Below are 56,569 nucleotides of genomic sequence, written 5' to 3'. Positions count from 1 at the left end.
CTGGTTAGCTAAATAATCGTATTTGTAGGCCGGTTAAGGCCTGGAACGGTTAAATGATTGAGTGATAAAAAATCTTAAACTTATTGGCTAACCTTACTCCGTTTGCAGAAATGTTGACGCTCGCAGGGCTGGACGCCCTGCGATAAACATTTTCCCGTCGGGTCGACGTTTAACAGGCCTGATGAGGCCAATCTTAGTATTGAAAATAGAGTGTAAATTGAAGGAAGGGACGCTATCAGAATCCCTTCTTAGAGCCTATCCCATTAGGGCTATTTTACTTGCCATTTTGGTCCTGGGCAGTGCTCGCCAAAACGCGTTAGCGTTTTGAACGCCGCTTGCGGCGGCCCGAAGGGCGAGCGTAGCGAGTCAAACCTCACGTACTACGTGTACGCTGCGGTTTTTGCGCGCTGTCCGTGTCCAAACTGGCTGCGTCAATAACGCCTGGTGGGACAGGCTCTTAATTTTTATTTTAAGGAACCATATATCTGGTCAACAATCCAGCCATATGTCGCCGCATGTAATAATCCACTGACAAAAACATTTGGATTCACTTTAGGATTTGCTACCGGCGAGTGCGGCCTGTTACCTAAAATCACAATCGCCATATGATTAACCGGATCGATAGACGTCAGCGTTCCGGTCCATCCGGTATGTCCATACGTTTGCGGACTGGCTAATACCCCGAACGTGGGGGTCATTGAGGCGTTGCCGTTAACGCGCCACCCCAGACCAAAGGTAGCGTCTTCTGGCGAGCGGCGAGTAAACTGCGCAACCGTTTTGTCGTCGAATAGCTTCACGTTACCGTAGCCGCCCCCATTGAGCATGACTTGCATTAACACAGCCATATCATGGGTGTCAGAAAACAGTCCGGCGTGTCCTGAAACGCCGCCCATTGAGTACCAGGCTTTTTCGTCATGCACCTGGCCCCATAGTGTATTGGTGCGAATATTGGGGAAATGAATCACGCCGTCACGCGTGTTGCCGTGTAGTTCCGTTGCGGCGATTTGCGGCGGCGTGAAGCCTTTCATCAGCGGGTTAAAGACGGTATGTTTTAATCCGAGCGGTTTATAAATGGTGGTTTCGACGTAGCGATCTAATGGCATTGCCGTTATCGATTCAATGATAAAACCAAGAATCATATAATCCACGTCGCTGTAGATATGCTTCGACCCAGGTTGATATTCCAGCGGTGTCTTTTTAATCATCTCCAGAGTAGTGCTTTTACTCTGTGAGAATAATTTACCGGCGACGTTTTTATTAGGATATTGTGGGTCGGCAGGAAAGCCCGCGACGTGATGAAGAATATCAATAATGCGGAGTTTATCTTTGCCTTTTATTTTATCCCCAGGCATATCCTTAAAGCCGGGGATGTATTTTGATACCAAATCATTGACATCTATTTTTCCTTCATACACCAGTTTTTGCAATGCAAAGTTAGTGGCATACATTTTTGTGTTTGAAGCCAGGTCATACATCGTGTTAGTGGTCGCCCGAATGGGATGGGCTAACAGCGTGGAACCGTCATATTTTTTGGCATAGCCCCAAGCTTTTTGTAGAACAATATGATTATCTTTTATCACCAGAAGATTGATGCTGGGATATCCGGCATCAATTTGATTTTGAATCCAGCCATCAAGTCGGTGAAGTTTTTGGCTATCAAACCCCACCTGATCAGGGCTCGCGGTGGTCAATACCGGATACTCAACGGCAAAAGCTGAAAGGGAAAACGTCAGTAGAACCGTCGCAACGAGAGTAAATTTCATGATGATTCCCTCAGTCTCACTCCGGCCGTCAAATCATATCGCGAGCATGGACTCTGCGGCCCGGAGAAGCAGAATATGGTCATGGCAGTGACAGAAAAATATGGCTGTACGTCCGTTCAGTTGGCATTAAGGATTAACCCTTCAGCAGACAAAACCGGCCTCACGGCGTAATATTAATGCTCTTTTTACACCCTGGAGCCAGCATGTCGCAAACCATTACGCTTATTAAGGATAAAATTCTTTCTGATAATTATTTTACTCTGCGCAACATTACCTATGACCTGACCCGTCGTAATGGCGAGGTTATCCGTCACAAGCGTGAGGTTTATGATCGCGGGAATGGCGCAACCATTCTGCTTTACAACTCAACTAAAAAAACCGTGCTTCTGGTTCGTCAGTTTCGCGTGGCAACATGGGTCAACGGTAATCAAGACGGTATGTTAATTGAAACCTGCGCTGGCCTGCTTGATAACGACGAGCCGGAGGTCTGTATCCGTAAAGAGGCCATTGAAGAGACAGGGTATGACGTTGGTGAGGTACGCAAGATATTTGAGCTTTATATGTCGCCAGGCGGCGTCACGGAGCTGATTCATTTCTTCATTGCCGAATATCATGATAGCGAGCGTGCCAGCATCGGCGGCGGCGTGGAGGACGAAGAGATTGAGGTGCTTGAACTGCCGTTTTCCCGGGCGCTGGAAATGGTGCGCTCAGGCGAGATTCGGGACGGTAAGACCGTGTTATTGCTTAACTATTTACAGACGTCTCATCTAATGGACTGAAAAAAAAGAAATATATTTCTTTACACAAAAAAGACCAATCCGATAAATCTGATTGAGAACCCTGAGGCGCGCAAGGAAGATACCGCCTTAGCTGTGTTGTTCTGAATCTGGGGTTGTTCCGTTCATGCGCTACCGCGTTATTCTTTTTTGTCTGTTTGGCCTGTTGCCGGTCCAGCTACTGTGGGCTGCGCCAGCGCAACGGACTTTTTCCGACTGGCAGGTCACCTGCAATAACCAAAATTTTTGCGTAGCGCGCAATACTGGCGAACATCATGGGCTGGTGATGACATTAAGCCGCAGCGCCGGGGCGCGTACCGATGCGGTACTGCGTATCGATCGCGGCGGTTTGGCGCCGCCCGACGCTAAAGAAGCCGCAATTGCGCCTCGCTTATTGCTGGATGGCAAACCGCTTTCGTTCAACAGTCCACACTGGCGCGTGTCGCCCTGGCATCTCATGACCGGCGATCCTGCCACCATCACCGCATTTTTACAGACGATTCAGGATGCGCAGGCCATCACCTTAAAAAACGGCGTTCAGACGCTTTCGCTGGCGGGATTAAAATCGGCATTACTGTTTATCGACGCGCAACAAAAACGTGTGGGCAGCGAAACCGCCTGGATTGAAAAAGGAAACGAACCGCCGCTCAGCGTGCCCCCGGCACCGGCATTAAAGGGGATCGCCGTGATTAATCCAACGCCCGTACCGCTGAGTGAGGAAGAACGCGACGATCTGCTGGACTACGCAGCATGGCGGGTAAACGGCATTCGTTGTTCGCTTGACCCGCTGCGTCGCGAGACGCAGGTCAGCGCGTTGACGGATGATAAAGCGTTATTGATTGTTAACTGCGAAGCCGGCGCCTATAACACTATTGATCTCGCCTGGGTAGTTTCACGCAAAAAAACGCTCGTCTCGCGCGCCGTACGTTTGCGGCTGCCGTTTAATCGCGGCGTCGAAAGTAATGACATGGAGTTGATGAACGCCTTCTTTGACGAGAAAACGCGCGAGCTGGTGACGTTGGCGAAAGGGCGGGGGTTAACCGACTGTGGTATCCAGACGCGCTGGCGTTATGATGGCGATCGTTTTCGTCTGGTACGTTATGCCGAAGAACCGAGCTGCGATAACTGGCACGGGCCGGATGCCTGGCCTACGCTGTGGATCACGCGTTGAATCCTGGTTGTTATCCCCTTTTCAGAATAGGGATACACCTATTGAGGTTTCATTTATGGTATAGAGATTGCTACGTTACGGTAGGATTGTTACTTTACCCGATAGCCTCACCACAGCAGGAAATAGTATGAAAATAAATAATGGCCCCGTATTATGCCCCCATTGTGGCTGCCTGAGCGCTTATTATGAAATAGATCGGCTGGCGGCGATAAGAGAAAAAGTGAATAAAGAAGGCGGATCAGCGGCGTGGGATTCAACATTGCAGGCGCATAAAAAAAAGGCCTTTTGCCTGATGTGCCATAAATCCATTGATGAGGTCGTCATCGGGCAGTCAGATGCGCCTGAGTCTACGAAGTAATTTTGCACAGCCTACAGAACAGGTCTGCAGACTGTGCAAAGTCTGTGTTGCTAACGCTCGCCTTAGCCTTTGATGTTTAGCACCCGGCGGGCTTTTTCTACAATATTTTCCACGGTAAAGCCAAAATACGGGAACAGTTTGTCAGCCGGAGCGGATTCACCGTATCCCGTCATGCCGATAATTGCGCCTTTTAGGCCAACATATTTATACCAGTAGTCGGCTATACCGGCTTCCACCGCGACGCGGGCGGTCACGTGCGCCGGTAGCACTGATTCGCGATATGCCTCGTCCTGCGCATCGAAAATATCCGTTGAAGGCAACGACACCACGCGAACGTTATGCCCCTCGCCAGTCAATTTTTCCGCCGCCTGGAGGGTAATTTCCATTTCCGATCCGGTAGCGATCAGAATGATATCCGGCTTGCCGCCGCTATCTTTCAGAATATAACCGCCGCGGGCAATCGCTTTCACCTGTTCCGGCGTGCGTTCCACCTGCGCCAGATTCTGCCGCGAGAGAATCAACGCCGTCGGCCCGTGCTGACGTTCAATGGCCAGCTTCCAACCGACTGCCGCCTCAACCTGATCGCAGGGACGCCAGGTGCTGAAGTTAGGCGTTAAGCGCAGGCTCGCCAGTTGTTCCACGGCCTGGTGCGTCGGGCCATCTTCGCCCAAACCGATGGAGTCGTGGGTATAGACCATAATCTGCCGGGCTTTCATTAAGGCCGCCATACGCGCCGCGTTACGCGCATATTCGACAAACATCAGAAACGTGGCGGTATACGGTACAAAGCCGCCGTGGTGGGCGATGCCGTTAGCAATGGCGGTCATGCCGAATTCGCGCACGCCATAGTGGATGTAATTACCTGCCGGATCCTCTTTCAACGAGGTCGAACCTTTCCAGATAGTCAGGTTGCTCGGCGCCAGATCTGCCGATCCACCCAACAGTTCCGGCAACAGGGGACCGTAGGCATTGAGCGTATTTTGCGATGCTTTACGGGTGGCGATTTTGGCCGGATTAGCCTGCAAGTCGTTAATAAATTTTTGCGTGGCGGATTCCCATGTCTCCGGCAGTCCGCCGCTCATCCGGCGGGTAAACTCCGCGGCCAGCTCAGGATAAGCCTTCTCATAAGCAGCAAACTTTTCCTGCCACTGCTGCTGCGCTTTCTCGCCTTTTTCACGGCCATCCCACGCGCGGTAAATCTCTTTTGGGATCTCAAACGCCGGATGATGCCATCCCAGCTTCTGGCGAGTCAGCGCCACCTCTTCTTCGCCCAGCGCCGCGCCGTGCGACTCCTCCTTCCCGGCTTTATTCGGCGAGCCAAAACCTATCACCGTCCGACAGATAATTAGCGAAGGTTTATCTTTTACGCTCTGGGCTTCGAGAATGGCTTTTTTCACCGCCTCCGGATCGTGCCCGTCAATGTCATGCACGACATGCCAGTGGTAGGCTTCAAAACGTTTGGCGGTATCGTCGGTAAACCAGCCTTCGGTTTCGCCATCAATGGAGATGCCGTTGTGATCATAAAAGCCGATCAGTTTGCCCAGTCCCAGCGTACCAGCCAGCGAACACACCTCATGCGAGATCCCCTCCATCAGACAGCCGTCGCCCATAAAGACATAGGTGTAGTGGTCGACAATCTCATGGTCCGGCCGGTTGAACTGTGCGCCTAACGTACGCTCGGCAATCGCCAGCCCGACGGCATTCGCCAGCCCCTGGCCCAGCGGCCCGGTGGTGGTTTCAACGCCGGGCGTATAGCCAATCTCCGGGTGACCAGGCGTTTTAGAGTGCAGTTGACGGAAGTTTTTTAACTCCTCCAGCGGCAGGTCATAACCGGTTAAATGCAGCAGACTATAGAGCAGCATGGAGGCGTGACCGTTGGAAAGGATAAAACGGTCACGGTCATACCAGGTCGGATCGGTGGGGTTATGTTTAAGAAAATCGTTCCATAGCACTTCAGCGATATCCGCCATCCCCATCGGCGCGCCGGGGTGCCCGGAATTGGCTTTTTGAACGGCATCCATGCTCAGCGCACGAATCGCATTGGCAAGGTCTTTACGGGACATAAATCACTCCATGCAAGGTTTATAGTTTGGCGGCAAGCAGGTCTTCCAGTTTGCGCTGGTCAACGGCAAAAAGACGGATACCTTCCGACAGCTTCTCTACGGCCATCGCGTCCTGATTATGTTCCCAGCGGAACTCCGCTTCCGTCATTGGCGTAGGACGGTGGAACATCTGCGAGGAAGGCACCAGTTTACGGATCACCGGTTCTTCTTTTTCTTTCAGCTCTTTAAGCAGGTTAGGGGAGATAGTCAGTCGATCGCAGCCGGTTAGCGCGAGGATTTGCTCAGTACGGCGGAAACTTGCGCCCATCACGATGGTTTCATAGCGATGTTGTTTAAAGTAATCGTAGATATTGCGTACCGATTTCACGCCGGGATCTTCCTCCACGACATACGGCTCCAGTGGACTACGCGTCTGATACCAGTCGTAAATTCGGCCCACGAACGGAGAGATTAAATAGACGCCCGCTTCGGCGCAGGCGCGCGCCTGGGCAAAAGAGAACAACAACGTCAGGTTGCAATTAATGCCTTCTTTTTCGAGCTGTTCGGCGGCGCGAATACCTTCCCAGGTCGCGGCGAGCTTGATCAGAATGCGTGATTTATCAACATCCTGCTGCTGGTAGAGATCCACCAGATGGCGTGCTTTCTCGATACTTTTTTCTTTATCGAACGATAACCGCGCGTCGACTTCAGTGGAGACGCGACCGGGAATACTTTTCAGTATTTCCGCGCCAAAATTAACCGCCAGTTTATCGCTGGCTGCCGCAACCTGCTGTTCCTGCGTACCGCCGTGTTTTTTCCCCCAGGCAATCGCATCCTCAATCAAATGACCATACTGCTCAAGTCCGGCGGCTTTCAGCAGTAAAGAGGGATTTGTCGTGGCATCCTGCGGCTGGTAGTGGCGGATGGACTCGATGTCGCCGCTGTCGGCGACGACGGTAGTGAATTGTTTGATGCCGTCTAGCTGGTTCATAGGAAATACTCCTTGAAAAGTAAAGTGTTAGATGAGTGTGTTGATTCACACTTCTGAAAGATTGATACACTACATAACCAAAAAGCATAGCAGACAGGCATGGTATTGCTGGTATAAGCAGGTAACATGGCCGTTATAAGTTGATAACAAACTCTTGCGCCGCGTCGTGATAGTTTGCAGACCTTCAAAGTTTGTGTTGCGCAGTACGGTGATAATGTGCGGCGCACCAGGCCGCGTCACTTTTTGAACGATACGTGAAAGGAACAACAAGATGGATGAGCAGTTAAAACAAAGCGCCCTTGATTTCCACGAATTTCCGGTACCCGGTAAAATTCAGGTTTCTCCGACTAAGCCCCTTGCCACCCAACGCGATCTGGCGTTGGCTTACTCGCCTGGCGTGGCGGCGCCCTGCCTGGAAATCGAAAAAGATCCGCTGGCAGCCTACAAATACACCGCGCGCGGCAACCTTGTCGCGGTCATTTCCAACGGTACAGCGGTGCTGGGGTTAGGCAACATCGGCGCGCTGGCCGGCAAGCCGGTCATGGAAGGCAAAGGCGTTCTGTTTAAAAAATTCGCCGGCATCGATGTGTTTGACATTGAAGTCGATGAGCTTGATCCGGACAAATTTATCAATGTGGTCGCAGCGCTGGAGCCGACCTTTGGCGGCATTAACCTCGAAGACATTAAAGCGCCGGAATGTTTCTATATTGAACAGAAACTGCGCGAGCGCATGAACATCCCGGTTTTCCATGACGATCAGCACGGAACGGCGATCATCAGTACGGCCGCCATTCTTAATGGCCTGCGAGTCGTAGAGAAAAATATTTCCGACGTGCGGATGGTCGTCTCCGGCGCAGGGGCGGCGGCAATCGCTTGTATGAACCTGCTGGTCGCGTTGGGGATGCAAAAGCACAACATCGTGGTGTGCGACTCCAAAGGCGTTATTTACAAAGGCCGTGAGCCGAATATGGCGGAGACCAAAGCGGCCTATGCGGTGGACGACAGCGGCAAGCGCACGCTGGATGAGGTCATTGACGGCGCGGATATTTTCCTCGGCTGTTCAGGCCCGAAAGTGCTGACTCAGGAGATGGTGAAGAAAATGGCCCGCGCGCCAATGATTCTGGCGCTGGCTAACCCGGAACCGGAAATTCTGCCGCCGCTGGCGAAAGAAGTGCGTCCGGACGCCATCATCTGTACCGGTCGTTCCGACTACCCGAACCAGGTGAACAACGTATTGTGCTTCCCGTTTATCTTCCGCGGCGCACTGGACGTCGGCGCGACGGCGATCAACGAAGAGATGAAACTGGCGGCGGTCCGTGCGATTGCCGAGCTGGCGCACGCCGAACAGAGCGAAGTGGTGGCCTCGGCCTATGGCGATCAGGACCTGAGCTTTGGGCCGGAATACATTATTCCGAAACCGTTTGACCCGCGTCTGATTGTCAAAATCGCTCCGGCGGTCGCGAAAGCGGCAATGGATTCCGGCGTGGCGACGCGCCCGATTGCTGACTTTGATGCCTATATCGATAAACTGACCGAGTTTGTCTACAAAACTAACCTGTTCATGAAGCCGATCTTCTCGCAGGCACGCAAAGATCCGAAGCGCGTAGTGCTGCCGGAAGGGGAAGAGGCGCGCGTGCTGCACGCAACTCAGGAGTTGATAACCCTGGGGCTGGCGAAGCCCATCCTGATCGGACGTCCGAGCGTGATCGAAATGCGTATCCAGAAACTGGGGTTACAGATCAAAGCGGGCGTTGATTTCGAGATCGTGAATAATGAATCCGATCCGCGCTTCAAAGAGTACTGGAGCGAGTATTACCAGATCATGAAGCGTCGCGGGGTAACTCAGGAACAGGCGCAGCGTGCGATGATCGGCAACCATACGGCCATTGGCGCGATCATGGTGCAGCGTGGGGAAGCGGATGCGATGATCTGCGGCACCATCGGCGACTACCATGAGCATTTCAGCGTCGTGAAAGCCGTCTTTGGCTACCGTGACGGCGTGCATACGGCAGGGGCGATGAACGCCTTACTGCTGCCAAGCGGCAACACTTTTATCGCCGATACTTATGTTAACGAAGATCCCACGCCGGAACAGTTGGCGGAGATCGCCGTAATGGCGGCGGAAACCGTTCGCCGCTTTGGTATTGAGCCGAAAGTCGCGCTGTTGTCGCACTCTAACTTTGGTTCCTCAAATTCGCTGTCCGCCAGCAAAATGCGCGAAACCCTTGAGCGGGTACGCGAACGAGCGCCCGATCTGATGATTGACGGTGAGATGCACGGTGATGCGGCGTTGGTGGAAAGTATTCGTAATGACCGGATGCCGGATAGCCCGCTGAAGGGAGCCGCCAATATTCTGGTGATGCCGAATATGGAAGCCGCCCGCATTAGTTACAACTTACTCCGCGTCTCCAGTTCCGAAGGCGTCACGGTCGGCCCGGTCCTGATGGGCGTGTCTAAACCGGTACATGTATTAACGCCGATCGCCTCTGTACGTCGTATCGTGAATATGGTGGCGTTAGCGGTAGTTGAAGCGCAAACCACGCCGCTTTAATAACGCATTACTCTCTCTTCTGGCGCAGGTTCTCCTGCGCTTTTTTTATGCGCCGCTGGGCTTCGCCATGGTATGAAAGGCTCGGGTGGGGATATTCTGGAACCTATTGCGTTACCCCTACTTATTTCACTGAATCTGTACTATGCACAAATCGAGTGATACGCATTATTTTTATCAATAATAGTAATACAAAGAATAGCCGGTGGGTATTTATTGAGGAACAAGCTTAAATTCAGAATGACGCCTGAAAATGTGATGCACCACGATATTTATCGTTAACACCTTCGACAGAAGTCCCTTTTATTTTCTTTCTCTTAGTGATCTACCTCACCTTTTACATCACCTTGCCGAATTTTGTTATTTACTCCGACAAAAAATTGCCACGATGACGGCAGTTTCAGTGGAGACGGTGAGCAATGAATAAAGAACGCATTATTCAGGAATTTGTGCCGGGCAAACAGGTCACGCTGGCGCATCTCATTGCGCACCCTGGTGAAGAACTGGCGAAAAAGATCGGCGTTCCCGATGCTGGCGCGATTGGCATTATGACCTTAACGCCGGGGGAAACGGCGATGATCGCTGGCGATTTAGCGATGAAGGCTGCGGATGTACACATCGGTTTTCTCGACAGATTTAGCGGCGCGCTGGTGATTTATGGCACCGTCGGCGCAGTAGAAGAAGCGCTATTACAGACGGTCAGCGGGCTGGGGCGATTATTAAACTTTACCCTGTGTGAGTTAACAAAAAGTTAATTGGTGGCGGTAATGAAACGTATTGCTTTTGTCGGCGCGGTCGGTGCCGGAAAGACAACGCTTTTTAACGCGTTACGGGGAAATTATTCCCTCGCCAGAAAAACGCAGGCCGTGGAATTTAATGATCATGGCGATATCGATACGCCGGGTGAATATTTTAGCCATCCCCGTTGGTATCACGCCTTAATTACCACGTTGCAGGATGTGGACACGCTGATTTATGTCCACGCGGCAAACGATAAAGAAAGTCGCTTACCTGCCGGGTTATTGGATGTTGGAACCCGTAAACGACATATCGCCGTTATCAGCAAAACGGACATGCCGGATGCCGACGTCGCCGCTACGCGGCAGTTGCTTTGCGAGATTGGATTCCGGGAGCCGATTTTCGAGCTCAACGGCCACGACCCGCAAAGCGTGAGGCAGTTGGTGGATTATCTGGCGGCTCTCAGTGAACAGGAGGAAGAGGCAGGTGAAAAAACTTATCACAGCTAACGATATTCGTGCGGCCCACGCCCGCGGCGAACAGGCGATGTCGGTAGTGCTGCGCGCCAGCATTATTACCCCGGAGGCTCGCGAAGTGGCGGAACTACTGGGCTTCACGATTACCGAATGCGACGAGCCCGTCCCGGCATCCACATCGGCGCAGGCGTGTAAAAGCGAAAGCCAGCGCATTCGGGAAGCCATCATCGCGCAGCTCCCGGAAGGGCAGTTTACTGAAAGCCTGGTGGCGCAGTTGATGGAAAAAGTGCTCAAGGAAAAGCAGTCGCTGGAACTGGGGACGATGCAGCCGAGCTTTACCTCCGTCACGGGTAAAGGCGGCGTGAAAGTCATTGACGGCAGCAGTGTGAAATTTGGCCGCTTCGACGGCGCCGAACCGCACTGCGTCGGCTTAACCGATCTGGTTACAGAGCAGGACGGCAGCAGCATGGCCGCCGGGTTTATGCAGTGGGACAACGCCTTTTTCCCGTGGACGCTGAACTACGACGAAATCGACATGGTGCTGGAAGGCGAACTGCATGTACGCCATGAAGGCGAAACCATGATTGCCAAAGCCGGAGATGTCATGTTCATCCCTAAAGGCTCCAGCATTGAATTTGGCACGCCAACGTCCGTGCGCTTTCTGTACGTCGCCTGGCCTGCGAACTGGCAATCCGTATGAACGATTTCATCACCGAAACGTGGCTCAGAGCGAATCATACGCTCAGCGAAGGATCGGAGATCCATCTGCCCGCTGATGCACGACTGACGCCCTCGGCCCGGGAACTGCTGGAAAGTCGCCGCCTGCGCATTAAGTTTCTGGATCCGCAAGGCAAGCTGTTTGTCGATGATGACGAACAGCAGCCGCAGCCGGTACATGGCTTAACCAGTAGCGATACGCACCCACAGGCCTGCTGTGAACTGTGCCGCCAGCCGGTGGTGAAAAAGCCCGATACGCTGACCCATCTGACGGCGGACAAAATGGTCGCCAAAAGCGACCCGCGCCTCGGCTTTCGCGCCGCGCTCGACAGCGCCATCGCGCTGACCGTGTGGCTACAAATCGAACTGGCGGAACCCTGGCAGCCGTGGCTTTTCGATATCCGCTCGCGGCTGGGCAACATTATGCGCGCCGACGCTATAGATGAACCGCTGGCGGCGCAGTCTATCGTCGGGCTGAACGAGGATGAGCTGCATCGGCTTTCCCACCAGCCGCTGCGCTATCTCGACCACGATCACCTGGTGCCGGAGGCCAGCCACGGTCGCGATGCGGCGCTGCTTAATCTGCTGCGAACCAAAGTCCGCGAAACGGAAACCCTCGCCGCACAAGTGTTTATTACCCGTAGTTTTGAGGTCTTGCGCCCGGACATTTTACAGGCGCTAAACCGTCTCTCCAGCACGGTTTACGTGATGATGATTTTGAGCGTGGCGAAACATCCGCTGACGGTCGCCCAAATTCAACAACGGTTGGGAGAGAAGCCATGATCATTGAACGCGCCCGCGAACTGGCGGTACGCGCCCCCGCCAGAGTCGTCTTTCCCGATGCGCTGGACGAACGCGTGCTGAAAGCGGCGCATTACCTGCAACAGTGCGGTCTGGCTCGCCCCGTTCTGGTCGCCAGTCCGTTTGCGCTGCGTCAGTTTGCCCTGACTCATCGTATGGCGATGGATGGCATTCAGGTCATCGACCCACACAGCAACCTGAGTATGCGCCAGCGTTTTGCGCAACGCTGGCTCGCCCGTGCCGGAGAAAAAACGCCGCCGGACGCAGTGGAAAAGCTTAGCGACCCGCTAATGTTCGCTGCCGCCATGGTGAGCGCCGGTGAGGCTGATGTGTGTATCGCAGGCAACCTGTCGTCAACGGCGAACGTGCTGCGCGCAGGGCTGCGGGTGATTGGCCTGCAACCCGGGTGCAAAACATTATCGTCTATTTTCCTGATGCTGCCGCAGTATGCCGGCCCGGCATTAGGGTTCGCCGATTGCAGCGTAGTGCCGCAGCCGACGGCGGCGCAGCTGGCGGATATCGCTATCGCCAGCGCCGACACCTGGCGGGCCATTACCGGCGAAGAGCCGCGCGTGGCGATGCTGTCATTTTCAAGCAACGGCAGCGCCCGTCACCCCAATGTTGCCAACGTGCAGCAGGCGACAGAGCTCGTTCGCGAACGTGCGCCGCAACTGCTTGTGGACGGTGAATTGCAGTTTGACGCCGCTTTCGTCCCGGAGGTCGCCGCGCAAAAAGCGCCTGACAGCCCGCTGCAAGGCCGCGCCAACGTGATGATTTTCCCGTCGCTGGAGGCGGGCAATATTGGCTACAAAATCGCTCAGCGTCTGGGAGGCTATCGCGCTGTTGGGCCGCTAATTCAGGGGCTTGCCGCGCCGCTTCACGACCTCTCCCGAGGCTGTAGCGTGCAGGAAATTATCGAACTGGCGTTGGTGGCAGCCGTGCCGCGCCAGGCTGACGTGAGCCGCGAACACAGCTTACACACACTGGTTGAATGAACGGTCCCGTTCTGGACCCCTTTAATGAGAGGAAAACACGATGGAAGCATTAGGAATGATTGAAACCCGGGGCCTGGTTGCGCTGATTGAGGCCTCAGATGCGATGGTAAAAGCCGCGCGCGTGAAGCTGGTCGGCGTGAAGCAGATTGGCGGTGGCCTGTGTACGGCCATGGTGCGTGGCGACGTGGCGGCGTGCAAAGCCGCAACCGATGCTGGCGCCGCTGCGGCGCAGCGCATTGGCGAGCTGGTCTCCGTACACGTGATTCCACGCCCGCACGGCGATCTGGAAGAAGTGTTCCCGATCAGCTTCAAAGGCGACAGCAACATTTGATGGTAGGCCGGATAAGACGCGCAGCGTCGCCATCCGGCATGAATGCGCGCCATTGCCTGATGGTGCGCAGATTCAAGGCCTACGACCCAACGGGCAATCCATGGAGGCGGATATGAAACTGGCAGTCGTCACAGGACAAATCGTATGTACCGTCCGCCATCAGGGACTGGCGCATGACAAATTGCTGATGGTGGAAATGATCGATGCCCAGGGCAACCCCGACGGGCAGTGTGCCGTCGCTATCGACAGTATCGGGGCGGGAACCGGAGAGTGGGTACTGCTGGTCAGCGGCAGTTCCGCACGCCAGGCGCATCGCAGCGAATTATCACCGGTCGATCTGTGCGTCATTGGCATCGTCGATGAAGTGGTGGCTGGCGGGAAAGTGGTTTTCCATAAATAGGACTGAACATCATGAATCAACAGGATATTGAACAGGTGGTGAAAGCGGTACTGCTGAAAATGAAAGACAGCAGCCAGCCGGCCAGCACTGTTCATGAGATGGGCATTTTTGCCTCCCTGGATGACGCAGTGGCGGCAGCAAAACGGGCCCAGCAGGGGCTGAAGAGCGTGGCGATGCGCCAGCTTGCTATTCATGCCATTCGCGAGGCGGGCGAAAAACACGCCCGAGAATTAGCGGAGCTTGCCGTCAGCGAAACCGGCATGGGGCGCGTTGACGATAAATTTGCTAAAAACGTGGCGCAGGCGCGCGGCACGCCGGGCGTCGAGTGTTTATCTCCGCAGGTGCTGACCGGCGATAACGGCCTGACGCTGATTGAAAATGCGCCGTGGGGCGTGGTGGCCTCGGTCACGCCGTCCACCAATCCGGCGGCGACGGTGATTAATAACGCCATCAGCCTGATTGCCGCAGGCAACAGCGTCGTGTTTGCCCCGCATCCGGCGGCTAAAAAGGTCTCTCAGCGGGCAATCACCCTCCTCAATCAGGCGGTGGTCGCCGCCGGCGGCCCGGAAAATCTGCTGGTCACCGTGGCGAACCCGGATATCGAAACCGCCCAGCGGTTATTCAAATATCCCGGTATTGGCCTGCTGGTGGTGACTGGCGGCGAAGCGGTGGTGGACGCGGCGCGTAAACATACTAATAAACGCCTGATCGCCGCCGGTGCCGGTAATCCCCCGGTGGTGGTGGATGAGACCGCCGACCTGCCGCGCGCTGCACAATCCATCGTCAAAGGCGCGTCGTTTGATAACAACATCATCTGTGCCGACGAAAAAGTGCTGATTGTGGTGGATAGCGTCGCCGACGAGCTGATGCGTCTGATGGAAGGTCAGCACGCGGTGAAACTGACCGCCGCTCAGGCCGAACAGCTCCAGCCGGTGCTGCTGAAGAATATTGATGAGCGCGGCAAAGGCACCGTCAGCCGTGACTGGGTCGGTCGTGACGCGGGCAAGATCGCCGCAGCCATTGGCCTGAACGTCCCGGATCAAACGCGCCTGCTGTTTGTGGAAACGCCAGCTAACCATCCGTTTGCTGTCACTGAAATGATGATGCCGGTACTGCCGGTGGTACGGGTCGCCAACGTCGAAGAAGCCATCGCCCTGGCGGTTCAGCTTGAAGGCGGTTGCCACCATACGGCGGCGATGCACTCGCGCAATATCGACAACATGAACCAGATGGCGAACGCCATCGACACCAGCATTTTCGTCAAAAACGGGCCGTGCATTGCCGGGCTTGGATTGGGCGGAGAAGGCTGGACCACCATGACTATCACTACGCCAACCGGCGAAGGCGTGACCAGCGCACGTACCTTTGTGCGGCTGCGTCGATGCGTGCTGGTGGATGCGTTTCGCATTGTATAAGGGATGACTCATGGCGCACGACGAACAACTCTGGCTCACCCCAAGACTGCAAAAAGCGGCGGCCCTGTGTAACCAGACGCCCGCCGCCAGCGATACACCGCTGTGGCTGGGCGTCGATTTGGGCACCTGCGACGTGGTGTCGATGGTGGTCGACGGCAACGCGCAGCCGGTGGCGGTGTGCCTTGACTGGGCCGACGTCGTGCGTGACGGCATCGTCTGGGATTTCTTCGGCGCCGTCACTATCGTGCGCCGCCATCTCGACACCCTTGAACAGCAGCTCGGCTGCCGCTTTACCCACGCGGCGACCTCGTTCCCGCCGGGCACCGACCCGCGTATTTCGATCAACGTGCTGGAGTCTGCCGGGTTAGAAGTCAGCCACGTACTGGATGAACCGACGGCGGTAGCGGATCTGCTGGCGCTTGATAATGCAGGCGTGGTGGATATTGGCGGCGGCACTACCGGCATTGCCATCGTCAAACAGGGCAAGGTGACTTACTCCGCCGATGAAGCCACTGGCGGGCACCATATCTCCCTGACGCTGGCGGGCAACCGCCGTATTCCCCTGGAAGAGGCGGAACAGTACAAGCGCAGCAATGCGCAGGAGATTTGGCCGGTAGTGAAGCCGGTGTACGAAAAGATGGCGGAAATCGTTGCTCGCCACATTGAAGGGCAAGGAATTGCTGATTTATGGCTGGCGGGCGGTTCCTGTATGCAGCCGGGCGTGGAGGCGTTATTTCGCCAGCGTTTCCCGGAGTTACAGGTGCATTTACCGCAGCACAGCCTGTTTATGACCCCGCTGGCGATAGCTAACAGCGGGAGAGCGAAAGCGGAGGGACTCTATGCAAGCTGAACTACAGACGGCGCTGTTTCAGGCATTCGACACCCTGAATCTACAACGGGTGAAAACGTTCAGCGTACCGCCGGTCACGCTATGCGGGCTTGGGGCGCTCGGCGCCTGCGGCCAGGAAGCGCAAGCGCGAGGCGTAAGCCATTTGTTTGTGATGGTCGACAGCTTTCTGCATCAGGCGGGAATGACCGCGCCGCTGGCACGCAGCCTGGCGATGAAAGGCGTGGCGATGACGGTCTGGCCGTGTCCGCCAGGCGAGCCGTGCATCACCGAAGTCTGCGCGGCGGTGGCGCAACTGCGTGAGGCGGCGTGCGACGGCGTAGTGGCCTTTGGCGGCGGTTCGGTGCTGGACGCGGCGAAAGCGGTCGCCCTGCTGGTGACTAACCCTGATCAGACGCTGAGCGCCATGACCGAGCACAGTACATTACGCCCGCGTCTGCCGCTGATTGCGGTGCCGACCACCGCCGGAACCGGTTCTGAAACCACCAACGTGACGGTGATTATCGACGCGGTCAGCGGGCGCAAGCAGGTACTGGCACACGCGTCACTAATGCCGGATGTGGCGATTCTTGATGCTGCCGTGACCGAAGGCGTTCCGCCAAATGTGACGGCGATGACCGGTATCGATGCGCTGACGCATGCGATTGAGGCCTACAGCGCGCTCAACGCCACGCCGTTTACCGACAGCCTGGCGATTGGCGCGATAGCGATGATTGGCAAATCGCTGCCGAAAGCCGTGGGTTACGGCCACGATCTGGCGGCGCGTGAAAATATGTTACTGGCCTCCTGTATGGCGGGAATGGCCTTTTCCAGCGCTGGTCTGGGGCTGTGTCATGCGATGGCGCACCAGCCAGGGGCGGCGCTGCATATTCCGCACGGCCAGGCCAACGCCATGCTGCTGCCAACGGTCATGGGCTTTAACCGGATGGTATGCCGCGAACGCTTCAGTCAAATCGGTCGGGCGCTAACCAATAAGAAATCGGACGATCACGATGCGATTGCGGCGGTGAGCGAGCTGATTGCCGAAGTAGGGCAGAGCAAACGGCTGGCTGACGCTGGCGCCAAACCCGAACACTACAGCGCGTGGGCGCAAGCCGCGCTGGAGGATATTTGTCTGCGCAGTAACCCACGCACCGCCACACAGGCACAGATTATCGACCTGTACGCGGCTGCCGGGTAATGCCTGTAGGCCGGATAAGGTGCTCGCACCGCCATCCGGAAATAACACGGCGTTAATGCCGGAGGCGACGTAAACGTCTTATCCGGCCTACAAATCATAAATGGCAGGGAGTAAGGGCTATGGGAATTAACGAAATCATCATGTACATCATGATGTTCTTTATGCTGATTGCCGCCGTGGACAGAATCCTGTCGCAGTTCGGCGGGTCGGCGCGCTTCCTCGGTAAATTCGGCAAGAGTATCGAGGGGTCTGGCGGCCAGTTTGAAGAGGGCTTTATGGCGATGGGCGCGCTGGGACTGGCGATGGTCGGTATGACCGCGCTGGCGCCGGTGCTGGCGCATGTACTGGGGCCGGTTATTATCCCGGTATACGAAATGCTGGGCGCGAACCCATCCATGTTCGCGGGTACGTTGCTGGCCTGTGATATGGGCGGATTCTTCCTCGCCAAAGAGTTGGCCGGCGGTGATGTCGCGGCGTGGCTATACTCAGGGTTAATACTTGGGTCGATGATGGGGCCGACCATTGTGTTCTCCATTCCGGTGGCGCTCGGCATTATCGAACCGTCTGACCGCCGCTACCTGGCGCTTGGCGTACTGGCGGGTATCGTCACCATTCCCATTGGCTGCATTGCGGGGGGACTGATCGCCATGTACTCAGGCGTGCAGATCAATGGTCAGCCAGTGGAGTTTACCTTCGCGCTGATCCTGATGAACATGATCCCGGTATTGATCGTCGCGGTGCTGGTAGCGCTGGGGCTGAAGTTCATCCCGGAAAAAATGATCAACGGTTTCCAGATTTTCGCCAAATTTCTGGTGGCGCTGATCACCATCGGTCTGGCGGCTGCGGTAGTTAAATTCCTGTTGGGCTGGGAGTTGATTCCGGGGCTCGACCCGATCTTTATGGCGCCAGGCGACAAACCTGGCGAAGTGATGCGCGCCATTGAAGTGATCGGCTCTATCTCCTGCGTGCTGCTCGGCGCGTATCCGATGGTGCTGTTACTGACCCGCTGGTTTGAAAAACCGTTGATGAATGTCGGTAAGCTGCTGAACGTAAATAATATTGCGGCGGCAGGCATGGTAGCGACCCTGGCGAACAATATCCCCATGTTCGGCATGATGAAGCAGATGGATACCCGCGGCAAAGTGATTAACTGCGCATTTGCCGTCTCTGCGGCGTTCGCGCTGGGCGACCATTTAGGCTTCGCCGCCGCCAACATGAACGCCATGATCTTCCCGATGATTGTCGGCAAGCTGATCGGCGGCGTGACGGCGATTGGCGTGGCGATGATGCTGGTGCCGAAAGATGACGCCGCCCAGGTGAAAACCGAAGCGGAGGCGCAATCGTGAACACTCGCCAGCTACTGAGCGTCGGTATCGATATCGGCACCACCACCACGCAGGTGATCTTCTCGCGCCTGGAGTTGGTTAACCGTGCGGCGGTGTCGCAGGTGCCGCGCTACGAATTCATCAAACGCGACATTAGCTGGCAAAGCCCGGTCTTCTTTACGCCCGTGGATAAGCAGGGCGGTCTGAAAGAGGCCGAACTTAAAGCGCTGATTCTGGCCCAGTATCAGGCCGCAGGCATCGCGCCTGAATCGGTGGACTCAGGGGCTATCATTATCACCGGCGAAAGCGCCAAAACCCGCAACGCCCGTCCGGCGGTCATGGCGCTCTCGCAGTCGCTGGGCGACTTTGTGGTCGCCAGCGCCGGGCCGCATCTGGAATCAGTCATTGCCGGTCACGGCGCCGGAGCGCAAAGCTTGTCTGAGCAGCGGATGTGCCGGGTGCTGAATATTGATATCGGCGGCGGCACGTCTAACTACGCGCTGTTTGACGCGGGAAAAGTCAGCGGCACCGCCTGCCTTAACGTCGGTGGTCGCCTGCTGGAAACCGACGCTCAGGGGCGCGTGGTTTATGCCCATCAGCCGGGGCAGATGATTATCGATGAGGTATTCGGTTCGGGTACTGATGCTCGCGCCTTAGCTGCCGCACAGTTGGGGCAGGTGGCGCGGCGGATGGCGGATCTCATCGTCGAGGTTATCACCGGCGCGCTCTCGCCGCTGGCGCAATCGCTGATGCAAACCGGGCTACTGCCCGCCGATATTACGCCAGAGGTGATCACCCTTTCCGGTGGGGTAGGTGAATGCTACCGCAACCAACCTGCCGATCCGTTCTGCTTTTCTGATATCGGGCCGCTGCTGGCGACCGCGCTGCATGAGCACCCGCGTCTGCGCGAGATGAACGTGCAGTTTCCGGCGCAAACCGTGCGCGCCACGGTGATTGGCGCGGGGGCCCATACGCTGTCGCTTTCCGGCAGTACTATCTGGCTGGAAGACGTCCAACTGCCGCTGCGCAACCTGCCGGTGGCGATCCCGCAGGATGACGCCGATCTGGTGAACGCCTGGCGGCAGGCGCTTCTCCAGCTTGATCTCGACCCGCAAACCGACGCTTACGTGCTGGCGCTTCCCGCCACGCTTCCGGTGCGTTACGCCGCATTACTCACGGTCATCAACGCGCTGACGGCTTTTGTCGCGCGTTATCCCAATCCACATCCCCTGCTGGTGGTGGCCGAGCAGGATTTTGGTAAAGCGCTGGGCATGTTATTGCGCCCACAGTTACCGCAACTTCCGCTGGCGGTCATCGATGAGGTGGTCGTGCGGGCGGGAGACTATATCGACATTGGTACGCCTCTTTTTGGCGGATCGGTTGTGCCGGTGACGGTGAAATCACTCGCATTTCCTTCCTGAGGGAACGACTTATGAAACTAAAGACCACATTGTTCGGCAATGTTTATCAGTTTAAGGATGTAAAAGAGGTACTGGCTAAAGCCAACGAACTGCGTTCGGGGGATGTGCTGGCCGGGGTTGCCGCGGCAAGTTCGCAGGAGCGCGTAGCGGCAAAACAGGTACTGTCGGAAATGACGGTGGCGGATATCCGCAACAATCCGGTGATTGCCTATGAAGAGGACTGCGTGACGCGCCTGATTCAGGATGACGTCAACGAAACGGCCTATAACCGGATTAAAAACTGGAGCATCAGCGAACTGCGCGAATACGTACTGAGCGATGAAACCTCCGTGGACGATATCGCGTTTACCCGCAAAGGGCTGACCTCCGAAGTGGTGGCGGCAGTGGCGAAAATCTGCTCCAACGCCGACCTGATCTACGGCGGCAAGAAAATGCCGGTGATCAAAAAAGCCAATACCACCATCGGTATTCCGGGCACCTTTAGCTGCCGTTTGCAGCCGAACGATACCCGTGACGATGTACAGAGTATCGCCGCGCAAATCTACGAAGGGCTTTCTTTCGGCGCAGGCGATGCGGTGATCGGCGTTAACCCGGTGACCGATGACGTGGAGAACCTGACCCGCGTGCTCGACACCGTTTACGGCGTTATCGATAAATTCAATATTCCGACCCAGGGCTGCGTGCTGGCGCACGTCACCACCCAGATCGAAGCGATTCGTCGCGGCGCGCCGGGCGGACTGATTTTCCAGAGCATTTGCGGCAGCGAGAAGGGCTTAAAAGAGTTCGGCGTCGAGCTGGCCATGCTCGACGAAGCGCGGGCTGTGGGGGCGGAGTTCAACCGCATCGCCGGGGAAAACTGCCTGTACTTTGAAACCGGGCAAGGGTCTGCGCTGTCGGCTGGTGCGAACTTTGGTGCCGACCAGGTGACGATGGAAGCGCGTAACTACGGGCTGGCGCGCCACTACGATCCGTTCCTGGTGAACACCGTGGTGGGCTTTATCGGGCCGGAGTATCTCTACAACGACAGGCAGATTATCCGCGCCGGTCTCGAAGATCACTTTATGGGCAAGCTGAGCGGCATCTCCATGGGCTGCGACTGCTGCTATACCAACCATGCCGACGCCGACCAGAACCTTAACGAAAACCTGATGATTCTGCTCGCCACTGCCGGCTGTAACTACATCATGGGGATGCCGCTCGGCGACGACATCATGCTCAACTACCAGACCACCGCTTTCCACGATACCGCCACCGTCCGTCAGTTGCTGAATTTACGGCCATCGCCGGAGTTTGAACGCTGGCTGGAAACGATGGGCATTATGGCAAATGGTCGTCTGACCAAACGGGCGGGCGATCCGTCACTGTTCTTCTGATGACGCGGGGATAACACCATGGATCAAAAACAGATTGAAGAAATTGTACGTAGCGTGATGGCGTCAATGGGACAGGACGTACCGCAGCCCGTCGCGCCGTCAACGCAGGCAGGCGCAAAGCCGCAGTGCGCCGCGCCGACGGTGACCGAAAGCTGCGCGCTGGATTTAGGTTCCGCAGAGGCAAAAGCCTGGATTGGCGTCGAGAATCCGCATCGTGCGGACGTGCTGACCGAACTGCGTCGCAGTACCGCTGCTCGTGTATGTACCGGGCGCGCTGGCCCACGTCCACGTACCCAGGCGCTGTTGCGCTTCCTGGCGGATCACTCCCGTTCGAAAGACACCGTGCTCAAAGAAGTGCCGGAAGAGTGGGTAAAAGCGCAAGGGCTGCTGGAAGTACGTTCGGAGATCAGCGACAAAAACCTGTACCTGACGCGCCCGGATATGGGGCGTCGCCTGAGCCCGGAAGCCATTGACGCGCTGAAGTCGCAGTGCGTGATGAACCCGGATGTGCAGGTAGTGGTCTCCGATGGCCTCTCTACGGATGCGATCACCGCCAACTATGAAGAGATCCTGCCGCCGCTGCTTGCCGGTCTGAAGCAGGCCGGGCTGAACGTCGGCACGCCGTTCTTTGTGCGCTATGGCCGCGTGAAGATTGAAGATCAGATTGGCGAAATTCTCGGCGCGAAGGTCGTCATCCTGCTGGTGGGCGAACGTCCGGGGCTGGGGCAGTCGGAAAGTCTTTCCTGCTACGCCGTCTATTCCCCGCGCGTGGCGACCACCGTCGAGGCCGACAGAACCTGTATTTCAAACATTCATCAGGGGGGGACGCCGCCAGTAGAAGCCGCCGCCGTGATTGTGGATTTGGCCAAACGGATGCTGGAGCAGAAAGCGTCCGGCATCAACATGACCCGTTAAGGAGACATCATGCCTGCATTAGATTTAATTCGACCTTCAGTGACTGCCATGCGCGTGATTGCCTCCGTGAATGACGGCTTTGCGCGGGAACTTAAATTACCGCCACATATACGTAGCCTCGGACTCATCACGGCAGATTCTGATGATGTGACCTATATTGCCGCTGACGAAGCGACCAAACAGGCGATGGTGGAAGTGGTCTATGGCCGCTCCCTCTATGCCGGGGCGGCTCACGGGCCGTCGCCTACCGCTGGTGAGGTGTTGATTATGCTGGGCGGACCGAACCCGGCGGAAGTGCGCGCCGGTCTGGATGCAATGGTCGCCAGCATTGAAAACGGCGCGGCGTTCCAGTGGGCGAACGATGCGGAAAATACCGCATTCCTGGCGCATGTGGTTTCGCGTACCGGCTCGTACCTCTCGTCTACCGCAGGTATCGCGCTGGGCGATCCGATGGCCTATCTGGTGGCGCCGCCGCTGGAAGCGACATTCGGCATTGACGCGGCGATGAAATCCGCTGACGTTCAACTGGTGACTTACGTGCCGCCGCCGTCGGAAACCAACTATTCGGCCGCGTTTTTAACGGGAAGCCAGGCCGCGTGTAAAGCCGCCTGCAACGCCTTTACCGACGCCGTGCTGGATATCGCCCGTAACCCTGTCCAGCGTGCGTAACGGAGGCTGCCAATGATCAATGCCCTGGGATTACTGGAAGTGGACGGAATGGTCGCCGCCGTCGATGCGGCGGATGCCATGCTGAAAGCGGCCAACGTGCGTTTGCTCAGTCATCAAGTGCTCGACCCTGGCAGGTTAACGCTGGTGGTGGAGGGCGATCTGGCGGCGTGTCGTGCGGCGCTGGATGCCGGAAGCGCCGCCGCGCAGCGCACAGGCCGTGTGATTAGTCGCAAAGAAATTGGTCGTCCGGAAGAGGACACCCAGTGGCTGGTTGGCGGGTTTGCGCGTGCGACAACGCCGACTGAGAAAGCGCCCCAGGTACCCGCAACGCCTGAGTTCGCTGAGGCGTTACTGGCGCTGCTGGCATCAGTACGCCAGGGAATGACGGCGGGAGAGGTTGCCGCGCATTTTGGCTGGCCGCTGGAGCAGGCCAGAAACGTGCTGGAACAACTCTTTTCTGACGGAGCGTTGCGTAAACGCAGTAGTCGCTATCGCATCAAAAATTAATCTGTCGGAGGGCCGGGCGTCCTGGCGGGCGTCCGGCATAGAAGATCATGAAAAAGACCCGTACAGCGAATTTGCACCATCTTTATCATGAAGCGTTACCCGAAGACGTTAAACTTACGCCCAGAGTCGAGGTGGACAATGTTCATCAGCGACGGACGACGGATGTCTATGAACATGCTCTGACTATCACCGCCTGGCAGCAGATCTACGATCAGTTACACCCGGGTAAATTTCATGGCGAGTTCACGGAAATCCTGCTTGATGAGATTCAGGTGTTCCGTGAATACACCGGCCTGGCGCTGCGTCAGTCGTGTCTGGTTTGGCCAAACTCTTTCTGGTTTGGTATTCCGGCGACGCGCGGCGAACAGGGATTTATCGGCGCGCAGGGGCTCGGCAGCGCCGAGATTGCCACCCGACCGGGAGGCACCGAGTTTGAACTGAGCACGCCGGATGATTACACCATTCTGGGCGTCGTTATCTCGGAAGATGTTATTTCCCGTCAGGCCACGTTTTTGCATAACCCGGAAAGGGTGCTGCATATGCTGCGTAACCAGTTAGCGCTGGAGGTAAAAGATCAGCATAAAGCGGCGCTGTGGGGCTTTGTGCAGCAGGCGCTGGCCACCTTCAGCGAGAGTCCTGAAACCCTGCATCAACCTGCGGTGCGTAAGGTCTTGAGTGATAATTTATTGCTGGCGATGGGCACGATGCTGGAAGAGGCGAAGCCGATTCATAGCGCCGAGAGCATCAGCCATCAGGGATATCGTAGGCTACTGTCGCGGGCGCGGGAATATGTGCTGGAAAATATGTCGGAGCCGCTGACGGTGCTCGACTTATGTAACCAGCTACACGTAAGCCGTCGCACGCTGCAAAATGCGTTTCACGCCATTTTGGGCATTGGCCCCAATGCGTGGCTGAAACGTATTCGCTTAAACGCAGTACGCCGGGAGTTGATTAGCCCGTGGTCGCAGAGCGCCACGGTCAAAGATGCCGCGATGCAGTGGGGATTCTGGCATCTGGGGCAATTTGCCACCGATTATCAGCAATTATTTGCCGAAAAACCGTCGTTGACGCTGCATCAACGGATGCGGCAATGGGCTTGATATTGATGGGTAGGCTCTCCGGTTGCTGATAACGTGCGCGTGTCGGGAATTGCCCGGTGGCGGCTGGCGCCTTACCGGGCCTACGGATTCGCTGCTGTTTGTGGTTGGTAGCCCGGACAAGGCACGCCAGCGCCGCCTCCGGGGAACCGCGCGCAACGTGCAAAACAGTTTTGTCATCAGGTCATGAGGATGAGCGTTTATGTTTGCTGATAAGACGTTGCCGTTGTTTGGCAGGAGGGGCAGATAAACCCGTAAAGCATTCCTTCCGCATATTCCTCTTCCTCAATATCTTCATAGCTTAGCTGTGCAAGAAACATCATCGTTTGCGCGCACGTTGGGCACGTGGGGTAGTCTGCATCCTGAACCCATGCGGGATGGCCGCCGAGCTGTGAGAAGGTGGTGGGTAAAAATATTTCAGCAGCGAATAGCGGCAAACGGGATTCCCCGGGGTGCAGAACATCAAGCGGTAGCGTTATCCAGTTAGAGGAATTCTCCACCGCCAGCGTCGAGAGCGCATTTTTTTCGTACCATCGCGGCTGGCCTTGCGGATCGACGGTGGCGAAAACGGTGTTATATGCCGTACAACACTGACAGGTCAGAATACGAATTTGACCGGGCCAACCCTGCGTGCTGAGGCCGACGGCGCTCGGCGCAACCTCAAACAGATTGATTAGCGGCAGGGAACAGTGTGGGCAGTTTTCACCATATTCTGCGACGGCGCGAAAAACGGCAGGCTGTTCAGGTGCCTGTTTTACCAGATGGGTACATTGCGTAAAGTAAAGATCGCGCCTGCGGCCATTTTCAGTGAGCTCCCATCCCGCCTGGTGAGCATAGCGATGAGGGAGGATATGAAGTGAAGCACTCCACGCAGGTGGTTCCTGGTGCCAGCGGTTAAAATGCTCAACGACAACCTCATCGCCAATCCAGGCCAGGGCACAAAGAATGCCGTCACGGTTTTCGTCATCGGTTTCCACCTTCTGCAAAAGCGCGTCGCGTACGTCAGGCGGCGCACGGTGAAAAGGTAGGGGTGAAGAGAGCTCCAGTTCTTCTTCATTTATTACCTGGCGCAGGAAATTATCCAGATTGGCCTGGGTAAATGCCGCCAGGCACAGCGCAATTTCCTGAGCTTCCTCCTGCCATCCGGAATCAAATAATTCTTCTGCATAATCGACCATGTCGCGGCTTTCATCATCGGAGAGCTTTTTGTAAAGCTCATCGGTCGGAATGGGGCAGGGAATCCACTCGATTAACGGATCGTGTTCCCGGGGTTCATGAACGAGTTTAAGCATTTCAACAGGGTTGGTAATGCCACTGAACGCGTCGATCGTTTTTCTGTTTTTCCGGATATATTCTTCCTGCTCTTGCCGATAGCGCGCCTGGACGCAGGGCATGCAATAGCCCTCCGTGCGGGCAGCCGTTGCTGGCAGGATGAAATGTGAGCATTGCGGGTTTTTACAAGGAATACGCTCGTCCATGCGGTAGTGCTCCACTGCAAATTCTACGAGTGTTTACTGTACTGTTTTACTAATGATAACGGCAGCGGGCGGTTATCCGAATTCTTTATCTACAATGAACTCGTTTATTTCTACGAGCCTGCTTTTATTCAACGGCCAACCGGATAGGCGATAAACAAACCGGCTATCGTCAAAATACATGACAGTAGGCATAGCAAGATACAGTTAACGCTTTTACGCGGAATATGAATAATAAAGCAGAGTAATGCTATCAGGGCCATGACCACAGGGATGGTCACCATATTGATAACCAGAAGCACGATCAGACCGAAGCTCACCCCTCCGCTATGAGGGATGAATATTCTTTCTTCAAAATATATTTCTAGCGTAATGGCAAGCAGGCAGCCAATAAAACTTATACCCAGATGGGGATGCCATTTGGCGTCACTGGTTACTACTTTCCGTGTATTTGTTTGCATTGTTTTACTTTATAAATAAGTTAAATCCAGTCGCGTACCTGAATAAACTCGCTCAGCGCCGCTTCCGGGCTACCCGCTTCTGGCTGCCAGTCGTATTCCCAGCGCACCAGCGGCGGCATCGACATCAGGATAGATTCAGTGCGCCCGCCGGTTTGCAGACCAAACAGGGTGCCTCTGTCCCATACCAGATTGAACTCCACGTAGCGCCCGCGGCGATAAAGTTGAAAATTACGCTCCCGCTCTCCCCAGACCATCGCTTTGCGTCGTTCGACAATCGGTAAATACGCCTCGGTGTAGCCGTTACCGACCGCCTGCATAAAAGCAAAACAGTGGTCGAAATCCGGCGTATTCAAATCGTCAAAAAACAGGCCGCCGATACCGCGCTGCTCGTTACGATGCTTGAGGAAAAAGTAGTCATCGCACCACTTTTTATAGCGCGGATACACATCGTCGCCAAACGGCTGGCACAGGTCGCGGGCGGTGCGGTGCCAGTGAACGGCATCCTCTTCAAAGCCGTAGTAGGGCGTTAAATCGAACCCGCCGCCAAACCACCACACCGGATCGGCGCCCGGTTTTTCGGCAATAAAAAAGCGCACGTTAGCATGGCTGGTGGGAATATACGGATTGTGCGGATGCACCACCAGCGATACGCCCATCGCTTCAAAGCTACGCCCGGCCAGTTCTGGCCGATGCGCGGTGGCGGACGCGGGCATTGCATCGCCGTGAACGTGAGAGAAATTAACGCCCGCCTGTTCGAAAATCCCGCCGTTGCGTAATACCCGGCTGCGTCCGCCGCCGCCCGCTTCGCGTCGCCAGCTATCTTCGACAAAGTTTGCGCCATCCACAGCGGATAACGTTTGGCAAATATCATCCTGCAGGCGTAGCAGAAACTGTTTTACGTGATGTGCATCGGGTTTCATGATTACCGTTTCTTCGTGTGTGCTTTCTGATTATCAAACCAGTGAAAATAACTGATGATGCCGTTGGCGATCGCCGTAGCGATTTTCTGGCGAAACGCCGTCGTGCCCAGCAGGCGTTCTTCTTCCGGATTGGTAATAAACGAGGTTTCGACCAGTACCGACGGAATTGACGGTGATTTTAGCACCACGAAAGCCGCTTGTTCGGTAGTGCGGCTGTGTAATTTATGTATAGGTTTGATTTTCTTGAGAATATGCGAACCCAGCGTCAGACTGTTTTTAATCGTATCGGTTTGCACCAGATCAAACAAAACTTGTTGTAATAGATGATCCCGGTCAGTGGCTTTTTTACCCGCCACTTCGTCCGCGCGGTTTTCACGCTCGGAGAGATACTTCGCCATGGCGCTACTGGCCCCGCGGTTGGAAAGCGCAAAAACGGAAGCGCCCGCCGCTTTCGGGTTGGTAAAACCATCGGCATGAATGGACATAAACAGATCCGCACCGTGCTTATGGGCGATTTCCACCCGATCGTACAGCGGAATAAAGGTATCCCCTGTCCGGGTTAAACGCGCATCGATTCCGTGATTTCGTAAAATAGCGCGTACGTTTTTGGCAATTGCCAGCACGACGTGTTTTTCCTGAGAACCGTTGCGGCCAATCGCGCCGGTATCGATGCCGCCGTGTCCGGGGTCGAGCATCACCAGCCGTTTACTGCCGGTTTTTTTGGTTTTGGGTTTGCTGTGACCATTACTGGTTTTTAGCGTTTCTTCTTTGGCTATTGCGTGCGACATACCTGACAGCGTCAGGGCCGCCAGACCTGTTTTGAGTACCTGGCGGCGCGAAGTGAGAGTTTTTAGGAGTTTAAAAGTGCTCATACGGCCTGAGTTGTGAAAATTAAGTTCAAGATGTTATATCGTATCGCGTAATCCGTTACGACGGTTGGTGATGAGAATTGTTTTACTTTTCATTTCAATACGTGACACATCGCCATTATGCCATTTTTTCCGCTACATCGCGTCAGATATTGGCTGAATCAGATGTTTGCGCCATAATCTTGGTTTTTCCACCCGAAAAGGCAACGAATACCATGGAAATACGCGTTTTTCGCCAGGAAGATTTCGAAGAGGTGATTACCCTCTGGGAGCGTTGCGACCTGCTGCGTCCATGGAACGATCCTGAAATGGATATTGAACGCAAGGTGAATCACGATGTCAGCTTGTTCCTCGTTGCGGAAGTTAGCGGCGAAGTCGTCGGTACGGTAATGGGCGGTTATGACGGGCATCGCGGCTCGGCGTATTACCTGGGCGTTCACCCGGAGTTCCGCGGGCGCGGCATTGCGAATGCGTTGCTTAACCGGCTGGAAAAAAAACTCATCGCCCGCGGGTGTCCGAAAATCCAAATTATGGTGCGCGATGATAACGACGTTGTGCTGGGCATGTATGAACGCCTGGGGTATGAGCATTCTGACGCCCTAAGTTTGGGTAAACGCCTGATTGAAGATGAAGAGTACTGAGTTTCATCCAGCCGATTATGATGTACACGGACGTTTACGCCTGCCGTTTCTGTTCTGGTGCGTACTGTTACTTCAGGCGCGCGCCTGGGTACTCTTTGTCATTGCCGGTTCATCCCGTGGACAGGGTAATACTTTGTTAAACTTTTTTTATCCCGACCATGATAATTTTTGGCTGGGGCTGTTGCCCGGCGTTCCGGCGGTAGTGGCGTTTTTACTCAGCGGGCGGCGTGAAGCGTTTCCTGGTGTGTGGCGCTGGCTGCGCGGACTCCTGATCCTTGCTCAACTGGTGTCGTTGTGCTGGCTGCCGGTGATGTGGCTGGGTGGCGATCCGGTCAACGGCGTCGGGCTGGCGCTGCTGCTGGCGGACATCGTCGCGCTGATCTGGCTGTTAACCAATCAACGTTTGCGTGCCTGTTTTTCCCTTGAGAAAGAATAACGGCACTTTTTGGCGAACCCGCACTCCAACCAACGTTAATTAATAAAAGAAAGGAAGTGAGATGAAATCGCTGCGTTTGACTTTACTCGCACTGCCGCTGGCGCTGACCGGCTGCTCGACGCTCTCCTCGGTCAACTGGTCTGCCGCAAATCCATGGAACTGGTTTGGTTCCTCGACAGAAGTCACTGAGCAAGGCGTGGGAGCGCTGACCGCCGCCACGCCGCTGGAAGAGCCGGCTATTGCAGAGGCATTAGATGGCGATTATCGCCTGCGTAGCGGTATGAAAACCGATAACGGCAACGTGGTGCGCTTTTTCGAAGCGATGAAGGGCGACAGCGTCGCGATGGTGATCAACGGCGAGCAGGGAACCGTGAGCCGTATTGATGTGCTGGACAGCGATATCCCAACCGCCGCGGGGGGCAAAATCGGTACGCCGTTTAGCGACCTTTACAGCAAAGCGTTTGGTCACTGCGAGCCGGTTTCCAGCGATAGCCATATCAGCGTCGAATGTAAAGCCGAGGGAAGTCAGCATATTAGCTATGTTTTCTCCGGCGAGTGGAGCGGACCGGAAGGCTTAATGCCTCCTGATGACATCTTAAAAAACTGGGACGTGCGCAAAATTATCTGGCGTCGTTAATTTGCGCCTGAACAAACCGCTTCGCTTAAAAACAAGGTAAAATAGCCTCCATTAATGCCACGACTGCGTGGCATTCTCATTTTCAGGAGGAATCATGTCTCAGGTTCAAAGTGGCATTTTGCCGGAACATTGCCGTGCGGCAATTTGGATTGAAGCCAATGTGAAAGGCGACCTGGACGCCCTGCGCGCGGCCAGCAGAACATTTGCCGATAAACTGGCGACCTTCGAAGTCAAATTTCCGGACGCCCATCTTGGGGCCGTTGTGGCGTTTGGCAACAACACCTGGCGCGCCCTGAGCGGCGGCGTCGGGGCGGAAGAACTGAAAGATTTTATTCCTTATGGTAAAGGGCTGGCGCCGGCCACGCAGTATGACGTGCTGATCCATATCCTTTCCCTGCGCCACGATGTGAATTTTTCTGTTGCCCAGGCGGCGATGGAAGCCTTCGGCGACTGTATCGATGTGAAAGAAGAAGTTCACGGCTTCCGTTGGGTGGAAGAACGCGATCTGAGCGGCTTTGTTGACGGGACAGAGAACCCGGCGGGCGAAGAGACGCGTCGTGAAGTGGCGGTGATCAAAGATGGCGTGGATGCCGGCGGCAGTTATGTGTTCGTGCAGCGTTGGGAACACAATCTCAAGCAACTTAACCGGATGAGTATTCACGATCAGGAGATGATGATCGGGCGTACCAAAGAAGCCAATGAAGAGATTGACGGCGATGCGCGTCCGGCAACATCTCACCTGAGCCGCGTCGATCTCAAAGAAGATGGCAAAGGGCTGAAGATTGTGCGCCAGAGCCTGCCATACGGCACCGCCAGCGGTACTCATGGTCTCTATTTCTGCGCTTACTGCGCACGTCTGCACAATATCGAACAGCAGCTTCTGAGTATGTTCGGCGATACCGACGGTAAACGCGACGCGATGCTGCGCTTCACCAAGCCGGTAACTGGCGGCTACTATTTTGCGCCGTCGCTGGATCGCCTGTTAGCGCTATAAGGTAAAACCCTGTCGGATGGCAGCGCAAACGCTTTATTCGACCTACGATTGGTTGGCCTGATAAGCGCAGCGCCATCAGGCAGAACAGCATAAAAATACCCATCCCCGCCTCCGCGGGGATTTTTTTACCTAATATTTACCTGAATTAGTGAGCTATTCCTCAGCACTTATTTGTTATTACTGTATTTTCAGTGTTAATGGAGTGTAAGACTCCATATTCAAAAGGAGACATTGAAAATGGGTAAACTCACGGGCAAGACAGCATTGATTACGGGCGCATCGCAGGGCATTGGCGAAGGGATCGCTCGCGTATTCGCACGCCACGGCGCGAACTTAATCTTGCTGGATATCTCCGATGAGATTGAAAAGCTGGCGGATGAGCTGGGCGGGCGCGGACATCGCTGTACTGCCGTTAAGGCTGACGTCAGAGATTTTGCTTCGGTGCAGGCGGCGGTTGCGCGCGCCAAAGAGACTGAAGGTAGAATTGATATTTTGGTGAATAACGCTGGCGTGTGCCGTCTGGGCAACTTCCTCGATATGAGTGAAGAAGATCGCGATTTCCACATTGATATTAATATTAAAGGTGTCTGGAACGTCACCAAAGCCGTCCTGCCGGAGATGATTAAACGTAAAGATGGCCGCATTGTGATGATGTCTTCCGTCACGGGAGATATGGTGGCGGACCCGGGTGAAACGGCCTATGCGCTGTCAAAAGCCGCCATTGTCGGTTTAACCAAATCGCTGGCGGTAGAATATGCGCAGTCCGGTATTCGTGTGAATGCCATTTGCCCCGGTTATGTAAGAACGCCGATGGCGGAAAGCATTGCCCGTCAGTCTAACCCTGACGATCCGGAATCGGTATTAACGGAAATGGCAAAAGCCATTCCGCTACGCCGTCTTGCCGATCCGCTGGAAGTAGGGGAACTTGCGGCATTTCTGGCTTCCGATGAGTCCAGCTATCTTACCGGAACGCAAAACGTCATTGATGGCGGCAGTACCCTGCCTGAAAGCGTGAGCGTAGGCGTCTGATTGATGCCGGTCTCCTCCCCGCGCCGCGTGGGGAGGGATTCTCTTATTCCCTTTTCAACTTTCAAATCATCAAACGGTATATAAAACCGTTACTCCTTTAGCGCTGGTTATAAATATGATGACCATAAGAAAGTCATTAAATTTATAAGGGTGCGCAATGGCCGTTAACTTACTGAAAAAGAGACCCCTGACGCTGGCAGCAATGCTGTTACTGGCAGGGCAGGCGCAGGCAACGGAGCTGCTGAACAGCTCATACGATGTCTCCCGCGAGCTGTTTGCCGCCCTTAACCCGCCGTTTGAGCAACAATGGGCGAAGGATAACGGCGGCGATAAGCTGACGATTAAGCAGTCTCATGCCGGGTCATCAAAACAGGCGCTGGCGATTTTGCAGGGACTGAAGGCAGACGTCGTCACCTACAATCAGGTGACCGACGTACAGATTCTCCATGATAAAGGCAAACTGATCCCTGCCGACTGGCAAAGCCGTCTGCCGAACAACAGTTCGCCATTCTATTCCACGATGGGCTTCCTGGTGCGCAAGGGGAACCCCAAAAATATTCACGACTGGAGCGATCTTGTACGTTCCGACGTGAAGCTGATTTTCCCTAACCCGAAAACCTCCGGCAACGCCCGTTACACGTATCTGGCGGCATGGGGCGCAGCGGATAACGCGGACGGCAGCGATAAAGCCAAAACCGAACAGTTTATGACCCAGTTCCTGAAAAACGTCGAAGTGTTTGATACCGGCGGTCGCGGCGCTACGACTACCTTTGCCGAGCGTGGTCTGGGCGATGTGCTGATTAGTTTTGAATCGGAAGTGAACAACATCCGCAAACAATATGAAGCCCAGGGATTTGAAGTGGTGATCCCGAAAACGAACATTCTTGCTGAATTCCCTGTTGCCTGGGTGGATAAAAACGTGCAGGCCAACGGCACAGAAAAAGCCGCCAAAGCTTACCTGAACTGGCTGTATAGCCCGCAGGCGCAGACCATCATTACCCATTACTACTACCGCGTGAATAACCCGGAAATCATGGGCAAGCAAGCAGATAAATTCCCGCAGACCGAACTGTTCCGCGTGGAAGACAAGTTTGGTTCCTGGCCGGAAGTGATGAAAACGCACTTTGCCAGCGGCGGCGAGCTGGACAAACTGTTGGCGGCGGGGCGTAAGTAATGCTTGCCGTTTCTTCCCGACGCGTGCTGCCCGGCTTTACGTTAAGCCTCGGCACCAGTTTGCTGTTTGTCTGCCTGATCCTGCTGTTGCCGTTGAGCGCGCTGGTGATGCAGCTCTCACAGATGAGCTGGTCGCAATACTGGGATGTCGTGACCAACCCTCAGGTGGTGGCTGCCTATAAAGTGACGCTACTGGCGGCATTTGTGGCATCGATTTTTAACGGCGTGTTTGGCCTGCTGATGGCGTGGATTTTAACCCGCTACCGTTTTCCAGGGCGCACGTTGCTGGATGCGCTGATGGATCTGCCATTTGCGCTGCCGACAGCGGTGGCGGGTCTGACGCTGGCCTCGCTGTTCTCAGTGAACGGTTTCTACGGTCAGTTTCTCGCGCAGTTTGATATCAAAGTGACCTATACCTGGCTCGGTATTGCGGTGGCGATGGCCTTTACCAGTATTCCATTTGTGGTGCGCACCGTCCAGCCGGTACTGGAAGAGCTGGGGCCGGAATATGAAGAAGCGGCACAAACGCTGGGGGCCACCCGCCTGCAAAGTTTTCGCAAAGTCGTGCTGCCTGAGCTGTCGCCTGCGCTGATTGCCGGCGTGGCGCTCTCTTTTACCCGTAGTCTGGGCGAGTTTGGCGCGGTGATTTTTATCGCCGGAAATATCGCCTGGAAAACAGAAGTGACCTCGCTGATGATTTTTGTGCGTTTGCAGGAGTTTGATTACCCCGCCGCCAGCGCCATTGCCTCGGTGATCCTTGCGGCATCCTTGCTGCTGCTGTTCTCAATTAACACTCTGCAAAGTCGCTTTGGTCGACGTGTGGTAGGTCATTAATGGCGGAAGTGACTCAATTGAAGCGATACGACGTCCCCCGCATTAACTGGGGAAAATGGTTTTTGATTGGCGTCGGGATGCTGGTTTCGGCGTTTATCCTGCTGGTGCCGATGATTTACATCTTCGTGCAGGCGTTCAGCAAAGGGTTAATGCCGGTACTGCAAAATCTGGCCGATCCGGACATGCTGCACGCCATCTGGCTGACGGTGTTGATTGCCTTGATCGCAGTGCCGGTGAATCTGGTGTTCGGCATTCTGCTGGCGTGGCTGGTGACGCGCTTTAACTTCCCCGGACGTCAGCTACTGCTGACCCTGCTGGATATTCCCTTTGCCGTCTCACCGGTGGTGGCCGGTCTGGTTTATCTGTTGTTTTATGGTTCCAACGGCCCGTTGGGCGGCTGGCTGGATGAGCATAATTTGCAAATGATGTTCTCCTGGCCGGGGATGGTACTGGTCACTATTTTTGTCACCTGCCCGTTTGTGGTGCGCGAACTGGTGCCAGTGATGCTCAGCCAGGGCAGTCAGGAAGATGAGGCGGCGATTTTACTGGGCGCATCCGGCTGGCAAATGTTTCGCCGCGTGACGTTGCCGAATATTCGCTGGGCGCTACTCTACGGCGTGGTGTTAACCAACGCCCGCGCGATTGGCGAGTTTGGCGCGGTGTCGGTGGTGTCCGGCTCGATTCGCGGCGAAACGTTATCGCTACCGTTACAGATTGAATTACTGGAGCAGGACTACAACACCGTCGGCTCCTTTACCGCCGCCGCATTGTTGACGCTAATGGCGATTATTACCCTGTTTTTGAAGAGCATGTTGCAATGGCGTCTGGAGAATCAGGAAAAACGCGCGCAACAGGAGGAAAATCATGAGCATTGAGATCGCCAGAATTAAGAAATCGTTTGGCCGCACTCAGGTACTGAATGATATCTCGCTGGATATTCCTTCCGGCCAGATGGTTGCCTTGTTGGGGCCGTCAGGTTCCGGCAAAACGACGCTGCTGCGCATTATTGCCGGGCTGGAACATCAGTCCAGCGGTCATATTCGTTTCCACGGTACGGACGTTAGCCGCCTGCACGCGCGTGAGCGTAAAGTCGGTTTTGTGTTTCAGCACTATGCGCTGTTTCGCCATATGACGGTGTTTGACAACATCGCTTTTGGCCTGACGGTGCTGCCGCGACGCGACCGCCCAACTGCGGCGGCGATTAAAACGAAAGTGACGCAATTGCTGGAGATGGTGCAACTGGCGCACCTCGCGGATCGCTTCCCCGCCCAGCTTTCCGGCGGACAAAAACAGCGCGTGGCGCTGGCGCGAGCGCTTGCCGTAGAACCGCAAATTCTACTGCTGGATGAACCGTTTGGCGCGCTGGATGCCCAGGTACGTAAAGAGTTACGTCGCTGGTTGCGCCAGCTACATGAAGAACTGAAATTCACCAGCGTCTTTGTCACCCACGATCAGGAAGAAGCGACGGAAGTGGCGGATCGGGTGGTGGTGATGAGTCAGGGCAATATCGAACAGGCTGACGCGCCGGATCGGGTGTGGCGTGAACCGGCAACCCGCTTCGTACTGGAGTTTATGGGCGAGGTGAACCGCCTGACAGGCACCGTCCGCGGCGGGCAGTTTCACGTTGGCGCGCATCGCTGGCCGCTGGGTTATACGCCCGCGTACCAGGGGCCGGTCGATCTGTTCCTGCGTCCGTGGGAGGTGGATATTAGCCGCCGCACCAGCCTGGATTCTCCGCTACCAGTACAGGTCATTGAGGCCAGCCCGAAAGGTCACTATACACAGCTAGTGGTGCAGCCGCTGGGGTGGTATCACGATCCGCTGACGGTGGTGATGGCGGGTGAGGATGTTCCGGTTCGCGGCGAGCGTTTGTTTGTTGGACTGCAAAAAGCGCGTCTGTATAACGGCGACCAGCGTATTGAAACGCGTGAAGAGGAACTTGCTCTGGCGCAATCAGCCTGATAGGTTAATTTGTATAGTTATCGCCCGGTGGCGCTACGCATACCGGGCTTTTTTACGAGCTGAAAACGTGAATACATTAGAACAAACCATCGGCAATACCCCGCTGGTCAAATTACAACGTCTGGGGCCGGATAACGGCAGTGAAATCTGGGTCAAGCTGGAAGGCAATAATCCGGCAGGATCGGTGAAAGATCGCGCGGCGCTATCGATGATTGTCGAGGCGGAAAAGCGCGGGGAAATTAAACCGGGCGATGTCCTGATTGAAGCGACCAGCGGCAACACGGGCATTGCGCTGGCGATGATCGCCGCGCTGAAAGGTTATCGCATGAAGCTGTTGATGCCAGACAACATGAGTCAGGAGCGTCGGGCGGCAATGCGGGCCTATGGCGCAGAGCTGATTCTGGTCACTAAAGAGCAGGGAATGGAAGGCGCGCGCGATTTGGCGCTCGCTATGTCTGAGCGCGGAGAAGGTAAACTGCTCGATCAGTTTAATAATCCTGATAATCCCTACGCCCACTACACGACCACCGGCCCGGAAATCTGGCGGCAAACGTCAGGTCGCATCACCCATTTTGTCTCCAGCATGGGCACCACCGGCACCATTACCGGCGTGTCGCGTTTTCTGCGCGAGCAGGAAAAACCGGTCACTATCGTTGGCCTACAGCCGGAAGAGGGCAGCAGTATTCCGGGCATTCGCCGCTGGCCAGCGGAATATATGCCGGGCATTTTCAACGCCAGCCTGGTGGATCAGGTGCTGGATATTCATCAGAATGATGCCGAAAACACCATGCGTGAACTGGCCGTTCGTGAAGGGATTTTCTGCGGCGTGAGTTCCGGCGGCGCGGTAGCGGGCGCGTTACGCGTCGCACGAGCCACGCCCGGCGCGATAGTGGTGGCGATCATCTGCGATCGCGGCGATCGTTACTTGTCTACCGGCGTGTTTGGTGAAGAGCATTTCAGCCAGGGGGCAGGGATTTAAGCTAACAGGTTTAGCTGGTTGGGATATACACAGGCAACGGCGCCTTTGACAAGCGGGAATATCTTGCCGATTTTCTATGTGCGCCAGCGCATTACCGTCGTCTTTTATAATAAAAGCTCGTCTGTTGTTCTTATTCTTGTATTTGTTCCTGGCAAAGCGTCATGTAATGCTTGCTGCTTTCTACCAGCCTGGCTGAACCAGGCCGGTAAAGTGACGGCGCTTTAAACATATAAATCAGTTGTACTTGTTGCTGGCAGGTCATCTCTGTCACTGGTACGTGAAATAACGTTAACGCCGCATTTTTCGTACCGTAAACCGCGTTACCCTGCGAATCCCGGCCATAATACGCTTGCGCCAGCATCATGGCATACAGCTCGTCGTCGCGGTACAGGCTGTCCAACCAGAACACCCAGATCGCGGTCCTGAAATGCCCATCCACGCCGGCTTGGGTATAGAGCAATCTGGCAGTATAAGATTTGGGATGTATTTTGGCCGTAGCGCGGCGCAAAAAACGCGTCTGCGGCGATTCGGACAACCAGAAAGAGGCGCTCTGTAATGCGGTCTGGGCTATGGGACGAATTTCCAGATAATAGTAAACGGTTAACCCTACAGCAAACGCTAACAGAAGCGCGATAACGCCTTTAAAAAACCACAGTAGCACGCCTGGCATTATGATTTTTTCTTACTCAACATTCTTATCCGTTTCCGCAATAAGCGCATGTAAATAAGGCTGCGCGTTTTCATCGCTTTTACCGGGAATTTTAACGATATAGGGCTTTCCGGTGATGGACGACGACGACGCGACTTTATCGATAAACTGTTCGGCGGTGTCGATACGATTGCGCGTGTTGCCCAGTTTTAAGCGCAGGTGCGATACGGCTTCCTCGCAGTTATGCGCATCACCGTTACGAACGAATGTCAGATCCTTTTTCTGCGCCAGCGCATTAAGCATGGCGTTAATGCGCGCTTCTTCATGGGCGTTCAGCTTCGCCCAGGCGGGTAGGGTCAGCAGGAGCGCAACGACGGCGCAAACAATTTTCTTCATGGTAAAATCCTTTTTCATGCAATAATCACTGCACCTCAGACCGTTAGCCGGGTAATAAGTTGCACTCCTGGTGTGGTTATTTCTGTGAGTGCGCCAGCGTGAGTTCATCCAGAAAACGCCACAGCTTTTCATTCATTTGCTGGTAATTCCATGCGCGCATCTCGGCGACCGAGCGGATAAAACGCTTCCCTTGCGCGTCGGCCAGCTCCTGCTGCGAATGTTGGATTAATCCTTCAACCGCCTCGACGGTAAATTCCATATGACACTGGAAGCCGTAGACAAAATTGCCGTACTGCACTATCTGACGTGGACAGCCTTCGCTTTCGGCCAGCACGGTCGCCTGATCGGTGAGTCCTGGCATATCGTTGTGCCAGTGGCCGACGGTTAACGGGGAGCCAAAGTGAGTGATAAGCGGATGCCGCAGACCGGCTTCAGTGAGCGTAATAGGGTAGTGACCAATCTCTTTTTCCGGACTTTGGCACACAGCGGCGCCCAGCGCCTCGCCAATGAGCTGCGAACCAAGACAAATGCCGATAACCATTCGCCGGGCCGTAATCGCCTGATTAATTAAGTGCTGTTCGGCGCGAGAGTCAAAGTACGGGCACTCTTCGCGGGTGGTGCGCGGCGACTGCGGACCGCCAAATACCACGAGCATATCGAACTCATCGGCATTGGGCGGTAGCGCTTCTCCGGCATAGACGCGCGACCATGAAATGGTATAACCGCGATCTTCAGCCCATTTCAGATAAGCGCCAGCGGATTCAAACGACTCATGGACAACAAAATGAACTCGCACGTTATTTTCTCCTGTTAGCGATTTAGCGCCTGATGGATATCAGCCGCCAGCGTGTTGATCTCGCTGTCATTTAATGTCGACAGCGTGATACGTAGACCGTGAGACGGCGCGCTTACGCCAAAGGCTTCTCCCTCACGTACCAGCCAGCCGGATTTTGCCAGCGTAAACGCGGTAGCCTGGCTATGGGTGTCCAGCGGGAGCCAGGCATTCACGCCGTCGCCGGGAGAAATGGCGATGCCATATTGCTGTAGGGCGCGGGCCAGTTTTTGTTGCCGGGCGGCGTAAAACAGCCGCGTTTGCGCCAGCCTGTGCTGATACTCAGGGTCGGTCAGGCAGGAGTAGACCAGATCCTGTAACAGATGACTGACCCACTGACTACCGGCATTTAGCCGCAGCCGAAGTTTTGCCGAGGTCGCGCTGTCGCTGGCGACAATAGCAAGACGTAAATCGGGGCCGAGGGCTTTGGAAACGGAGCGTATCACCGCCCAGTGTTGCGTTGTCTGCGCAATAACCGACTGCCAGGGCGACGAAGAAAGCAGGGCGAAGTGATCGTCGATAATGACCAGTACCTGAGGGTAACGCGCCAGCATATTTTGCAGCGCAGCGGCGCGGCGAGCGCTCAGGCTACAGCCGGTAGGGTTGTGCGCGCGCGGCGTTAAGATCACTGCCCGCGCGCCTTGATTTAGCGCCTGCTCCAGCTTTTCAGGCTGCATTCCTTCGCTATCTACGCTGACCGGGCTGGCGCTAAAACCGGCATAGCGCAGCATATTGATACTGCTTAAAAAACAGGGATCTTCCACCGCGACGCTGTCGCCCGGCAGCAGATGCGCGCAAAGCAGTCTTTCAATGGCGTCGATAGCTCCGCTGGTGATATCAATTTCGCCTGCGACGGGGGTGTCATCCCGTAGCCAGCGCGCCGCCCAGGCGTGTAGTTCAGGGGAAACGGGCGCATCGCCGTAGAGATGCGGCGTGCGGCTGAGACGGGCAAAATAACGGCTAAGGTCAGGCAGACGCTGCGGATCGGGATTGCCGCCGGAAAGGTCGTGCAGAGGCGTATGTGGATCGCCGCCTTCCAGCGCTACGGGAGACGGACTGCCTTTAATCACCGTCCCATTGCGGCCTAAACTTTGCGCCAGTCCCGCCGTTATCAGCCGTTTATACGCCGCTGCGACGGTATTGCGGTTCACCTTTAATTCGCTTGCCAGCTCCCGTACCGGCGGGAGCGAATCCTCCGCCCGTAACGTGCCGGCGATAATGTGTTGACGGATACTGTCAAAAATTTCGTTAGCGGTTTTTCCGTCGATCATTATTGACCTATGACAAAATGAATTTTAGCATATGACAATGATAATGAGGCGGTAGCCTGCTGTCCAGCGAGAGGAAAATTTTATGGGACAAGAGAGTGATATTCAGTCAGTGCTCTTCGACGACAACCATCGGGCATTACAGACCGATATCGTCGCCGTCCAGTCACAGGTCGTGTACGGCAGCGTAGGCAACAGTATCGCTGTTCCGGCCATTAAAGCGCAGGGACTACGCGTGACGGCGGTCCCGACGGTGTTGTTCAGCAATACGCCGCACTATAAAACGTTTTATGGCGGCATTATTCCCGCCGAGTGGTTTGCAGGCTACCTTACGGCGTTGAATGAGCGCGATGCGCTACGTGAATTAAAAGCGATTACCACCGGTTACATGGGCAGCGCAGACCAAATTGTCTTGCTTTCGAAGTGGCTAATGGCGATCCGGGCTTCGCATCCGGAGGTGTGTATTCTTGTCGATCCGGTCATTGGCGATACCGACAGTGGAATGTATGTGCAGGCGGAAATTCCGCAGGCTTATCGCACACATTTGTTGCCGCAGGCGCAGGGGCTAACGCCGAACGTATTTGAGCTGGAGATGCTGAGTGGTAAACCGTGCCGCACGCTGGAAGAGGCGGTGGCGGCGGCGCAATCGCTGCTTTCTGATACGCTGAAATGGGTGGTTATCACCAGCGCGCCGGGCGAATCTCTGGAGACCATAACGGTTGCGGTCGTTACTGCGCAGGTCGTGGAGGTCTTTGTCCATCCGCGGGTGGCGACGGAATTAAAAGGGACGGGAGATCTCTTCTGCGCCGAGCTGGTCAGCGGTATTGTGCAGGGAAAAAAACTGACGACCGCGGCAAAAGATGCGGCGCAGCGCGTGCTGGAGGTGATGACCTGGACACAGCAGTGTGGCTGTGATGAGTTAATTCTGCCGCCGGCAGGGGAGGCGCGATGAAGAGTTATCGGCTGGTGGTTCGCCAGCAGGGGCGTATCGTGGGGTATTTTGAAACGAGCGGGCTGGACGCGCTGGAAGATATCTGCGTGGCGCGGGCGATGTTTGGCATCACTGGCGGCTATCAGTGCGAGTTGCAAGTGTCCGATTCCGAACGCAGGATGCTGGAGAGTGGCCCGGATGGGATGAAGATCCTGATGCGCGAGAAGTGCTTTCGCCCGGTGACCTCGCAGTTGTAACCCGTGGATTGGCGCTGAAATGTTCGCAACCTTGTAGGCCTGATAAGCGTAGCGCCATCAGGCAGTGCGCTGCACCATCGCCGGATGGCGGCGCAAGTACAGGCAAAAAAATGGCGCCCAAAGGCGCCATTCTTCACTGCGGCAAGAATTACTTCTTAATGCGGATAACCGGAGTTTCACCCACGGTCACGCTACCGGACAGTTTGATCAGTTCTTTGATTTCATCCATGTTGGAGATAACAACCGGAGTCAGGGTAGACTTGGCTTTTTCTTCCAGCAACGGCAGATCGAACTCGATGACCGGATCGCCAACTTTCACGCGCTGACCTTCTTCAGCAATACGCTTGAAGCCTTCGCCTTTCAGCTCAACGGTGTCGATACCGAAGTGAACGAACAGCTCAATGCCGCTATCGGATTCGATAGAGAACGCATGGTTGGTTTCAAAGATTTTGCCGATGGTACCGTCAACAGGGGCGACCATTTTGTTACCGGTTGGTTTGATAGCGATGCCATCACCAACGATTTTTTCAGCAAAAACTACATCCGGCACGTCTTCGATGTTGACGATCTCGCCAGAGAGCGGGGCAACAATCTCAATAGTTCCGGTGTCTTTCTTATCATCAGAAACCAGAGATTTTAGTTTATCGAACAAACCCATGATCTTCTCCTAAGCAGTAAATTGGGCCGCATCTCGTGGATTAGCAGATTGTTTTTTCTTCAATGAACTTGTTAACCAGCGTCATTAACTCGTCCGTTGTCGGTTGAGCAAGAGCCTGCTCTGCTAACACCTTCGCATCTTCGAAGTTCGTGTTACGGATAATCTTCTTAATGCGCGGGATAGAAATGGCGCTCATAGAGAATTCGTCCAGACCCATCCCCAGCAACAGAAGTGTAGCACGTTCGTCGCCTGCAAGCTCACCACACATGCCAGTCCATTTACCTTCTGCATGAGAAGCATCAATAACTTGCTTGATCAAGTTCAGTACGGACGGTGACATTGGCTGGTAAAGGTGTGAAATCATATCATTACCACGGTCAACTGCCAGGGTGTACTGCGTTAAATCATTGGTGCCGATACTAAAGAAATCAACTTCTTTGGCTAAATGACGCGCAATTGTCGCCGCAGCCGGTGTTTCCACCATCACGCCAATCTCAATGCTTTCGTCAAATGCTTTACCTTCGTCACGCAGTTCCTGTTTGTAGATTTCAATCTCTTTGCGCAGCGCGCGAACTTCTTCAACAGAGATGATCATCGGGAACATAATGCGCAATTTACCGAAAGCGGAGGCACGCAGAATCGCGCGAACCTGGTCACGCAGGATCTCTTTGCGATCCATGGCGATACGCACGGCGCGCCAGCCCAGGAACGGGTTCTCTTCTTTCGGGAAGTTCATGTACGGCAGCTCTTTGTCGCCGCCAATGTCCATGGTACGGACGATAACCGCCTGCGAGCCGCACGCTTCAGCGACCGCTTTATAGGCGGCAAACTGCTCTTCTTCCGTCGGCAGCGCGTCGCGATCCATGAACAGGAATTCAGTACGATACAGACCAACGCCTTCCGCGCCGTTACGCTCAGCGCCTTCAACGTCGCGAACGGTACCGATGTTGGCGCAAACTTCGACCTGATGTCCATCCAGCGTGATTGCCGGCAGATCTTTCAGTTTTGCGAGTTCCGCTTTCTCGGTCGCAACCTGCTCCTGGACGGCGCGCAGTTGCTCAATAACATCGTTGGTCGGGTTGACGTAAACCTGGTTGTTTACGGCATCCAGAATCAGATAATCGCCGTTTTTCACCTGAGCGGTGACGCTACCGGTACCTACGATCGCTGGCAGTTCCAGAGAACGCGCCATGATGGAGGTATGAGACGTGCGTCCGCCCGCGTCGGTGATGAAGCCCAGTACTTTCTGCAGGTTCAACTGTGCGGTTTCTGACGGCGTCAGGTCAGCGGCAACCAGGATAACTTCTTCCTGAATCGCGCTCAGATCGATAATGGCCAGACCCAGGATGTTGCGCAGCAGGCGCTTACCGATATCACGTACGTCAGCCGCACGCTCTTTCAGGTATTCGTCATCCAGTTCTTCCAGGGCAGTGGCCTGACCTTCGATAACTTCATGCGCGGCTGCGTCAGCCGTCATGTGCTTATCTTTAATCAGGGCTATGATTTCCTGCTCCAGCTCCTCATCTTCGAGCAGCATAATATGCCCTTCAAAGATGGCTTCTTTTTCTTCACCGAACGTTTCACCAGCTTTTGTCTTGATCGCTTCCAGTTGCGCAGATGCCTTGGCACGACCGCTCAGAAAACGTTCAACTTCCTGATCAACCTTGTCGGCAGAAATTTTTTTCCGGTCAATGACGATTTCGTCTTCTTTCAGCAGCAGTGCTTTGCCGAAAGCGATACCCGGGGATGCTAAAATGCCTGAAATCATAACCCTACCTTACTTGTGACTGATTTTTAAAAGAACCCGGAAAAAAACTTACTCGAGTTCCGCCATCAGTTTGACCAGATGTTCAACCGCTTTCTGCTCATCTTCACCTTCTGCGGAGATGGTGACGACGGTGCCTTGAGTCAGGCCCAGAGTCTGCAGTTTAAACAGGCTTTTCGCGCTGGCGCTTTTGCCGTTGGAAGTCACAGTAATCTCAGAAGTGAAGCCTTTTGCTTCTTTAACAAACTGAGCAGCAGGGCGGGTGTGCAGACCGTTCGGAGCGGTAATGGTAACTTCTTGCTGGAACATTGTATTTCCCCAACTTATAGGTTTAGTGTTGTGGAACTAAAGTCTAGCCTGGCGGCTCAACTTTAGCCTGTATTGTTAGCGCCGGCGTAAACGGGACGCGACACAAAAGGTGTTCTACGCAATCCGTTGCTGGCAACTTATGGCCGCTGACGTTTCGCTCGTCATTAAACATTATGCCGCGAAAGGAAGAGTTGAACCAAATCATAAAATCGATTCAGCTAACGCTTTTCCTGTAACGATTAATTTCGCGCATCAAAATAATTAGTCTGGTTAAATACCAGTTCCGGCAGGGTGAATCAATGCCAGGTGAGGTGAAAGTTTGAAGCAGGCCACAAAAAAGCACCCAAAAAGGTGCTTTTTTACGCGTTTTTAACATGCTGGCATCACTGTTGCAGTTCTTTCTCAGTAAAGAGATCGGCGAACAACGCGGTGCTCAGATAACGCTCACCTGATGAAGGTAGGATAACCACAATATTCTTATTGGTAAAGCTTTCATCTTCCTGCAGCTTAAGCGCTGCAGCAACCGCGGCACCGGAAGAAATTCCTGCCAGAATACCTTCCTCTTCCATCAGACGGCGCGCGGTAGAAATGGCTTCTTCATTGGTGATGCCAACCACTTTATCAATCAGTTTCAGATCCAGGTTGCCTGGGATGAAGCCTGCGCCGATGCCCTGAATTTTATGCGGGCCCGGTTTGATCTCTTCACCAGCCAGCGCCTGGGCGATAACCGGGGAGTCAGTGGGTTCTACCGCAACGGTGATAAGATCGGTTTTACCCTTCGTCCCTTTGATATAACGCGTGACGCCGGTTAACGTACCGCCAGTGCCGACGCCGGAGATAAACACATCCACCTGACCATCGGTGTCTTCCCAGATTTCCGGGCCGGTGGTTTTTTCATGGATTTCCGGGTTGGCAGGGTTGCTGAACTGCTGGAGCAGGAGATATTTTTGTGGATCGCTGGCGACAATTTCTTCGGCTTTCTGAATAGCGCCTTTCATCCCTTTCGCCCCTTCGGTCAGCACCAGATTCGCGCCTAATGCTTTGAGTAGCTTGCGGCGTTCAATGCTCATGGTCTCCGGCATGGTCAGGGTGAGTTTGTAACCGCGCGCGGCGGCGACATACGCCAGCGCAATACCGGTGTTGCCGCTGGTCGGCTCCACCAGTTCCACGCCAGGTTTCAGTACGCCACGCTTTTCGGCATCCCAAATCATATTGGCGCCGATACGGCACTTGACGCTGAAGCTCGGGTTGCGCGACTCCACCTTCGCCAGAATGCGTCCATTACCGATACGGTTCAGTCGAACCAGCGGCGTATGACCGATAGTCAGCGAGTTATCTTCATAAATCTTACTCATGGCCTGTCCTTAACTGTATGAAATTGGGATACCTTCCCAGCATACCTTCCAGCCAGATATGGGGAAGTAAGGATTTCGCATATCTATATGCTGATGGGAAATAATGGTTATCAGTATGGAATAAGAGACAGCATAAGCCATCTCTTATTTATACATTTTTACGTTATTTCCATAACGCGTGCTTAGCACGCCAGCAATCAACCCACATTGCCGTCGCGCCACAGACGGCGACAGGCATAATGAACAGGTTAAGCACCGGAATCATCGTAAAGAGGCTGGTGAGCGCGCCAAATTGCATATTCGCCACCTTCTGCGTGCGCAACGCGGCGCGCATCGTTTTAAACGGCACTTTGTGGTTATCAAACGGGTAGTCGCAATACTGGATCGCCAGCATCCAGGCGCTGAACAAAAACCACAGCACCGGCGCGATGGTTTGGCCAATGCCAGGAATAAAATAGAAAACCAGCAGCACGATAGCGCGCGGCAGATACCACGCCAGCTTTTGCCATTCACGTTTCATAATGCGCGGTACATCTTTCATGATGCCGAGTATGCCGGTATCTGGCGGCGTTGCGCCGGTTAACCGCGCCTCAAGCTGTTCGGCTAAAAGGCCGTTAAACGGCGCGGCGATCCAGTTGGCGAGGGTAGAGAAAAAATAGCCAAAGACCAGCAGAACAGAGATAACCGCAATCGGCCACAGCAGATAGCTCAGCCATTGCAGCCAGTCCGGCACATGACTCATCAACGAAGGTATCCAGGCGTCAAGCTGGGTAAACAGCCACCAAAATGCGCCGCCCATCAGCACAATGTTGATCAGCAAAGGTAAAATAACAAAGCGGCGGATTCCCGGTAGGGTGACTAACTTCCATCCTTGCGAGAAATAATAGACGCCGCTACGTGGTACGGTTGTGGATGATGAAACCATATTCAGGACATACTCCTTTTTCTTAAAGCCCTGGGTAAACGTGGGATATCTTACCCGGTTATCAGACGGTGGATAGTTCGGAAATGTTCGAAAAAACAGCAAAAAGCACATTTTCCTTCATCTTTATGCTGCGAAAGCCAACAGTACACTTGCACTTGACGTAATCGGCAAATACTCTTAGTGAGTAAATGTTTGCCGTGGTGGCAAGGTGTTAGAACAACAGAGAATATAATGATGCAGGATTTGCGTCTGATATTAATCATTGTTGGCGCGATCGCCATAATCGCTTTACTGGTACATGGTTTCTGGACCAGCCGTAAAGAACGATCTTCTATGTTCCGCGATCGTCCACTAAAACGCATGAAATCGAAACGCGACGACGACTCGTATGACGACGATGTCGAAGAAGACGAAGGCGTGGGTGAAGTTCGTGTTCACCGCGTAAATCATGCCCCCGGCCAGTCGCAGGAGCATGATGCCCCTCGTCAGTCGCCGCAACACCAGTACCAGCCGCCTTATGCGTCTGCGCAACCGCGTCCAGCGGCGCCGCCGCAGCCGCAAGCGCCGATGCAACAGCCGGTTCAGCAACCGGTCCAACCTGCGCCGCAGCCTCAGCAGGTTCAGCCATCTGCGCCGCCGGTACAGCCGCCGCAACAGCAGTCTGCACCGCCGTCGCAAGCGCCGCAGCCTGTTGCGCAGCCCGCGCCGCCGCCATCAGCGCAAACCTTCCAGCCTGCGGAACCTGTGGTTGAGGCGGAACCGGTAGTGGAAGAAGCGCCGGTTGTGGAAAAACCGCAGCGTAAAGAGGCGGTCATCATTATGAACGTCGCGGCCCATCATGGCAGCGAGCTTAATGGTGAAGTGTTACTGAACAGTATTCAGCAGTCAGGCTTTAAATTTGGCGATATGAATATTTTCCATCGTCATTTGAGCCCGGACGGCAGCGGCCCGGCCTTGTTCAGTCTCGCGAATATGGTCAATCCGGGAACGTTCGATCCTGAAATGACGGACTTCACTACGCCTGGCGTCACTATCTTTATGCAGGTACCGTCTTACGGCGATGCGCTGCAGAATTTCAAGCTGATGCTGCAATCCGCGCAGCATATCGCTGATGAGGTCGGTGGCGTCGTGCTGGATGACCAGCGTCGGATGATGACGCCGCAGAAACTGCGCGAATATCAGGACCGCATCCGCGAGGTGATGGACGCTAACGCCTGAGGTTAACGCAGGTGTGACATTTTTAACGTAACCCCCGCCTGTCGGGGGTTTTTTATCATTGATGGTGTGATATGGAACCAATCGAACAACAACTGACAGAACTGCGAACCACGCTTCGCCATCATGAATATCTGTATCATGTGATGGATGCGCCAGAGATTCCCGACGCCGAATATGACCGCCTGATGCGGGAACTGCGAGAGCTGGAGGCGCAACGTCCGGACCTTATCACGCCGGATTCGCCCACGCAGCGCGTTGGCGCGGCGCCGCTGACGGCATTCAACCAGATTCGCCATGAAGTACCGATGCTGTCGCTCGATAACGTATTTGATGAAGAAAGCTTCCTGGCGTTTAACAAGCGAGTGCAGGATCGTCTAAAAAGCACGGAAAATGTCATCTGGTGCTGCGAACTAAAACTGGATGGCCTGGCGGTCAGCATTCTGTATGAAAACGGCGTGCTGGTGAGCGCTGCGACGCGTGGCGACGGCACCACCGGTGAAGATATTACTTCAAACGTGCGCACGATTCGCGCCATTCCGTTAAAGCTGCACGGCGATAACATTCCGGCGCGCCTTGAAGTTCGCGGAGAGGTATTTTTACCGCAGGCCGGGTTTGAAAAGATCAATGAAGACGCGCGCCGCACTGGCGGCAAAGTGTTTGCTAACCCGCGTAACGCGGCGGCGGGCTCGCTGCGTCAGCTCGATCCGCGTATTACGGCGAAGCGACCGCTAACATTTTTCTGCTACGGCGTCGGTATTCTGGAAGGCGGCGAGTTGCCGGATACGCATCTGGGACGTTTGCTGCAATTTAAAGCGTGGGGGTTACCGGTCAGCGATCGCGTGACGCTGTGCGATTCTCCCCAGGCGGTACTGGATTTTTATCGCAACGTCGAAAAAGATCGCCCCACGCTCGGTTTTGATATCGACGGCGTGGTGATTAAGGTCAACTCGCTGGCTTTGCAGGAACAGCTGGGCTTTGTGGCCCGCGCGCCGCGCTGGGCGGTGGCGTTTAAATTTCCTGCTCAGGAGCAGATGACTTTTGTGCGCGACGTTGAGTTTCAGGTCGGGCGCACCGGGGCGATTACGCCGGTGGCGCGTCTGGAACCGGTTCAGGTGGCTGGTGTGCTGGTCAGCAATGCCACGTTGCATAATGCCGATGAAATTGAGCGGCTTGGCTTGCGCATTGGCGATAAGGTGGTTATCCGTCGGGCAGGCGATGTGATCCCTCAGGTGGTCAACGTGGTTCTGTCCGAACGCCCTGAAGAGACGCGTCCGATTGTGTTTCCAACGCACTGTCCGGTGTGCGGATCGGACGTAGAGCGCGTCGAAGGCGAAGCCGTTACCCGTTGTACCGGCGGGCTGATTTGCGGCGCGCAGCGTAAAGAGTCGCTGAAACATTTTGTGTCGCGCCGGGCGATGGATGTAGACGGGATGGGCGATAAGATCATCGACCAACTGGTGGAAAGGGAGTATGTCCATACGCCAGCGGATCTGTTCCGTCTGACGGCGGGTAAACTGACCGGCCTGGACCGAATGGGGCCAAAGTCCGCGCAAAATGTTGTTAACGCGCTGGAAAAAGCCAAAGCGACGACCTTTGCGCGTTTTCTCTATGCGCTGGGCATCCGTGAAGTGGGTGAAGCGACGGCGGCGGGGCTGGCGGCTTATTTCGGTACTCTGGAGGCGCTGCAGGCCGCCACCATTGACGAGTTGCAGAAAGTACCTGACGTGGGGATTGTGGTCGCTAAGCACGTCTTTAACTTTTTTGCCGAAGAGAGTAATCGTGACGTGATTGGGCAGCTACTGGCGGAAGGGGTGCACTGGCCCGCGCCGGTAGTCATTAATGTGCAAGAGATTGATAGCCCGTTTGCCGGTAAAACCGTGGTACTAACCGGTAGCCTGAGCCAGATGTCTCGCGATGACGCTAAAGCGCGTTTAGTGGCGCTGGGCGCGAAAGTGGCAGGCAGCGTATCGAAGAAAACCGATCTGGTGATTGCCGGTGAAGCGGCGGGTTCCAAACTTGCCAAAGCGCAGGAACTGGGTATTACCGTGATTGATGAAGCGGAAATGATCCGCTTACTGGGTGCCTGAGATGGAAAAAGAGCAGCTGGTTGAAATCGCCAACACCGTGATGCCGTTCGGCAAATATCAGGGACGTCGATTGATCGACCTTCCGGAAGAGTATTTGCTGTGGTTTGCCCGTAAAGATCAATTTCCGGCGGGTAAACTGGGGGAATTGATGCAAATCACGCTGCTGATTAAAACCGAGGGGCTGACGCAACTGGTGCAGCCCCTGAAACGCCCGCTTTAAGCTTTTGCGGCGCGGCTTTCCTGCTGCGCCTGTAACTTCTCGGTCTGGCGTTTGTAGCGCCGCGCCAGCCCTGCGCAGACCATCAGTTGGATCTGGTGGAAGATCATCAGCGGTAATACCATCATACCCAGCACTGACGTCGGAAACAGAATATTGGCCATCGGAATCCCGTTGGCCAGGCTTTTTTTCGAACCGCAGAAAACAATAGTGATTTCGTCGGCTTTATTGAAGCCGCATTTACGGGCGACAAAGACGTTAATGGCGATGACGATCGCCAACAGTATGAGGCTGACCACGACGATAAACAGCAGCGATCCCCAGCCGACTTTGTGCCAGATGCCGTTGACCACCGCTTCGCTGAACGCCGAGTAAACCACCAGCAAAATAGAGGTCTGATCTGTTTTCGCGATCCACTTTTTGTTGCGCGCGACCCAGTTGCCGATCCACGGGCGAGACAGGTGTCCCAGCACAAAAGGCAGCAACAGTTGCAGCATAATTTTGCCCACCTCTTCCAGACTGCCCTGTGCGCCATGAATATTCATTACCAGACCGACCAGCAGCGGCGACAGGAAAATGCCCAGCAGACTGGACGCAGACGCTGAGCACACCGCGGCCGCGACGTTACCGCCCGCGAGTGAAGTAAACGCAATCGCCGACTGCACGGTGGCGGGCAAAATGCACAGATACAGAAAGCCGCTGTAGAGCATAGGGTCGACATTGACAGGCGCCCACCAGGCAAACAGTACGCCGAGGACAGGAAAGAGCACAAAAGTGCTGCACATGACCCACAGATGCAACCGCCAGTGGCTGCCGCCAGCGATGATCGCTTCACGCGAAAGCTTCGCGCCATGCATAAAAAACAGCAGAGCGATGGCCGCTGTCGTAATGCCTTCAACGACAGGCACAAAGCTGCCTTCCGCCGGGAAAAAAGAGGCCAGTAGTACCACGGTGATAAGTGTCAGCGTGAAAGGGTCAAGGATACGAAAAAGTTTCATAAAAACTCCTGAAAGTCGGTGCAGCTATTTTGCGTTTTTCGCTTTGAGAAATAAAATTGATTTATTGCATCTATATATGAATCTAGTCGATGAACTATTCACTGCGTCAACTGCGTATTTTTATTACCGTCGCCCAGGCCAAAAGTTTCAGTCGGGCAGGGGTCAGGATTGGACTGAGCCAGTCTGCGGTCAGTCATAGCGTAAAAGAGCTGGAGCGGCAAACCGGCGTCAGACTGCTGGATCGCACTACGCGTGAGGTGGTGCTGACCGAGGCGGGGCAACAACTGGCGACGCGTCTGGAGCGGGTGCTTGATGAACTGAACAGCATACTGCGCGATGCAGGCAGAGTAGGGACACAATTAACCGGCACCGTGCGCGTTGCCGCGAGCCAAACCATTTCTGCGCATCTTATTCCGCAATGCATTGCCCAAAGTAATTCACTTTATCCCGCTATTGATTTTGTATTGCACGATCGTCCGCAGCAGTGGGTGCTGGAGAGCATCCGCCAGGGTGAAGTGGATTTTGGCATCGTTATCGATCCCGGCGCAGCGGTGGATTTACAGTGTGAAGCCATCTTATCAGAGCCTTTTTTACTGTTGTGTCGCCAGGATCATCCGCTGGCGCGTCAGGAATGGGTAAGCTGGCAGGATCTTAAACAGGCGTCGCTGGTCTTACAGGATTATGCTTCCGGTAGCCGACCGCTGATTGATGCGGCGCTGGCCCATTTTGCTATTGAGGCGGATATCGTGCAGGAGATTGGTCACCCGGCCACGCTGTTTCCAATGGTGGAAGCGGGAATCGGCATCAGCGTGCTGCCCGCGCTGGCGTTACCGCTCCCGCAGGGCAGCCACTTACAGGTTAAACGGCTGACGCCCGTAGTTGAAAGGCAGCTCATGCTGGCGCGGCGAAAAAACCGATCGCTCTCCACGGCGGCGCAGGCGTTGTGGGACGTGGTGCGTACTCAGGCCAGCGAATTAACCGCCGCGAGGGCGAAAGATCCGCTGTATCAGCTATAAATATCTATCTGTCCGTGTGTGAGGTGCGGTCTTGCCCTGCCATTTTTGACAGGGCTGTGTGTTAAAACAGGTATTTGATGGAATAAATAATGCCATCCTGCAGGAAGGATTCTCCTAACTTATTATCAGCGTAACGATATTGTACTCCTGCGGTCAGGTGAGGAGTCGCATTCCACCACAGCGCTACTGCGCCATTAATGCCATCTTTCCCGCCATTGCCCGCAGCGTAGGACGCATCGCGGTCAAACTCATATTCATTCCAGTTCGTTACGCTGAATTTCTCACTACCCAACGAGAAGCTATAGCCGGCCACCCAACCTAATACATAACCATTATCGCCTGTGTAGTAGGTCTGATCGGTATAACGTTTGGCAAAGAAGGGTTTAAACCAGTAACCGTTACCCGTGAAGTTATAGCCTAAACCATAGAGAAACATGTCATCATGGAAATTAGCGCGATGAGGTGAACCGTACGTCCCGTAGGCATGGAGATAGAGGTTTAATCCTGTATCGCCCAGATAAATACGGTTGGTATTTTTAAAGGTGTAACGCTGTTCGCTGCCTGGTTTAGCGTGGCGGCCATTGTAAAAATTTTCCCAGTCGAAGAACCCGTACATTTCTCCCCAGCTAAAATTCGCTCCGCCTTCCAGTTCCAGGTATCCAAAATCATCTTTATGGGATTTTTTACTGGTTTTTTCCGTGGTGTCTGATGTCCAGTCGAAGTAATGGAGGCCGATATCGGCGAACCCGCCTTTAAATTCCGCATGGGTGAGTGCGGGAATAATGAGTAAAGAAGAAAGCGTCAGAGTAAGAATTTTTTTCATAGCATATTTCCCTATGCCGATAATTATTAATGGGTTAATTAAAAAGAGGCAATTTATAAATATGAAAGCGGCATATTGTTAATATGAAGTGCAAGCAAAAACCAATACTGTTTTCCCTCTGTATTAATACAGAAGCGATCTAAATCTATCGATATTAAATGGCTATTGATGACACGTGAAAAGTGTATTGGTCAGCAAGGGGCGATGGTCGTTATAAAAAGGAGTCAAATTAAATCCGATAGAACAAGGAAACTTATGCCTCACGCTCTTTTTTCTCATAATCCTGAGTATTGTATTGATATTATTCATGCACATAAACCGGCATTTACCCCGCGAGTCGCGTTTATTTTAGGCTCCGGGTTGGGTGCTCTGGCGGATCAAATCGAAGATGCGGTAGCCATTTCTTACGAGAAATTGCCGGGATTTCCCGTCAGCACCGTACACGGCCATGCTGGTGAACTGGTGCTCGGCCATCTGGCGGGTGTTCCGGTGGCCTGTATGAAAGGCCGCGGACATTTTTATGAAGGGCGTGGAATGGCGGTGATGACCGATGCCATTCGCACGTTGAAATTACTGGGCTGTGAAGTGTTGTTCTGCACCAATGCGGCAGGATCTCTGCGTCCGGAAGTGGGGCCGGGTAGCCTGGTTGCGCTTAGCGATCACATTAATACGATGCCCGGTACGCCGATGGTGGGGCCAAACGATGATCGTTATGGCGATCGCTTCTTCTCGCTGGCTAATGCTTATGACGCAGATTATCGCGCCATGCTTCAGTCCGTTGCGGCAGAGGAGGGATTCCCCCTCACTGAAGGCGTATTTGTTTCTTATCCGGGTCCGAACTTCGAAACGGCGGCAGAAATCCGCATGATGCAGATTATTGGCGGCGATGTGGTCGGAATGTCCGTTGTCCCTGAGGTGATTAGCGCACGTCATTGTGGCCTCAAAGTTGTTGCCGTCTCAGCGATCACCAATCTGGCGGAAGGGCTGGGCGATGTAAAACTCTCCCATGCGCAAACGCTGGCGGCGGCTGAACTTTCCCGGCAGAACTTTATCAATCTGATTTGCGGCTTTTTACGTAAGCTGGCCTAAACACAATGACTACGGCCCCGTATTGGGGCTTTATCTCACGGCAAGGAATAAAAAATGGGTATTACGTCCCGCTTAAAAGTCATGTCGTTCTTGCAATATTTTATCTGGGGGAGCTGGCTGGTTACCCTGGGCTCTTACATGATCAACACTCTGGATTTTACCGGCGCGAATGTCGGTATGGTCTACAGCTCAAAAGGACTGGCAGCGATTATCATGCCGGGCATTATGGGGATCATTGCTGATAAATGGCTGCGCGCTGAGCGAGCCTATATGCTTTGCCATCTGGTTTGCGCGGGGGCGTTATTATACGCCACCACCGTTACCGATCCCCAGACGATGTTCTGGGTGATGTTGGTGAATGCGATGGCGTATATGCCAACGATTGCATTATCCAATAGCGTTTCGTACTCCTGTCTGGCGAAAGCAGGTCAGGATCCGGTAACGTCATTTCCGCCCGTGCGCGTTTTCGGCACAATAGGTTTTATTGTTGCGATGTGGACGGTGAGCCTGATGGGGCTGGAACTGAGCAGTGCGCAATTATACATCGCTTCTGGCGCATCGTTATTGCTGGCCCTGTATGCGCTGACGTTACCGAAAGTTCCGGTAGCCGAGAAGAAGGCGAACACCACGCTTGTCAGTAAGCTCGGACTGGATGCTTTTGTTCTGTTTAAAAATCCACGCATGGCAATCTTCTTTTTGTTTGCGATGATGTTGGGGGCGGTGCTGCAAATTACCAATGTCTTCGGTAATCCGTTCCTGCATGATTTTGCCCGTAATCCTGAGTTTGCCGATAGTTTTGTGGTGAAGTATCCCTCTATCTTGCTTTCAGTTTCGCAGATGGCGGAAGTGGGCTTTATCCTCACCATTCCGTTCTTCCTTAAACGCTTTGGTATTAAAACGGTAATGCTGATGAGTATGCTGGCGTGGACGTTGCGTTTCGGCTTCTTTGCCTTTGGCGATCCATCCCCGTTTGGCTTTGTGCTACTGCTGCTGTCGATGATTGTTTATGGCTGCGCATTTGATTTCTTCAACATCTCAGGGTCAGTATTTGTAGAGCAGGAGGTGGACTCAAGTATTCGCGCCAGCGCGCAGGGGTTGTTTATGACCATGGTTAACGGCGTGGGGGCCTGGATTGGGTCTCTTTTAAGCGGTATGGCCGTGGATTATTTTTCTATTGATGGCGTAAAAGATTGGCAAACCATCTGGCTGGTCTTTGCCGCCTACGCTCTGGCATTGGCCGTTATTTTTGCATTGTTCTTTAAATATCAGCACCATCCAGAAAAACTGTCGACCAAATCATTATCACATTAATTTTATTTGACTGGCGAGAGGATGTTCGCCAGTCCATTTTTATGAACAAGGACACAGTATGAAAGAAATTATTCTCTCCTCCAGTATTGGATTTGGTATTGGCGCATTTTTTACTTTATGCCGTATACCTATTCCCGCACCAAATGTTTTACCCGGGGTATTATCTATTGTATTTATGTATATTGGGTATCTTGTCGTTAAATCTATTTTTTACTAGGTAATATGGTAAATTCCAGACGTTATCCCTTATTCCTGGAGTGCGATAGTGATGGAACGAGCCCATCGTATTGATCTAAAGCTATTACGTTATTTCCTCGCTGTTGCAGAAGAATTGCATTTTGGCCGGGCTGCTGCCCGGTTAAATATGTCACAACCTCCCTTGAGTATCCATATCAAAGAACTTGAACAGCAACTGGGTACATTGCTGTTTATTCGTCATTCCCGCAGCGTTGCATTAACCCATGCCGGGAAAGTTTTAATGGAGGAGTCACGTCGCTTGTTAGCCAATGCAAATCAGGCGCTGGCGCGAGTGGAGCAGATTGGTCGCGGTGAAGCGGGGCGCATTGAACTGGGTGTGGTTGGTACGGCGCTGTGGGGAAGAATGCGTCCTGCGATGCGTCACTTTTTGAAAGTAAATCCCAATGTTGAAGTACTTTTTCGCGAAAAGTCTCCAGGTATGCAAATGGCGTTGTTAGAGCGTCGGGAACTTGATGCAGGGATCTGGCGTATGGCTATCGAACTGGCAGTCGGTTTTACCAGCATACGTTTGCATGAATCTGCATTCATGGTTGCAGTTCCGGAAGATCACGATCTGGCATCCAGAGATTCTGTGCCGTTGGCGGCGTTGCGCAATGAATATTTTGTTACGTTGCCTTCCGTACATTCTGATTGGGGATTTTTACAACGTGTATGCCAACAGGCGGGTTTCTCGCCAATGATTATTCGGGAAGTGGTTGAGCCGCAAACGGTGTTGGCGATGATCAGTATGGGGATCGGGATTACGTTGATGGCTGATGGCTATGCGCAAATGAGCTGGCCGGGTGTGGTGTTCCGTCCGTTAGAGGAACGTATTCCGGCGGATTTGTATATTGTGTATGACCAGCAGCAGGCAACGCCAGCACTGGAGAAACTGGTGGCGGCGTTGACGGTATGATGTCTGTGCCGGATGGCGACTAACGTCTTATCCGGCCTACGCGTGC

At 54.4% G+C, this 56,569-nt stretch carries 60 protein-coding genes (1 of these 60 only partly in view); 42 read left to right on the top strand and 18 right to left on the bottom strand.

Annotated elements, in window-relative coordinates; all coding sequences use genetic code 11:
* A protein-coding gene (gene aegA / locus NA986_RS15930; protein ID WP_023215831.1) for a formate-dependent uric acid utilization protein AegA crosses the window boundary here: on the top strand, positions 1–16 show its 3' portion. Its footprint begins 1,946 nt before the window's first position; the window shows 16 of its 1,962 coding nt (coding positions 1,947–1,962); the start codon falls outside the window, past its left edge; its stop codon occupies positions 14–16.
* 448 nt (positions 17–464) lie between these two features.
* Here aegA and pbp4b read toward each other — a convergent pair whose 3' ends face one another.
* Positions 465–1,763, bottom strand: coding sequence for a penicillin binding protein PBP4B (pbp4b, locus tag NA986_RS15925; protein ID WP_023215832.1), 1,299 nt, complete (start codon positions 1,761–1,763; stop codon positions 465–467).
* 203 nt (positions 1,764–1,966) lie between these two features.
* Here pbp4b and nudK point away from each other — a divergent pair, with 203 nt between their 5' ends.
* From nudK to NA986_RS15910, 3 genes are all read left to right on the top strand, one after another.
* Complete coding sequence (nudK, locus tag NA986_RS15920; RefSeq protein ID WP_000084033.1) at positions 1,967–2,542, top strand: GDP-mannose pyrophosphatase NudK; 576 nt, start codon at positions 1,967–1,969, stop codon at positions 2,540–2,542.
* A gap of 124 nt (positions 2,543–2,666) precedes the next feature.
* Entirely contained in the window at positions 2,667–3,710 is a 1,044-nt protein-coding gene (locus NA986_RS15915; RefSeq protein ID WP_198910095.1) for a DUF1176 domain-containing protein, read from the top strand.
* Between the two features lie 127 nt (positions 3,711–3,837).
* Positions 3,838–4,068: a hypothetical protein gene (locus NA986_RS15910; protein ID WP_000700635.1), complete on the top strand. Its 231-nt coding sequence runs from the start codon at positions 3,838–3,840 to the stop codon at positions 4,066–4,068.
* 62 nt (positions 4,069–4,130) lie between these two features.
* Here the strand turns inward: NA986_RS15910 and tkt are convergent, their stop codons facing one another.
* Both tkt and tal read right to left on the bottom strand, forming a co-directional pair.
* Complete coding sequence (gene tkt, locus NA986_RS15905) at positions 4,131–6,131, bottom strand: transketolase (protein ID WP_000087331.1); 2,001 nt, start codon at positions 6,129–6,131, stop codon at positions 4,131–4,133.
* A gap of 19 nt (positions 6,132–6,150) precedes the next feature.
* Positions 6,151–7,101 carry a transaldolase gene (gene tal, locus NA986_RS15900; RefSeq protein ID WP_023215833.1) on the bottom strand — a complete coding sequence of 317 codons (951 nt, stop codon included), beginning with the start codon at positions 7,099–7,101 and terminating at the stop codon, positions 6,151–6,153.
* A gap of 271 nt (positions 7,102–7,372) precedes the next feature.
* Between tal and maeB the strand changes: the two genes are divergently transcribed.
* The 18 genes from maeB (at position 7,373) to eutR (ending at position 24,859) form a co-directional block, all read left to right on the top strand.
* Positions 7,373–9,652 carry an NADP-dependent oxaloacetate-decarboxylating malate dehydrogenase gene (gene maeB, locus NA986_RS15895; RefSeq protein WP_000344299.1) on the top strand — a complete coding sequence of 760 codons (2,280 nt, stop codon included), beginning with the start codon at positions 7,373–7,375 and terminating at the stop codon, positions 9,650–9,652.
* Between the two features lie 416 nt (positions 9,653–10,068).
* The gene (gene eutS / locus NA986_RS15890) at positions 10,069–10,404 is read left to right on the top strand and encodes an ethanolamine utilization microcompartment protein EutS (RefSeq protein WP_001031445.1); all 336 of its coding nucleotides are present in this window, start codon (positions 10,069–10,071) and stop codon (positions 10,402–10,404) included.
* Positions 10,405–10,416: 12 nt separating this feature from the next.
* Positions 10,417–10,896: an ethanolamine utilization acetate kinase EutP gene (gene eutP / locus NA986_RS15885; protein WP_000820751.1), complete on the top strand. Its 480-nt coding sequence runs from the start codon at positions 10,417–10,419 to the stop codon at positions 10,894–10,896.
* Complete coding sequence (eutQ, locus tag NA986_RS15880; RefSeq protein ID WP_000733861.1) at positions 10,874–11,563, top strand: ethanolamine utilization acetate kinase EutQ; 690 nt, start codon at positions 10,874–10,876, stop codon at positions 11,561–11,563. Before eutP ends, eutQ begins: the two co-directional genes overlap by 23 nt.
* Entirely contained in the window at positions 11,560–12,363 is an 804-nt protein-coding gene (eutT, locus tag NA986_RS15875; RefSeq protein WP_023215834.1) for an ethanolamine utilization cob(I)yrinic acid a,c-diamide adenosyltransferase EutT, read from the top strand. Before eutQ ends, eutT begins: the two co-directional genes overlap by 4 nt.
* Positions 12,360–13,376 (top strand): phosphate acetyltransferase, encoded by a 1,017-nt coding sequence (gene pta / locus NA986_RS15870; RefSeq protein WP_023215835.1) that lies wholly within the window; start codon positions 12,360–12,362, stop codon positions 13,374–13,376. The genes eutT and pta overlap by 4 nt, the downstream gene beginning before the upstream one ends.
* Before the next feature lie 40 nt (positions 13,377–13,416).
* Complete coding sequence (gene eutM, locus NA986_RS15865; protein ID WP_000387716.1) at positions 13,417–13,707, top strand: ethanolamine utilization microcompartment protein EutM; 291 nt, start codon at positions 13,417–13,419, stop codon at positions 13,705–13,707.
* Positions 13,708–13,819: 112 nt separating this feature from the next.
* Positions 13,820–14,107: an ethanolamine utilization microcompartment protein EutN gene (gene eutN / locus NA986_RS15860; protein WP_001522340.1), complete on the top strand. Its 288-nt coding sequence runs from the start codon at positions 13,820–13,822 to the stop codon at positions 14,105–14,107.
* Positions 14,108–14,118: 11 nt separating this feature from the next.
* On the top strand, positions 14,119–15,522 hold the full coding sequence (locus NA986_RS15855; protein ID WP_023215836.1) for an aldehyde dehydrogenase family protein: 1,404 nt from the start codon (positions 14,119–14,121) through the stop codon (positions 15,520–15,522).
* Positions 15,523–15,532: 10 nt separating this feature from the next.
* A complete protein-coding gene (eutJ, locus tag NA986_RS15850) occupies positions 15,533–16,372 on the top strand; it encodes an ethanolamine utilization protein EutJ (RefSeq protein ID WP_023138805.1) in 840 nt (279 codons plus the stop codon).
* Positions 16,362–17,549: an ethanolamine utilization ethanol dehydrogenase EutG gene (eutG, locus tag NA986_RS15845; RefSeq protein ID WP_023215837.1), complete on the top strand. Its 1,188-nt coding sequence runs from the start codon at positions 16,362–16,364 to the stop codon at positions 17,547–17,549. The genes eutJ and eutG overlap by 11 nt, the downstream gene beginning before the upstream one ends.
* A 119-nt stretch (positions 17,550–17,668) precedes the next feature.
* Positions 17,669–18,895, top strand: coding sequence for an ethanolamine utilization protein EutH (gene eutH / locus NA986_RS15840; protein ID WP_000512359.1), 1,227 nt, complete (start codon positions 17,669–17,671; stop codon positions 18,893–18,895).
* Positions 18,892–20,295, top strand: coding sequence for an ethanolamine ammonia-lyase reactivating factor EutA (gene eutA, locus NA986_RS15835; RefSeq protein WP_001097518.1), 1,404 nt, complete (start codon positions 18,892–18,894; stop codon positions 20,293–20,295). Before eutH ends, eutA begins: the two co-directional genes overlap by 4 nt.
* 11 nt (positions 20,296–20,306) lie before the next feature.
* Positions 20,307–21,668, top strand: coding sequence for an ethanolamine ammonia-lyase subunit alpha (eutB, locus tag NA986_RS15830; protein ID WP_000769990.1), 1,362 nt, complete (start codon positions 20,307–20,309; stop codon positions 21,666–21,668).
* Between the two features lie 18 nt (positions 21,669–21,686).
* Entirely contained in the window at positions 21,687–22,583 is an 897-nt protein-coding gene (gene eutC, locus NA986_RS15825; RefSeq protein WP_000372344.1) for an ethanolamine ammonia-lyase subunit EutC, read from the top strand.
* A gap of 9 nt (positions 22,584–22,592) precedes the next feature.
* Complete coding sequence (gene eutL / locus NA986_RS15820; RefSeq protein WP_001111056.1) at positions 22,593–23,252, top strand: ethanolamine utilization microcompartment protein EutL; 660 nt, start codon at positions 22,593–22,595, stop codon at positions 23,250–23,252.
* A 12-nt stretch (positions 23,253–23,264) separates the two neighbouring features.
* A complete protein-coding gene (gene eutK / locus NA986_RS15815) occupies positions 23,265–23,759 on the top strand; it encodes an ethanolamine utilization microcompartment protein EutK (RefSeq protein WP_000606271.1) in 495 nt (164 codons plus the stop codon).
* Between the two features lie 47 nt (positions 23,760–23,806).
* The gene (eutR, locus tag NA986_RS15810; RefSeq protein WP_023206506.1) at positions 23,807–24,859 is read left to right on the top strand and encodes an HTH-type transcriptional regulator EutR; all 1,053 of its coding nucleotides are present in this window, start codon (positions 23,807–23,809) and stop codon (positions 24,857–24,859) included.
* A gap of 197 nt (positions 24,860–25,056) precedes the next feature.
* Here eutR and NA986_RS15805 read toward each other — a convergent pair whose 3' ends face one another.
* The 4 genes from NA986_RS15805 to amiA form a co-directional block, all read right to left on the bottom strand.
* Positions 25,057–26,334: a DUF1963 domain-containing protein gene (locus tag NA986_RS15805; RefSeq protein ID WP_031618842.1), complete on the bottom strand. Its 1,278-nt coding sequence runs from the start codon at positions 26,332–26,334 to the stop codon at positions 25,057–25,059.
* Positions 26,335–26,462: 128 nt separating this feature from the next.
* Positions 26,463–26,792: a hypothetical protein gene (locus NA986_RS15800; protein ID WP_001194344.1), complete on the bottom strand. Its 330-nt coding sequence runs from the start codon at positions 26,790–26,792 to the stop codon at positions 26,463–26,465.
* A 20-nt stretch (positions 26,793–26,812) separates the two neighbouring features.
* Positions 26,813–27,712: an oxygen-dependent coproporphyrinogen oxidase gene (gene hemF, locus NA986_RS15795; protein WP_000801339.1), complete on the bottom strand. Its 900-nt coding sequence runs from the start codon at positions 27,710–27,712 to the stop codon at positions 26,813–26,815.
* 2 nt (positions 27,713–27,714) lie between these two features.
* Positions 27,715–28,584: an N-acetylmuramoyl-L-alanine amidase AmiA gene (amiA, locus tag NA986_RS15790; RefSeq protein ID WP_000102880.1), complete on the bottom strand. Its 870-nt coding sequence runs from the start codon at positions 28,582–28,584 to the stop codon at positions 27,715–27,717.
* Positions 28,585–28,796: 212 nt separating this feature from the next.
* Here amiA and NA986_RS15785 point away from each other — a divergent pair, with 212 nt between their 5' ends.
* From NA986_RS15785 to cysM, 10 genes are all read left to right on the top strand, one after another.
* On the top strand, positions 28,797–29,222 hold the full coding sequence (locus tag NA986_RS15785; RefSeq protein WP_000406008.1) for a GNAT family acetyltransferase: 426 nt from the start codon (positions 28,797–28,799) through the stop codon (positions 29,220–29,222).
* Positions 29,209–29,658, top strand: coding sequence for a DUF2919 domain-containing protein (locus NA986_RS15780; RefSeq protein ID WP_000842938.1), 450 nt, complete (start codon positions 29,209–29,211; stop codon positions 29,656–29,658). The genes NA986_RS15785 and NA986_RS15780 overlap by 14 nt, the downstream gene beginning before the upstream one ends.
* A 61-nt stretch (positions 29,659–29,719) precedes the next feature.
* Positions 29,720–30,295, top strand: a complete 576-nt coding sequence (locus NA986_RS15775; protein WP_023215839.1) for an RpoE-regulated lipoprotein — start codon at positions 29,720–29,722, stop codon at positions 30,293–30,295.
* Positions 30,296–30,389: 94 nt separating this feature from the next.
* Positions 30,390–31,289 carry a porphyrinogen peroxidase gene (yfeX, locus tag NA986_RS15770; RefSeq protein WP_000084583.1) on the top strand — a complete coding sequence of 300 codons (900 nt, stop codon included), beginning with the start codon at positions 30,390–30,392 and terminating at the stop codon, positions 31,287–31,289.
* A gap of 237 nt (positions 31,290–31,526) precedes the next feature.
* Positions 31,527–32,318, top strand: coding sequence for an SDR family oxidoreductase UcpA (gene ucpA / locus NA986_RS15765; RefSeq protein WP_000517460.1), 792 nt, complete (start codon positions 31,527–31,529; stop codon positions 32,316–32,318).
* A gap of 157 nt (positions 32,319–32,475) precedes the next feature.
* The gene (gene cysP, locus NA986_RS15760) at positions 32,476–33,492 is read left to right on the top strand and encodes a thiosulfate/sulfate ABC transporter substrate-binding protein CysP (RefSeq protein WP_000290281.1); all 1,017 of its coding nucleotides are present in this window, start codon (positions 32,476–32,478) and stop codon (positions 33,490–33,492) included.
* On the top strand, positions 33,492–34,325 hold the full coding sequence (gene cysT / locus NA986_RS15755) for a sulfate/thiosulfate ABC transporter permease CysT (protein ID WP_000881746.1): 834 nt from the start codon (positions 33,492–33,494) through the stop codon (positions 34,323–34,325). Before cysP ends, cysT begins: the two co-directional genes overlap by 1 nt.
* Positions 34,325–35,200 carry a sulfate/thiosulfate ABC transporter permease CysW gene (gene cysW / locus NA986_RS15750; protein WP_000852705.1) on the top strand — a complete coding sequence of 292 codons (876 nt, stop codon included), beginning with the start codon at positions 34,325–34,327 and terminating at the stop codon, positions 35,198–35,200. Before cysT ends, cysW begins: the two co-directional genes overlap by 1 nt.
* Positions 35,190–36,287, top strand: a complete 1,098-nt coding sequence (gene cysA / locus NA986_RS15745; protein ID WP_000021076.1) for a sulfate/thiosulfate ABC transporter ATP-binding protein CysA — start codon at positions 35,190–35,192, stop codon at positions 36,285–36,287. The genes cysW and cysA overlap by 11 nt, the downstream gene beginning before the upstream one ends.
* A gap of 67 nt (positions 36,288–36,354) precedes the next feature.
* Positions 36,355–37,266, top strand: a complete 912-nt coding sequence (gene cysM, locus NA986_RS15740; RefSeq protein ID WP_023203839.1) for a cysteine synthase CysM — start codon at positions 36,355–36,357, stop codon at positions 37,264–37,266.
* 130 nt (positions 37,267–37,396) lie between these two features.
* On the opposite strand, the gene NA986_RS15735 is transcribed toward cysM, so the two are convergent.
* The 4 genes from NA986_RS15735 to ptsJ are packed head-to-tail and all read right to left on the bottom strand — an operon-like array spanning position 37,397 to position 40,414.
* On the bottom strand, positions 37,397–37,936 hold the full coding sequence (locus tag NA986_RS15735; RefSeq protein WP_023216166.1) for a transglycosylase domain-containing protein: 540 nt from the start codon (positions 37,934–37,936) through the stop codon (positions 37,397–37,399).
* A gap of 12 nt (positions 37,937–37,948) precedes the next feature.
* Positions 37,949–38,329 carry a YfeK family protein gene (locus tag NA986_RS15730; RefSeq protein WP_000710730.1) on the bottom strand — a complete coding sequence of 127 codons (381 nt, stop codon included), beginning with the start codon at positions 38,327–38,329 and terminating at the stop codon, positions 37,949–37,951.
* Positions 38,330–38,387: 58 nt separating this feature from the next.
* Complete coding sequence (locus tag NA986_RS15725; RefSeq protein WP_001263758.1) at positions 38,388–39,107, bottom strand: type 1 glutamine amidotransferase; 720 nt, start codon at positions 39,105–39,107, stop codon at positions 38,388–38,390.
* A 14-nt stretch (positions 39,108–39,121) separates the two neighbouring features.
* Complete coding sequence (ptsJ, locus tag NA986_RS15720; RefSeq protein WP_023216165.1) at positions 39,122–40,414, bottom strand: transcriptional regulator PtsJ; 1,293 nt, start codon at positions 40,412–40,414, stop codon at positions 39,122–39,124.
* Between the two features lie 82 nt (positions 40,415–40,496).
* On the opposite strand from ptsJ, the gene pdxK reads away from it, so the two are divergent.
* Both pdxK and NA986_RS15710 read left to right on the top strand, forming a co-directional pair.
* On the top strand, positions 40,497–41,363 hold the full coding sequence (gene pdxK, locus NA986_RS15715; RefSeq protein ID WP_000529618.1) for a pyridoxine/pyridoxal/pyridoxamine kinase: 867 nt from the start codon (positions 40,497–40,499) through the stop codon (positions 41,361–41,363).
* Entirely contained in the window at positions 41,360–41,599 is a 240-nt protein-coding gene (locus NA986_RS15710) for a hypothetical protein (protein WP_000844547.1), read from the top strand. The genes pdxK and NA986_RS15710 overlap by 4 nt, the downstream gene beginning before the upstream one ends.
* A gap of 148 nt (positions 41,600–41,747) precedes the next feature.
* On the opposite strand, the gene crr is transcribed toward NA986_RS15710, so the two are convergent.
* The 5 genes from crr to cysZ form a co-directional block, all read right to left on the bottom strand.
* Positions 41,748–42,257 carry a PTS glucose transporter subunit IIA gene (gene crr, locus NA986_RS15705; RefSeq protein WP_000522253.1) on the bottom strand — a complete coding sequence of 170 codons (510 nt, stop codon included), beginning with the start codon at positions 42,255–42,257 and terminating at the stop codon, positions 41,748–41,750.
* A 40-nt stretch (positions 42,258–42,297) separates the two neighbouring features.
* Positions 42,298–44,025, bottom strand: coding sequence for a phosphoenolpyruvate-protein phosphotransferase PtsI (gene ptsI, locus NA986_RS15700; protein WP_000623114.1), 1,728 nt, complete (start codon positions 44,023–44,025; stop codon positions 42,298–42,300).
* Positions 44,026–44,073: 48 nt separating this feature from the next.
* Positions 44,074–44,331: a phosphocarrier protein Hpr gene (gene ptsH, locus NA986_RS15695; RefSeq protein WP_000487600.1), complete on the bottom strand. Its 258-nt coding sequence runs from the start codon at positions 44,329–44,331 to the stop codon at positions 44,074–44,076.
* Between the two features lie 383 nt (positions 44,332–44,714).
* Positions 44,715–45,686, bottom strand: a complete 972-nt coding sequence (cysK, locus tag NA986_RS15690; RefSeq protein WP_000036904.1) for a cysteine synthase A — start codon at positions 45,684–45,686, stop codon at positions 44,715–44,717.
* A 163-nt stretch (positions 45,687–45,849) separates the two neighbouring features.
* Complete coding sequence (cysZ, locus tag NA986_RS15685) at positions 45,850–46,611, bottom strand: sulfate transporter CysZ (RefSeq protein ID WP_023138813.1); 762 nt, start codon at positions 46,609–46,611, stop codon at positions 45,850–45,852.
* 231 nt (positions 46,612–46,842) lie between these two features.
* Here cysZ and zipA point away from each other — a divergent pair, with 231 nt between their 5' ends.
* The 3 genes from zipA to NA986_RS15670 all read left to right on the top strand — a co-directional run bounded on the left by zipA (position 46,843) and on the right by NA986_RS15670 (position 50,136).
* Entirely contained in the window at positions 46,843–47,829 is a 987-nt protein-coding gene (zipA, locus tag NA986_RS15680) for a cell division protein ZipA (protein WP_000983131.1), read from the top strand.
* Between the two features lie 71 nt (positions 47,830–47,900).
* The gene (gene ligA / locus NA986_RS15675) at positions 47,901–49,916 is read left to right on the top strand and encodes an NAD-dependent DNA ligase LigA (RefSeq protein WP_023216164.1); all 2,016 of its coding nucleotides are present in this window, start codon (positions 47,901–47,903) and stop codon (positions 49,914–49,916) included.
* Between the two features lies 1 nt (position 49,917).
* Positions 49,918–50,136, top strand: a complete 219-nt coding sequence (locus NA986_RS15670) for a DUF3820 family protein (RefSeq protein ID WP_001519708.1) — start codon at positions 49,918–49,920, stop codon at positions 50,134–50,136.
* Here NA986_RS15670 and NA986_RS15665 read toward each other — a convergent pair.
* A complete protein-coding gene (locus tag NA986_RS15665) occupies positions 50,133–51,131 on the bottom strand; it encodes a bile acid:sodium symporter family protein (protein WP_000765580.1) in 999 nt (332 codons plus the stop codon). The two genes, NA986_RS15670 and NA986_RS15665, sit on opposite strands and share 4 nt — an antisense overlap.
* A gap of 89 nt (positions 51,132–51,220) precedes the next feature.
* Between NA986_RS15665 and NA986_RS15660 the strand changes: the two genes are divergently transcribed.
* Entirely contained in the window at positions 51,221–52,147 is a 927-nt protein-coding gene (locus NA986_RS15660) for a LysR family transcriptional regulator (RefSeq protein ID WP_023216163.1), read from the top strand.
* A gap of 61 nt (positions 52,148–52,208) precedes the next feature.
* Here NA986_RS15660 and NA986_RS15655 read toward each other — a convergent pair whose 3' ends face one another.
* Entirely contained in the window at positions 52,209–52,970 is a 762-nt protein-coding gene (locus NA986_RS15655) for a nucleoside-specific channel-forming Tsx family protein (RefSeq protein WP_023216162.1), read from the bottom strand.
* Between the two features lie 255 nt (positions 52,971–53,225).
* On the opposite strand from NA986_RS15655, the gene xapA reads away from it, so the two are divergent.
* From xapA to NA986_RS15635, 4 genes are read left to right on the top strand one after another with little or no spacing between them, the layout of a single operon-like run.
* On the top strand, positions 53,226–54,059 hold the full coding sequence (xapA, locus tag NA986_RS15650; protein WP_001119748.1) for a xanthosine phosphorylase: 834 nt from the start codon (positions 53,226–53,228) through the stop codon (positions 54,057–54,059).
* A gap of 54 nt (positions 54,060–54,113) precedes the next feature.
* The gene (locus NA986_RS15645) at positions 54,114–55,370 is read left to right on the top strand and encodes a nucleoside permease (protein WP_023216161.1); all 1,257 of its coding nucleotides are present in this window, start codon (positions 54,114–54,116) and stop codon (positions 55,368–55,370) included.
* Positions 55,371–55,428: 58 nt separating this feature from the next.
* A complete protein-coding gene (locus tag NA986_RS15640) occupies positions 55,429–55,587 on the top strand; it encodes a XapX domain-containing protein (RefSeq protein WP_000658729.1) in 159 nt (52 codons plus the stop codon).
* A 51-nt stretch (positions 55,588–55,638) separates the two neighbouring features.
* The gene (locus NA986_RS15635; protein ID WP_023216160.1) at positions 55,639–56,523 is read left to right on the top strand and encodes a LysR family transcriptional regulator; all 885 of its coding nucleotides are present in this window, start codon (positions 55,639–55,641) and stop codon (positions 56,521–56,523) included.
* Positions 56,524–56,569 lie beyond the last annotated feature (46 nt).

This window comes from Salmonella sp. NW177, assembly GCF_051811585.1.
In the GTDB taxonomy this organism is placed as follows: Bacteria; Pseudomonadota; Gammaproteobacteria; order Enterobacterales; family Enterobacteriaceae; genus Salmonella; species Salmonella enterica.
Note: the sequence above shows the minus strand (reverse complement) of the source record. Positions and strands in the feature narration are given on the sequence as shown.

Coding starts and splice junctions, on each gene's coding strand:
- pbp4b (WP_023215832.1), bottom strand. CDS start 1,763: ATGAAATTTACTCTCGTTGCGACGGTTCTACTGACGTTTTCCCTTTCA.
- nudK (WP_000084033.1), top strand. CDS start 1,967: ATGTCGCAAACCATTACGCTTATTAAGGATAAAATTCTTTCTGATAAT.
- NA986_RS15915 (WP_198910095.1), top strand. CDS start 2,667: ATGCGCTACCGCGTTATTCTTTTTTGTCTGTTTGGCCTGTTGCCGGTC.
- NA986_RS15910 (WP_000700635.1), top strand. CDS start 3,838: ATGAAAATAAATAATGGCCCCGTATTATGCCCCCATTGTGGCTGCCTG.
- tkt (WP_000087331.1), bottom strand. CDS start 6,131: ATGTCCCGTAAAGACCTTGCCAATGCGATTCGTGCGCTGAGCATGGAT.
- tal (WP_023215833.1), bottom strand. CDS start 7,101: ATGAACCAGCTAGACGGCATCAAACAATTCACTACCGTCGTCGCCGAC.
- maeB (WP_000344299.1), top strand. CDS start 7,373: ATGGATGAGCAGTTAAAACAAAGCGCCCTTGATTTCCACGAATTTCCG.
- eutS (WP_001031445.1), top strand. CDS start 10,069: ATGAATAAAGAACGCATTATTCAGGAATTTGTGCCGGGCAAACAGGTC.
- eutP (WP_000820751.1), top strand. CDS start 10,417: ATGAAACGTATTGCTTTTGTCGGCGCGGTCGGTGCCGGAAAGACAACG.
- eutT (WP_023215834.1), top strand. CDS start 11,560: ATGAACGATTTCATCACCGAAACGTGGCTCAGAGCGAATCATACGCTC.
- pta (WP_023215835.1), top strand. CDS start 12,360: ATGATCATTGAACGCGCCCGCGAACTGGCGGTACGCGCCCCCGCCAGA.
- eutM (WP_000387716.1), top strand. CDS start 13,417: ATGGAAGCATTAGGAATGATTGAAACCCGGGGCCTGGTTGCGCTGATT.
- eutN (WP_001522340.1), top strand. CDS start 13,820: ATGAAACTGGCAGTCGTCACAGGACAAATCGTATGTACCGTCCGCCAT.
- NA986_RS15855 (WP_023215836.1), top strand. CDS start 14,119: ATGAATCAACAGGATATTGAACAGGTGGTGAAAGCGGTACTGCTGAAA.
- eutJ (WP_023138805.1), top strand. CDS start 15,533: ATGGCGCACGACGAACAACTCTGGCTCACCCCAAGACTGCAAAAAGCG.
- eutG (WP_023215837.1), top strand. CDS start 16,362: ATGCAAGCTGAACTACAGACGGCGCTGTTTCAGGCATTCGACACCCTG.
- eutH (WP_000512359.1), top strand. CDS start 17,669: ATGGGAATTAACGAAATCATCATGTACATCATGATGTTCTTTATGCTG.
- eutB (WP_000769990.1), top strand. CDS start 20,307: ATGAAACTAAAGACCACATTGTTCGGCAATGTTTATCAGTTTAAGGAT.
- eutC (WP_000372344.1), top strand. CDS start 21,687: ATGGATCAAAAACAGATTGAAGAAATTGTACGTAGCGTGATGGCGTCA.
- eutL (WP_001111056.1), top strand. CDS start 22,593: ATGCCTGCATTAGATTTAATTCGACCTTCAGTGACTGCCATGCGCGTG.
- eutK (WP_000606271.1), top strand. CDS start 23,265: ATGATCAATGCCCTGGGATTACTGGAAGTGGACGGAATGGTCGCCGCC.
- eutR (WP_023206506.1), top strand. CDS start 23,807: ATGAAAAAGACCCGTACAGCGAATTTGCACCATCTTTATCATGAAGCG.
- NA986_RS15805 (WP_031618842.1), bottom strand. CDS start 26,334: ATGGACGAGCGTATTCCTTGTAAAAACCCGCAATGCTCACATTTCATC.
- NA986_RS15800 (WP_001194344.1), bottom strand. CDS start 26,792: ATGCAAACAAATACACGGAAAGTAGTAACCAGTGACGCCAAATGGCAT.
- hemF (WP_000801339.1), bottom strand. CDS start 27,712: ATGAAACCCGATGCACATCACGTAAAACAGTTTCTGCTACGCCTGCAG.
- amiA (WP_000102880.1), bottom strand. CDS start 28,584: ATGAGCACTTTTAAACTCCTAAAAACTCTCACTTCGCGCCGCCAGGTA.
- NA986_RS15785 (WP_000406008.1), top strand. CDS start 28,797: ATGGAAATACGCGTTTTTCGCCAGGAAGATTTCGAAGAGGTGATTACC.
- NA986_RS15780 (WP_000842938.1), top strand. CDS start 29,209: ATGAAGAGTACTGAGTTTCATCCAGCCGATTATGATGTACACGGACGT.
- NA986_RS15775 (WP_023215839.1), top strand. CDS start 29,720: ATGAAATCGCTGCGTTTGACTTTACTCGCACTGCCGCTGGCGCTGACC.
- yfeX (WP_000084583.1), top strand. CDS start 30,390: ATGTCTCAGGTTCAAAGTGGCATTTTGCCGGAACATTGCCGTGCGGCA.
- ucpA (WP_000517460.1), top strand. CDS start 31,527: ATGGGTAAACTCACGGGCAAGACAGCATTGATTACGGGCGCATCGCAG.
- cysP (WP_000290281.1), top strand. CDS start 32,476: ATGGCCGTTAACTTACTGAAAAAGAGACCCCTGACGCTGGCAGCAATG.
- cysT (WP_000881746.1), top strand. CDS start 33,492: ATGCTTGCCGTTTCTTCCCGACGCGTGCTGCCCGGCTTTACGTTAAGC.
- cysW (WP_000852705.1), top strand. CDS start 34,325: ATGGCGGAAGTGACTCAATTGAAGCGATACGACGTCCCCCGCATTAAC.
- cysA (WP_000021076.1), top strand. CDS start 35,190: ATGAGCATTGAGATCGCCAGAATTAAGAAATCGTTTGGCCGCACTCAG.
- NA986_RS15735 (WP_023216166.1), bottom strand. CDS start 37,936: ATGCCAGGCGTGCTACTGTGGTTTTTTAAAGGCGTTATCGCGCTTCTG.
- NA986_RS15730 (WP_000710730.1), bottom strand. CDS start 38,329: ATGAAAAAGGATTTTACCATGAAGAAAATTGTTTGCGCCGTCGTTGCG.
- ptsJ (WP_023216165.1), bottom strand. CDS start 40,414: ATGATCGACGGAAAAACCGCTAACGAAATTTTTGACAGTATCCGTCAA.
- pdxK (WP_000529618.1), top strand. CDS start 40,497: ATGGGACAAGAGAGTGATATTCAGTCAGTGCTCTTCGACGACAACCAT.
- NA986_RS15710 (WP_000844547.1), top strand. CDS start 41,360: ATGAAGAGTTATCGGCTGGTGGTTCGCCAGCAGGGGCGTATCGTGGGG.
- crr (WP_000522253.1), bottom strand. CDS start 42,257: ATGGGTTTGTTCGATAAACTAAAATCTCTGGTTTCTGATGATAAGAAA.
- ptsI (WP_000623114.1), bottom strand. CDS start 44,025: ATGATTTCAGGCATTTTAGCATCCCCGGGTATCGCTTTCGGCAAAGCA.
- ptsH (WP_000487600.1), bottom strand. CDS start 44,331: ATGTTCCAGCAAGAAGTTACCATTACCGCTCCGAACGGTCTGCACACC.
- cysK (WP_000036904.1), bottom strand. CDS start 45,686: ATGAGTAAGATTTATGAAGATAACTCGCTGACTATCGGTCATACGCCG.
- cysZ (WP_023138813.1), bottom strand. CDS start 46,611: ATGGTTTCATCATCCACAACCGTACCACGTAGCGGCGTCTATTATTTC.
- zipA (WP_000983131.1), top strand. CDS start 46,843: ATGATGCAGGATTTGCGTCTGATATTAATCATTGTTGGCGCGATCGCC.
- ligA (WP_023216164.1), top strand. CDS start 47,901: ATGGAACCAATCGAACAACAACTGACAGAACTGCGAACCACGCTTCGC.
- NA986_RS15670 (WP_001519708.1), top strand. CDS start 49,918: ATGGAAAAAGAGCAGCTGGTTGAAATCGCCAACACCGTGATGCCGTTC.
- NA986_RS15665 (WP_000765580.1), bottom strand. CDS start 51,131: ATGAAACTTTTTCGTATCCTTGACCCTTTCACGCTGACACTTATCACC.
- NA986_RS15660 (WP_023216163.1), top strand. CDS start 51,221: ATGAACTATTCACTGCGTCAACTGCGTATTTTTATTACCGTCGCCCAG.
- NA986_RS15655 (WP_023216162.1), bottom strand. CDS start 52,970: ATGAAAAAAATTCTTACTCTGACGCTTTCTTCTTTACTCATTATTCCC.
- xapA (WP_001119748.1), top strand. CDS start 53,226: ATGCCTCACGCTCTTTTTTCTCATAATCCTGAGTATTGTATTGATATT.
- NA986_RS15645 (WP_023216161.1), top strand. CDS start 54,114: ATGGGTATTACGTCCCGCTTAAAAGTCATGTCGTTCTTGCAATATTTT.
- NA986_RS15640 (WP_000658729.1), top strand. CDS start 55,429: ATGAAAGAAATTATTCTCTCCTCCAGTATTGGATTTGGTATTGGCGCA.
- NA986_RS15635 (WP_023216160.1), top strand. CDS start 55,639: ATGGAACGAGCCCATCGTATTGATCTAAAGCTATTACGTTATTTCCTC.